The sequence below is a fragment of the Candidatus Terasakiella magnetica genome, from assembly GCF_900093605.1.
Lineage (GTDB): Bacteria > Pseudomonadota > Alphaproteobacteria > Rhodospirillales > Terasakiellaceae > Terasakiella > Terasakiella magnetica.
Window position 1 is genome coordinate 1 of record NZ_FLYE01000007.1, and the last position, 57,671, is coordinate 57,671.

The window sequence follows — 57,671 nt, forward strand, 5'->3', positions numbered from 1 at the left end:
CAAAAAATTATCAAAAAAGGTCACAAAAACTGACTTAATCATACTAAGTTATTGTTATTAAATAAGATATTATTTCTCTTATATATAAAAAACTGAGACTCGAGCAAAAGGCCTTACATGTCAAAAGCCAGCTATGTTAAAAGGGTAGTTATGACACATGATACAGAAGAGACGGAAGAACCCGTCATTGATCCCATCGCCCAAAGTATTCTTGATACACTGGCTGACGGGTCTGCCCTCACCGTAGAGCAAATGGCGAAAGTCATTGGCGAACAACGCAAAAAGCCTAAAGATGGCCCCCAGCTCTGGCGCAAATATATGCAAGCTGTCAAACAACAGGCCATGCATTTGGGCAAAACCGGCAAGATTGAGATTGTCCATAAAGGAGTCGTTGTTGACCCGGATAACTTCAAAGGCCGTGTTCACTTACACCTGAAGAAATAAAAAAAGCCTCCCATGAAAATCTGGGAGGCTTTTTAGATTCTAGAGAATACTTAAAGACTGATTCTTACATCATACCCTTATCATGGGCGTCGCGTGAGAGTTCTTCACGGAAATCCGGATGGGCAATATTGATCAAAGCCTGGGCACGTTCTTGTAAGGAGCGCCCTTTCATATCGGCCACACCATATTCTGTGACAACATATTGTACATCCATGCGAGGATCGGTAATCGCCCCACCAGTGATATCTGGGGTGATTCGCGATACGGTGCCTTTCTTGGCTGTGGAATGGAGCGCAATAAAGGATTTACCGCCCGGTGCGGCATAAGCACCACGTACAAAGTCCAGCTGACCGCCTGTACCAGAGAATTGATGCCCGCCAATACTTTCAGAGTTCACCTGACCGGTGAAATCCACCTCAATCGCCGCATTGACCGAAATCATATTTTCATTTTTGCGAATCACGGACGGATTATTCACCCAAGCCACCGGATAGCCCACAATAGAGGGGTTATCATCCATGAAATCAAACATATCACGGTCCCCAAGGGCCAATGTGTAGACATGTTTATAAGGCATCAACGTTTTGCGTCGCCCGTTAAGCACACCTTTTTTGATAAGCTCGACCATGGGCGGTGAAAAGAGCTCTGAATGAAGGCCTAAGTCTTTGTGGCTTTCCAACTGCCCCATCACAGAATTGGGGACCGCGCCGATTCCCATCTGCAAAGTCGCCCCATCGGGAATACGCTCTGCAATAAAGTGGGCGATCTTTTCATCTTCAACACCGCCGCCACCGATGATGGTTTCCATCAAAGGCGGGCTATTTTCAACGATCATGTCGATATCGGAGATATGCAGCAGGCTTTCCCCGAAGGTGCGCGGCATATTCTCGTTCACTTCAACGATGATACGCTTGGCTTTGCGCACAACGGTCGCACCATAATCAGGATTGGTCCCCAAAGAGAAGTAACCTGCCTTATCCATTGGTGAAACGGTGACCACAAAACAATCCGGTGAAATGGATTCTGTGAGCAAACGGCCCGCCTGATGGAAAAGACAGGGCACGAAATGAACCCATTCTTCGCCTTTTGCATAGCCTTGCTTGGCCAATTGGCGGTCATGACCACTCATAAATAAAGGGTGAGGTTTAATCACATGCATGAGCTCAGGCACAAAAAGCGATTCTGTCGCTGCTTCGCTGGCATGCATATAATAGACATTAAGATTGGTAAACCAGCCCTGCTTGGCCCGGCTGGCAACAGCCTCCATTAAAGCTGGCGGCATAGCCGCACTCATGCCTAAAATCAAGTTTGAACGATCCGCAATGCTTGCGACCGCATCATGGGCCGTTGTTTTCTTGGCCTCATAAAGATCAGCATAAAGTGACACGATCTTCCCCTTCTCTAAAGTCTATGTGGTTTGGCACTATATATAACGTGATCAACATACACGAGCTTTTCGCAAGTGCAAAAAGAAAGTCTTTTTACATTTAACAAAATTACTAGCTGATTGGATAGATAGATTCACGCCACTGAAAGTGGTATAGTTAAGCTATTGGGGAAAAGACGTTATTTAACAATAATGGCTTTTAACATAAGAAACAAAGAAGGCTGAACGTGAAACCACACATGTCCACAGACAGCACAAGTCATGACCCGGAAGAAGGTGCAAATTTCAACGTTCTTCTCGGCGGGATATTTTTAGCCCTGATCCTGTGGATCATCGGCAGTGGTTTTGCATGGAAAAGTTACGAGGGTGAAGTCAGTCAAGCAGAAGACCATCTTGAAAATTTAGGCAACCGTCTTGCCTATCACACCTCTTCTTCTATTAAGACGGTTGATCTCGCCATGATGCGCACGGTCACTCATTTTTCTAAAGAATGGCAGTCCTTAAAAGACAATCCAGTTATGGCCCATGACCAGCTGGCAACCGCCTTTGCGGGGCTGCAACAGCTTAAAGAAGTCCATATTCTTAAAGCTGGTGGTGAAAGCCTTTTTATCCATCGCTTTGATTATTCCCAATTTAAATCCATTACCGATGACAAGTTTATGGTCCGGCTTTTGCGCAACCCTAAACGCCAGTTGATGATCGGCCCGCTGCAAGGGGCACATTCAATTGGCTTAAGCCGCCCTATATATGATCCCCTTGGTAAACTTGTGGGCTATGTGGTTGCTAAAATTGATTCAAACTATCTCAAAAAAATCTACACCATTGGCTTAAAAGATCATTCCTATCGTTTTGCACTTTATAAGGCGGAGTCACGCCTTTTAAGTATCCCCAAACAACAATCTTTTGATCATGATATCTCTATGATCCTGTCTGGGGAAAAACGACAATTGAGCGTTAATCATGCTGATCGCCCCTATGACGAGGCAACGCTGACCACCCATACACAAGTCCCTAATTTTGGTCTTGTCATCAGTACAGAATTACCTTTTGAAAAAATCATCGCCCCTTGGCGCGAACAAACTGTTGCCAATGCCATTATCGGGCTTATTTTTTCGACCATCATTATCTTATCTGCCAATCAGGTTCAACGCACCTTTCATGCGGTTCACAGCGAAAACCATATGCGCCGCCAAAGCGAAAGCAACTTAAGGAAACTGTCCCAAGCCGTTGAGCAAAGCCCTGTCAGTGTGATGATCACAAATGCTGAGGCCGCCATTGAATATGTAAACCCAAAATTCACGGAAATTTCCGGCTACAGCCTGGAGGAAATTATCGGACAGAACCCTAATGTTCTATCTGCCAATATCGAAACAAAAACAGATTATTCCCATATGTGGAAACAACTGCTTCAAGGTGAAGAATGGCATGGGGAGTTTTGCAACAAAAGAAAAGACGGCAGCATTTTTTGGGAAAGTGCCTCACTCAGCGCTATCAAGAATACCCACGGGCAAATCACCCATTTCATTGCTGTTAAAGAAGATATTACCCATCGCAAACAGGCTGAAGAACAGCTTGAACTTGCCGCTGCCGTTTTTGAAGCAGCCTCTGAAGCCATTATGGTTTGTGATGAGAATAACAAAATTGAAACCGTCAATTCCTCCTTTAGCGATATCACCGGCTATACCATTGATGAAGTCAGGGGCCAGCCGCCTTCCATGTTAAAATCGGGCCGCCACAAGGAACAATTTTTCGCGCAAATGATGGAGGCCTTGCTCAAAACCGGGCGATGGGAAGGCGAGATTTGGAACCGCCGCAAAAACGGTGAAGTCTACCCCCAGTGGCTCTCAATCAAAACCATTCAGGACGACCATGGTAAAATTATCCGTTACATCAGCCTGTTTAGCGATATCACCAACCGCAAAAAAGATGAAGAACGCATCCTCTATCAGGCCAACTATGATGCCCTAACGGGCCTGCCTAATCGCAGTCTGTTTCTTGATCGCTTGCAACGCGCCTTAATCAGTGCTGAGCGTAGCCACACGAAAATCGCCCTTCTCTTTATTGATCTGGATCGTTTTAAACATGTAAATGATACATTGGGGCATGCCTATGGTGACCTGCTTTTACAAGAAGCCGCCAATCGTTTGACTTCCTTGGTGCGCAAGTCAGATACAGTCGCGCGCCTTGGCGGTGATGAATTTACCGTCATCATTGCTGATTTAACAGATTTCCGCCAAGTTGAACATCTTGCGGAAAACCTTCTGGCAAAACTATCCGCACCTTATGATCTGGATAATAACATTGCCTTTGTTTCCGGCAGTATCGGAATTACCATTTTCCCCAATGATGCAACCAATGTGGAAGACCTGCTCAAAAATGCTGATACAGCCATGTATCAGGCCAAGGAAAATGGGCGTAATTTAAGCCAATTCTTCACCCGCGAGATGAACGATGAGGCAACAGAGCGCCGCGCCCTTGAAACTGCGCTTCACCAAGCCTTAGAGCGTGAAGAGTTCGTGCTTCATTACCAACCTATTGTAGACGTGCAAACCGGCAACCTTTCAAGCTGTGAAGTGTTGCTCAGATGGCACCAGCCTGAATATGGCAATGTTTATCCTGATAAGTTCATTCCGCTGGCTGAAGATACAGGCCTAATCATTCCCATCGGGGAATGGGTTTTGCAAAAAGCCTGTCGTGAAGCCATGATTTGGGCCAAGAAAACAGACACCCCACCGGGCGTTTCAGTCAATATGTCCTCGCGTCAGTTCCAGCGAATTAACGTGGTTGAACTGGTGCAAAACACACTGGAGATGACCGGGCTTCCGGCTGAACGCCTCACACTGGAAATCACAGAAAGCCTGTTGATCGTAGATGATGAGACCGTCATTGAGCAGCTCCATAAAGTGCGCGAACTTGGGGTCGGCCTGTCTATTGATGATTTTGGCACGGGCTATTCCTCTCTCAGCTATCTGCGGCGTTTTCCCATCACAACGATCAAGATTGATCGCAGTTTCATTCTGGACCTCACAAGTGATAGCGAGGCCGCAGCCGTTGTTTCTGCCATCCTGTCCATGGCGCAAAGCCTTAATCTGAAAGTGGTTGCAGAAGGGGTCGAAAAAGAAACACAGATGGAACAGCTTCGCAAAGGAGGCTGTGAATATATCCAAGGCTATTATTTCAGCCCGCCCGTTCCCATTGAAGCCTTTAGGCTCATGGTACTAAAAGAAGGACCGATGCAACCGGATGAATAAAGTAATTGAAAAATGGGATGAGAAATACGCCAGTGACGAGCTGGTTTTTGGCACAACACCCAATGGTTTTCTCACTCAAAAATCTCCTTTATATAAAGAAGGCGCAAAAATATTATGCGTTGGTGATGGCGAAGGGCGCAACGGGGTCTGGCTGGCTGAACAGGGCTTTCATGTCTTTTCCGTTGATGGCTCAAAAAATGGAGTGGATAAAGCCATAGCCCAAGCAGATACGCGCAAAGTCTCTAGCCATTTTGAAGGTTTATGCACAGACCTTTTAAAATGGAACTGGCCACTCAACAGCTATGACGGGGTTGCCTGCCTGCATCTTTATTTTATGCCTGATGAGCGCCCAGCCATGCATCAAGCCATGATGGACAGCTTAAAAGAAAACGGCATTTTCATTCTAGAATGTTTTCACCCCGATAATCTCGGGCGCGGTTGTGGTGGGCCACAAGTTCGCGAGCTTTGTTACACAGCCCTTGATCTCGCCCATGACTTCAACGCCTATAAAGTCCTTCATCTGGAAGAAACGGAAAGAGAGCTTGCACCTTCCAGCTTTCATGAAGGTGGCATGGGTATCGTTAGTCGCATTGTGGTTCAGAAATCAAAATCATAATGACCATATAAAAAAGCCCCGCACATTTATTTGTGCGGGGCTTTTACTTTGGATCAGTTTTCTTTTAAGCTGATTGAACGCCCTCAAGAAACTCTGTGACTTTATCTCTCAAGCTATCAGCCTGATCATTCACCTGTCTGGCTGCTTCCAGAACGTGATTTGCTGTTTCACCAGAATTTGTCGCAGCCTCATTCACACCAGAGATATTGGCAGAAACTTCCTGCGTACCTTTGGCGGCTTCTTGCACATTGCGTGCAATCTCACCCGTTGCTGCACTTTGTTCTTCAAGCGCAGTAACAATTGAGCCTGAGATCGAACTCACGCGATTTACAACTTCACCAATGGCCTGAATGGCACTGACCGCATCACTTGTGCGATGCTGTACCGCGCCAATTTGAGAAGAGATTTCTTCTGTTGCCTTACCTGTTTGGTTGGCAAGGTTTTTCACCTCACTTGCCACGACCGCAAAGCCTTTACCCGCCTCACCTGCACGCGCGGCCTCAATGGTGGCGTTTAGGGCCAAAAGGTTGGTTTGATCAGCAATATCATTAATCAAATTAACCACTTCACCAATGCGCGAAACGGCCTCATCCAGACTGTTGACCAACTCATTGGCATCTTGTGCTTTACTGCGGGCTTCTTCGGTAATGCGCGAAGATTCATCAATCTGAACATTAATTTCATTCACCGATGCACTGAGCTCTTCAGCTGCACCTGCCACTGTTTGCACATTTGCTGCGGCTTGGTCTGAAGCAGCTGCAACGGCTGTTGCTTGCGTGGAAGTTTGCTCTGACATGGCTGACATATTTTGTGAACTGCCTTCAAGGTCCGTTGCCTGCGCGCCCATTGCATCAAGGGACTGCGTTACCTCACCTCTGAAGTTATTGATGAGATTTTCAATTTTTTCAGCACGTTCAATACGCTCTCTTTGACGTTTTTCCTGAGCCAGTTGTAACTCATCAGCCTTGATCTTATTTTCTTTAAAGACCTGTAAGGCACGTGAAATATCACCGACCTCATCACCACGCCCTTTTCCAGAAATATGAATATCCGTATTACCTGTTGCCAGAATATTCATGGCATTCACATTGGTGGAAATCGGCCTCGTAATGCTGCGGGCAAACCAGATGGCGATCAAGGCACCGATGATGGAAATCACCACCATACCCATTAGGCTGATATTGCGCACACTTGCAGATGTCTCCATGGCTTCTGAGACATCAATTTCAGCCAAAATCGCCCAATTGGCACTTAAAAACGTCAAAGGGCTATAGGCTGAAACCACATCAATGCCGCGATAATCCGCAACGATATCCGCACCTTCTTGGCCCTTAAGGGCTGCTTTCACAGTTGCGCCTTCAACCTTGCTTTTTAAAATCGTGCTTTCTTTGGAAAAACGCGAGTCACTGCGCATGAAGAAATCTTCACCTACAATGTACGTCTCACCACTTTCGCCCATACCGGCAGAAGCTTGCATAATGCGGTTAATTTCACCGATTGGCATTTGATAAATCAACACACCCACAAAAACATCATTGGCATTATAAACAGCGCGGCCTAAGAAACTGGCAGGCGCATCATAGCTTGGGGCATAGGGACGGAAATCTTTGAAGATGGTTTTATCGGGGCTTGGCGCAGCTGCAACATCTTTATAGACATTTGCCAGATCAGACTCTGCCCACTTGCCTGTATTCAGGTTGGTTGCATAATCCAATTCCTTAAAGACACTATAAATCACATTGCCCTGAGGGTCGATAAGGAAGACATCATAATAAGCGCGCTGTTCAAGCAAATTACGGAAAAACGGGTGATATTGCCCATGAATTTCATCATAGTGCGAGCCCGTATTTGCAGCCTTGAGCTTATGCTTTTCACCAAGCGGATTTGGGTTATCCGTAATATAGGCTTTTTGCAGCACATCAAGCTTATTGCCCCCCACATTCGCCCATGCTTTTGCAAAATCATCCATGGCATCCACGACAACGGGGCTATTTGATTGAATATTCAAATCACTAGCAATGATATTGAGATAGTTTGACAACTCGGACTTTCGCGCCGTTGCCAAGGCAACCAGCTTTTCTTTTGCCGCCTCTTCAAAACCATCATTCACTTTCATTAAGATGGTGCTGCTCAACAAAATGCCTGTCAGCACGATCAACATCACCGTAAATACCGGAAGTTTTCGTGATATGTTTATGTCATGAAGTTTCATAATGTCCTCTAGCGCCCAATTTTGCATTATTTTTGTGTATTTGCCCCGCTGTATACCATTCACATAAAAATAATTAAGCCCTTTTATGTGCAAATGCTCACTTTTTAGCCACCCATACCTCGAAAGTATAATTGCCCTTACGTCAACCTCTAGCTTAAAGAGTAGGGTGTATGCACTGCTTCAGCCCTCATTCAACTCATGCGTTGAATGACTTATATAGAGAATCGATAAGTCATTGATTATTTCACGATGATGACTTGCATCACCTCCACAGCTATGTGAAAAATCATATGTCTTATTAGGGAACTCAGACGATGGATTTCAACGAAGAACAATTAGAACGCTATGCCCGCCATATCCTCCTGCCTGAAGTGGGCGGTGTTGGTCAAAGTAAGCTGCTTAATGCCAAGGTTCTGGTTGTCGGGGCTGGTGGGCTTGGTGCGCCTGTTTTACTCTATCTCGCAGCCGCTGGCGTGGGCACAATCGGTATTATTGATGATGATGTGGTGGACCTTTCCAACCTGCAGCGTCAAATTATCCACAGCACGCAAACAATTGATGTGGCTAAGGTAGAAAGTGCAAAAGAAAGCTTGCTGTCGATCAATCCTGCTCTCAACATCAACCTCTATCAAGAACGTTTAAATACGGGCAATATCAATTCAATCATTTCACAGTACGATATTGTGGCCGATGGCACTGATAATTTCGCCACCCGCTTTTTAATCAATGATGCCTGTTACTTCGCCAAGAAAACCCTCGTTTCAGCCGCAATTTTGCGCTTTGATGGGCAACTTTCCACCTATAAAGCCCACCTTGAGGGCGAAGATAAGCCGTGTTATCGCTGCATTTTTCGCGAACCACCACCGCCGGGACAAGTCCCGACCTGTTCAGAGGCGGGTGTGCTCGGGGCAATTTGCGGCACCATGGGTTCACTCCAAGCAACAGAAATCCTCAAAGAAATCATGGGCATTGGTCAGTCCATGTCTGGCACTTTAATGATTTATGACGCCCTTCACAGTGAATTTAGAAATGTGAAAGTCAAACGCGATAAAGGTTGTCCTTTATGTGGGGAAAACCCAACTATTACGGACCTGTCTGTTCATAACCAGTAGGAAAGCAACATGCGATTTATCCTCTGCCTGACCCTTCTTATGTTTTCAATGAGCCCCCTTTTTGCGGCTGAAAAAGCACAATTGCGCGGCATTAAAGGCAAAGATGATCGCATCCTGATTGAAAAAAACAAATACCCGTGGACAGCCATTGGCCGGCTTAATAAAGAAATCGGCGGTTTTTGCACAGGCACACTTGTTGCCCCCAAACTGGTGCTGACTGCGGCGCATTGTTTGTGGAATAAAAAGCGCAAAGTCTGGCTCAAGCCCCATACCATCCATTTCCTGGCAGGCTATCGTCGCGGCAGTTTTATTGAACATAGCATTGGCACAAAATTCCATATCCCATCCGGTTATGATCCGAAAAAAGGCCAACGCCTTTCTGTGGCCTCCAAAGACTGGGCCTTCATTGAGCTTAAAGCAGATATGAGCAAAAAGGTCGGCACCATTCCAATCTCAGCCGTTGATCAAGCCCTATTTCGCAGCCTCACACGCGGCAAAACCCGTTTCATTCAAGCAGGCTACAGCCAAGACAAAGCCCATATCCTCAGTGTGAATAACGACTGTAAAATGAAGGGCTATAACAAACAATATAATGTCATCAAACATGGCTGTGATGCAGTACATGGGGATTCAGGCTCGCCCATTTTCTATAATGATAAGGGCACCTATAAAATCGCTTATACCCATGTGGCAACGACGAAAAAAGGCACCTCTGAAGGCATTGGCGTAAGCGGGATTTCTTTTTCCACACACCTTAAAAACATTGGTCTGTGGAAACAGGTTGTAACAGCACGTCGCCCCAAATAACTTAGGTTTTCTTTCTGATGAAAATCAGATAGGTCACAAAGGTCATCAAACCCATCAAGGCAATGGCACTGACCATGGGCAGATGCGTGCCATTATGAAGCAGACCAACACTGCCCCCGACAAGAGCAGCACAACTCATTTGTAAAAAACCCATCAAGGCCGAAGCTGAGCCCGCCATTTTTGGAAAAGGTCCAATAGCGCCTGCCATAGAATTAGGCATCACAATCCCCACACTCATCATAAAGATGACCATGGGGGACACGACACTCACAGCGCTATCACCCCCGCCATAAGCGACCCCCACCAGCAAAGCCCCGCCAAATAGAGAAAGTAAGCTACCATAGCGCAACATTTTCGGTCCGCCCAGTTTGCGCGACAGCTTGCCCGCAATCAATGTTCCAGTGATATAGCCACAAACAACCACACCAAAACAGATACCATAGATATTGGGTTCCAAACCAAACACATCGATAAAGACAAAGGAAGAGCCTGAAATAAAGGCAAACAACCCTGAAAAGACAAAGCTGTTTAGTAACACATACCCCAGAAAGCCACGATGTTTAAGCAGCTCAAGATAATTACCAATTATGCGCGCAGGCTTTAGGGCTTCTGGGTTTTGATGCTCGTTAGTTTCGCGAATTAACAAGGCCACAAGCACAACAAGGATGGCGGCAAAAATACTAATCACCACGAAACTTGCTTGCCAACCAAACCAGATTTGTAAATACCCACCAAACATAGGCGCAACAGCTGGCGCCAAGGCCATGGCAGAGCCCATATAGGCCAGCACTTGGGCTGCACGTTCTTGCCCATAAACATCACGCACAATTGCACGCCCTAAAACAGGCCCACTACAAGCCCCAAAGGCTTGAAAAAATCGTGAAATTATCAGAGCTTCGATTGTAGTTGACATAAAACAGGCAACACTTGCCACCCCATAAACCACAATACCGAATAAAAGAATAGGTCTTCTGCCAAATCGATCAGAAAGCGGACCATAAAAAAGCTGTGAAACGGCAAATCCAGCTAAAAAGATGCTAAGCGTTAACTGAACTTGCGAAACAGTCGCCCCAAAATCCACTTTCATTGCAGGTAGTGACGGGAGGTACATGTCCGTCGAGATCGGACCAAAAGCGACCAGTGCCGTTAAAATCACTGCAAAAAGGAAGGAGTCAGGGCGTAACATATAAAAAGCCATTTAGTTTCATTTGAAACTTACATAGCCTGATTTAGCCGCCCTGTAAAGCAAGCTTATTGATCCAGAATATCGTCCTTAAAAGTGGCAATCTTTTCAATCGCTGCCGTAATATCACTTTCTTCTGTGTGCATTTCACGAAGAATATCGATCACATGTTCAGCGACTTTATTAAAATGGCTTTCATTCATGCCACGTGCCACTAGTGGGCGATGCACGGCGCGCAGATCAAGCTCATGATCCAATTTTGGGCCGCCAAAAATATCAGATAGAAAATCCACCTGCTTTTGCTGTTGAGCCGCAAAATCCATATTTTTAAAGAAACGATTGAGATCTTCATCTAGCGCAATACGCTCATAAAGAAATTCAGCCAATGCTTCCATGGCAGGTTCACCACCCAGACGTATGTAAAGGGAGGCCATTAAATCACCTTACCTCCACCAAACATTGCCAAGGCCTCTTCTAAAGAGTAGCGCAATTCCTGCCTTTGATTAAGTTTATCACGGGCTGCTGCGGGTAAATCATCAAGGTCAATCACCCCTTTAAGGGTTAGAATTTCAATTAAATCCTCAATAACACGTGCCATGGCCATGTCACTTTCTGCCAAATCCAGCAAGGTTGCGGCAGCGCCATCTTGTGTATTCAAAAAGGCCAGAATATCAGGGTGATTTAGAGGAATTTCTTCATCAGCACCATCCTGAGACTGCTGAAAAATTCCTGTGATTTGACCCGATGTATCACGCTGCACAAACGGCATGATCTTCTCCCCAACTTTTGAACTATTCCAAGTGTGACTGAGCCATAGAGAAAGATCAAGACGTTGATCAAAAAACAATAATAAATATGCAACGTACTCGACCTGACTTTACAGATAAGCTACTATCTTTGTGATCAGCTCATAATAATTCGCATTTGCAGTTGACGATGTTTTACACTAACGCAACCGGAGATATCCCATGCTTACAAATATAACTATCGGCAAAAGGCTTTTTCGCCTTTTTTCTGCAATGGCTATTGTTGTCGCGATCACGGGATATGCCGGATATCACTTTTCATCAAGCATCGGGAATGAGGGCTACGAAGTTAGCACAAACCTTGCCCCGCTTGGTGATGCCGCAATGGAGGTAAAACTTACAGCCACCCAAGCCCATTTAATTTTTGAAGAAATTATGTCTGGCGATGCGGGGGAAGATATTACTCAGGTATGGAAACTCCTTGATGAAACATTATGGTATACGGACGCCATTCTTAAAGGGGGCACAAATGATGAAGGCACCTTTGTTGCAAGTCAGTCTGAGGCTGTTATTGCAAAAATGAATGCTGTGCGCACCTCTGTCCTTGAATTTATCACTTCTGCCAAAGAGCGTTATGGACAGCTTAATGCCCATGCAGGCACAGGCTCAAACGCAGACCAAGAATTTGATAAACTTTATGAAACCGTACAAGAACGTCTAAGCGCCCTTTCCCAAGGCGGCAAAACTCTTCCCGCAGAACAGGCCCTCACAATTGTTGATGCCGTAAGCACGGCAAAATACCGCCTTGCCAATGGTCACCTCTTCCTCGAAGAGTTTTTGGCAGGTGATGAGGAAGTGAAATTTAGTGATGTCGCAGCTGACTTCAAACTTGCCAGCGACGCCATAAAATCCATTAGTAATGTAAACTTTGCTACAGAAGCTGAAAAGCTGAGCTCTGATATCTTGCAAATTTCCCAAGTTGCTGAACATCGCAGTAAAAATAGCCAAACAAACTTAGCTGCGGGTAGTGAGTCTGATGAAAAATTTGATGGTGCCTTTGAACATTTCATCCAATTAGCAGACGATGCAGAAGAACTCATCCATGATGATATGGATGCCAGTGTTGCACGCATGCAAAGCCACATGTCCAGCACAGCAACAATCATGATCCTCATCACCCTTGGCGGCTTTGCCTTAGCTCTTTTCTTCTCTAACAAAGCAAAAAAATCCATTGCCCAGCCCATTGAAGAGCTTTCAAAAAACATGGGGTTCCTTGCCAATAACGACCTTAATACCGATATTCCAAACACAGAGAACCAAGATGAAATTGGCGATATGGCCCGCGCCGTTCAGGTCTTTAAAAATAACATGCAAAAAACCGCAGAGCTCACCCGTGAAAAAGAAGAAGAAGAACAAGCAGCCCATCAACGCAGCCAAAAACGCCAAGAAGCCATTCTTGGTTTTGACACGGTCATTGGCAGCGTGATTAGTGATGTCTCAACAGCCGCCAATCAAATTGACAGCACCGCTTCATCCATGAGCCAGACAGCTCAAAATAACGTTAGCCTTGCCAGTGATGTCTCTGAGGCTTCCAATAATGCCAGCCACAATGTGCAAACGGTTGCTTCAGCAGCAGAAGAACTCACCAGCTCCATTAATGAGATCAACCAACAGGCCAGCAGGTCTTCTGAGATTGCACAAAATGCCGTTATCCAGGCCTCTCATACAAATGACCAGGTCGAAGGCTTAACACAAGCTGCTGATCGTATTGGTGAGGTCCTTGAATTAATCACAAACATTGCGGATCAAACAAACTTGCTCGCCCTAAATGCCACCATCGAAGCCGCACGTGCAGGTGAAGCGGGAAAAGGCTTTGCCGTTGTGGCCTCTGAAGTCAAAAACCTTGCCAACCAGACAGGGCGCGCTACAGAAGAGATCAGCCAGCAAATCAGTGCGATCCAAGATGCGACCAAAAACTCAGTAACCGCCATTCGCAACATCACAGATGTTATTTCCTCTATGGATGAAATTTCCGCTTCCATTGCCACAGCCATGGAAGAACAAGGCGCGGCAACTTCTGAAATTGCCCGCTCTGTTCAACAGGCTTCAGAAGGAACAAACTTTGCTGCGGAAAAATCCGACATCATTAAAAATGCAGCAGAAAAGAACAGCTCAACAGCAGACCAGCTTACCCAAGCTTCAGGTCGCCTAGGTGATAGTGCAACCTCCCTGCATGAAGCCGTTAGCCGCTTTATGGAAGAGGTTAAATAAGGCTCACAAACGGCGCATAAAACGTGGGCGTATGGCATTTGACCCTGCCATCGCCCCTTGGACCTCTGCCAACAGGCGGGCCTGATCTTTAGGCAGGTTACCCGCCAAGGCCAAGGCGTTCGAGGCGTGGTTTGAGCGAAAAATTACAGGTGCAGGCGGTTTCAAGTTTGCAAGCAGGCGTTCCAGCTCTGCCAGAACCGCCATATCACCTTGCGCCTCAAACGGCTCCCCAAACTTTTTCATGAATTCATCATAAGCGATCTCTTCAAGATAAAGCTGCAAGGTTGAGAGATAGGTCACGGGTGCTTGGGAGAGTAAGTCCACCGTACCATCAATATGCTCTTCCCAATATTTCTGCCCACCCAAGCCTAAAATCACGGTTGCCGATATTTTAAGGCCAGCTTCGCGTGCTTTAATCAGGCTTTCTGCAATGCCTTTTTGTGAGGCCCCTTTGGTGATTTTTTTCAACATCACAGGCGCACCGGATTCAATACCCACATAAAATAAGGGCATCTTGCGCTCACGCAGCTCGACCAACTCTTCAGATGTTTTCTTTAAGATATTGCCCGGTGTCGCATAGGCCGAGACCCGGTTTAAATTGGGAAATGTTGCATGGAGCTTATCCAAAATTGCACGCAGACTATCCATAGGCAGGGTCAATGCATCCCCATCCGCCAGAAAGATCCGATGCGCCTCAGGCCAAACACGCGCTGCCTGATCAATATCAGCAAAAACATCTGCCAAATCACGTGGGCGATAGTCCTTCGTCTTATACATGGAACAAAAAGAACACTGATTAAAACTACAGCCAAGCGTAGCCTGAATAATCAGATTATCCCCTTCAGAAGGCGGACGGTATAAGGGCATGTCGTAGTTAAGCATAAGGTTCTTTCGTCATTCCCGGCCTGATCGGGAATCTTTGTTGAATTATGAGAGATCCCCGCATGCGCGAGGATGACAGGTATTTGTTAGCTACCATAGAGACCCTACTCCATCAACTCTTTCAAGTATCTCTGTGGGTTATTCAAGAAGGTCTTGGTAAATTTATAATGTTCTGTTTCCTCATATTCTACATCCCTCAAACCATCTGGTGTGAATTCGATAATTCGAGCATTGGGGTAAGCCAAAAGGATGGGAGAATGGGTTGCAATAACTAATTGGCAATTTCCTGATTTTTCCCATTCACTGAGTAAAGATAGAAAGCTTAACTGACGTTGCGGAGATAAAGCCGTTTCAGGTTCATCCATTAAAAACATTTGCCTTTCATCTGTCACAAATGCATTCGAAAAAACAGCTAAAAATGATTCACCATGACTTTGAGAATGTAATGCCTTTCCTCCATAAAAGTTAAATGTTGGATAACCTTCCGTATCCACATATCTGGCTACATTAAAAAAACTTTCTGACCGAAAAAAGAACCCCTGATTAACTTTTGGCAACCACGAAGCTGATAAGGCATCTGACAAAGTAGATTCAACACCATCATCAGAATGATAATTCTGATGCATATGACTTCCGCCACTTTTATGAAAGCCACATACTTCAGCAATCGCTTCCAACACTGTTGATTTTCCAGAACCATTCTCTCCTACAAAAAAAGTAACTGGGTTTGAAAAATCCAGCGTGAACTTCTCATTTAGGAATGCTAGTTGGGAAAAAGGAAATGCCTCTTCATTTCTTTTATCATCCACAATTGCTATTCTTTTTAAAAATGGTGATTTCAACATTTATGAACCTGTAAAGTTTGTTCCATGACAATAGATAATAATCTCCCTGAAGGTGTGGGCCCTCATGAAGAAAAAGAACTTGATCTCATGTTAAGCGGAGATAAACCACTCGCCATGTTCTCAGATACTATCCCCTCTTCTATGGAATTACCTGAGGTAAAATTTCAGCCATATCGTAGTTAAGCAGTTTAAGAACGATCGCTTTGATACTCGCTGTACTAACAAACGCATTTCGATTATTATTTTTAAACCCTACCCTTCCAAGAACAAACTGCAATAGAGATACAATGCTCTTCAGACTCATCACAATGTGCTTTTTTTGGACAGTTCTTACATTCTGTCATAACGCCATTGCTGATGAGAAAACGGTTCAGGTGGGCGTGTTGCATTACCCACCTTATATCATTGTAAAAGATGATGGCATCATTACCGGTTTAAACCCTGAAATCATTCGAACGGTCTTCACTCACGCCGGTTTTAAGGTAAAATTTAAGGTCTTGCCTTTTGCACGTTCTATTAAGCTCACTGAAACGGGTAAGATTGATGCTGTAGGAGCATTGGATGATCATTCACCCGTGGAAATCAGCCTTTCCCGCTTACCTATAGCCAATCAGATTGGTGGTTTTTTCGTTCGAAGTGATAACAATTGGCAGTATTCAGGCATCCCCTCTCTAGACAAGCAAAAAGTGCTCTATGTCCGTGGATACGATTACACTGCACTTGACCCGGATTACCAAAACTATGTTGAGACTTCACCCAATGTCTCTCGTTGGAACCCAATCAACAATCACATAGAAACCGTTATTCGTTTATTAAAAAATGGTCGAGTTGATGTGACCTTAGAAGATGTAACTGTCATGAAATACATGTTATCTGAAACTAAACAAACGGATGTCCTAAAAGAAGCGGGGAGACTAAAAGGAACCATTGGTCTACACATTGGTTTTGCTAAAAATAAAAGAGGGAATAAACTTTTAGAAGCGTTCAACCAGTCTCACTCAGAGCTTATGGCCTCAGGCAAAATCAATCCTGTTTTTAAGAAGTTTAACATTCCTCAGATTGCCCCCGCCAAACAATAATCTTTCACTGCACTGTGACGCCTGTGCTCGGCAATGGCCTTGGGCCCAATAGAAAAGGCACCACCCTTTTTGCCCCTCATTCCCACCACGGGGTTAAATTATATGTCCCAAGGACTTTGGCGAACTCACCCGTTTTCATGGATGCCGTGATCCCATCATTAATGATCTTTAAAAGCTTTTTATGCTCTGGATGACTTGGGGAGACCGCCACATAAAGAGGGGCCAAACCACTGACGGGGGGAGAGCTCTTTACCTCCAATGTTGAGCTTAACTTCTTTGCATTCCATAGCGTTACAAACTCATCACCAATGAAAGCTTCTATACGCTGGCGCATTAATTGGGTGAGATGCTGTTTAACAATTTCATGACCTGAAAATACCGCAACATTTTCTGCCTTTTTCAAATAATCCATCAGCTCAGGATTATTATAATCAGCCCCTTCAATGGTCCCGATTTTTGAAATTTGACTTAAGGAGGAAACGCCCTTGAAGCTCCACGGATTACTTTTCAGGCTAAAAACCCGCTCAACCGCCATACCGCTGGGCATTTCAACAAACAGCATGGTGGGTAATTCTTGTTTATAAGCAGACCCGACGATATCGACTTTGCCATCACGTGCCATCTTTACAATCGTCGCCCAAGGGGCCTTCACATAATTTATTGAATAGCCCGCATCAACCAAGGACTTCTCAATGATTTCAGTAGTATAGCCTAATCTGTTTGAATCTACTTGAGGCACACATACGTGGGGGCACCATGAGTTTAGGGCAATCGTTACATTTTGTGCTTTCACAGGTACCATCCCTGCAACAAGACAAAACATCACGAAAAACAAACCTATGGGCAAGGTCTTTCCAGCACGCATTAAATGCTCCCTTATTATACTCATCTCATACTATAAGGGTTTTACAGCCAAGCTAAAATAAATCTTTGTTAAGTTATAAGGTCTGCAAAAAACAGCCCTTTAATTTGGAAGCTCTTGATATTTATCAGCGATACGTTGGATCGTACCATCTTCGCGCATTTTCTGAAGTTCTTTGCGCATTAGGTCAATCTTATCTGGCGTTAAGACGGCCGATTTAAAGGAGGTTTGTAGATAAGCTTCATTTTCGCATAAGATAAACAAATTACTGATCACTTGTTCATTCTCACCAAAATCACTCAAGTAAGCCTTTAGCCCTTTTGAAGGAATGGCGGCACCTTCAATTCGATCATGCTTTAATTGCTTTAAAAGATTACCATAATCATTTGCCGGAAACATTTTGGCTGTAGCGTTATATTTATCCGTGAAACATTTATGGGCGACATCTTCTTCGCCGCGGATATAGCCAACTCTTTTAACCCGCCGAGCTTTTTCTTCATCAAAGCGCACGCCACTTTTGCCCACAAGGTAATAATTATACGGCATGACCAAACCAACAAACTCGACAAAACGCGCCATTTCTGCCCGCTTAAAGATCACCGTCATATCAATTTCACCCGTCTTCAACCCCTGCTTAATCGTCGGGATTGATAAGATCTGATAATTGAATTTAAGACCTGTTCTTTGTGAGAGGGTATTAAAGAAATCTATATGCTGACCAACAAACTGGCGTTCTTTTGAAACACTGCCCCATGGCTTCAAATTAATCACCCCCACATTGAGAGGCTCTGCCATTGCAATAGCAGACCAAAAGAAACAACAGAGAAAGAAAATATAGCTATAAAATTTCATATTCACGAGCCATGTATCTTTAATTAAGAGAAAATAAGGATAGCATTTTCTGCCTGATTTTCAAAACCAAGAATGCCTACATTCAGATAGTATTTTCACTAAAATATTTTTGCCAGACCTCTATGCGCTTTTGATCTCGCGCCTCATAATCCTGTATCACTTTTTCTAAGCTTCCCGTATCCGGCATTTCAATCTCATTACTGATATTCGTCATCCCCATGGTATACCATGCGGTAACCCCTCCCTCAGGGGCATTTTTAAATCGAGGAAAGTTTGGCTCAAGCCTCTCGTTTTTTTGCCAAAGGTTGGGCAAGGATGGTTCTAAAACAAGCGCACGGGCCAAACCGACCATATCTACAACCCCACATGCAATTGCCTCTTCTGCCTGCGCCCGTGTTTTAAACCCACCCGTTAGCATTAAAGGCTTTGTCGTCAGCCCACGGGCACGTTTGGCAAACTCGATAAAATATGGCCCCTTGCCTGCCCCGTCTGAAGCCGCCTTTGCACCGGGAAAATATGTCCCGCCACTGATATCAATTAAATCAACGGAAGTCTCCTCCAGCGCACCAACCACGTCAAGGGCCTCTTCCTCGCTTAAGCCCCCCTCAAGCTGGTCAGAAGAATTAAGCTTTAGCGCAATGGGAAAAGTATCCCCCACAGCAGTCCGTACAGCTTCAATCACCTCAAGCAACAAACGCATTCGATTTGAAATTTCACCACCATAGTCGTCCGTTCGCTTGTTAAACAGCGGCGATAAAAACTGGCTGAGCAAGAACCCATGGGCGCCATGGACCTGCACACCGCCAAAGCCCACCTGTTTGGCAAGCAAGGCCGTTTTTGCGAATTGGCTGGGCAACGATTTAATCTCATCTCTTGTCAGCTCTTCACAGCTCAAGCCCGGCAAATCCAATGCGCTTGGCCCTTTAGGTGAGCTTGTTGGTGCATAAGAAAGGGCACCTGCATGACCGAGTTGCAACCACAGTTTAGCGCCATTTTCACAACCATATTTTGCGAGTTTGCGAAAAAGCTCGAGCTCAGAATTTTCATTCAGCACCAAATTACCGGGCTTTTCTGCAAAACCTGAAAGGCACTGCACCTCACCAATAATTGAGACAGCCAGCCCACCCTGCGCCCAGCGTTGGTAAAGCCTATTTTGCGGCGCTGTTGGATGGCCTGTACCGTCGCCTAAAGAATCGGACATGGCAGATTTGGCAATCCTGTTTTTAAGGACCTCTCCACAGGGCAATGTTAAAGGCTCAAAGAGAACATCAGATTTTGGCATTTTTATTCCTGTTCATTAATCAGGGCGAAAGAGGCTTTGCATTTTACTGGCTGCACCACTACCCGCTTCTGCATAGATGTTATAGGTCTCATTCACACCCGCGGCTTCAAGCTCGCTATATTCATCTTCATATTTTGTAATCGCCACAATGGGGCCTTGATAGTTTTTTGCCCGCAACTGTTTTGCCGCCATGATATTGGATGAACTGTTAGGCATGGCGAGCAAGATCAGCTCAACACACGGATGCCCATGATCAATGCGCGACCAAAATTCGGGGTTGGTTGCATCGCCATAGATAATCGAGCGCCCTGTTTTTGTAAGACGTTCAACCTCTATAGGGTCCTGATCAATCCCTAAAATATTATCCGCGCTCGTTTCCTTCATTTCATCATAAGCGGCGCGGCCCACACGCCCCATGCCAAAAATCAAGATTGAGTTTTGCGCAATATTGATATTCTCATCCCCTTTAAGACGGGACTTTGTTTCAAAGCTCTTCAAGATATGGCGATAACGGGTATAGAACTTATCAGCAAGATAACTAAAGGGTGATGCAATCACGAAGGAGGCGGAAAGGGCAAGGGCGACCACGGTGAGCCATTGGCTTTCTAACATGCCCGAAGAAATGGCAATGGCGGTCACAATCAGGCCGAACTCGCTATAGTTTGCAAGCGACAATGTCGCAAGTGTGCTGCCACGTGCGCGCAGGCGAAACCGGGTAAAGAGAAGATAAAAAAGAAAAACCTTAAGCGGAATAAGCAGCAATAAAAGGGCAGCTGCGCCAAAGGTCTCAAATGTGGGGAGGCCTGTTAGGCCAATGGTTAAGAAGAAACAGACCAAAAACACATCTTTAAAGCCCAAAAGCGTATGGGCAAGCTCGTTACTTTTCTTACTTGTGCCAAGCAAAATACCGATGACCAAGGCCCCAAGGTCACCTTTCATCCCCACCAGTTCAAAAACAGCCGCCCCGCCCAAGGCCATAGAAAAGCCGAAAATCGTCAACAGCTCTTTATGCCCGCTGAGCTCCAATGCTTTTGCAAGAATATGACGCCCCGGTATGAGCAAAAACAGGCTCAACGCCCAAATGGAAGGCACTTTGCCCGTTGAAAGAGCCAAAAAAGTCACCGCAGCAATATCCTGCATAACCAACACGCCAATGGCGATTTGCCCATAGCGTGAAGATAGCGCGCCGCGGTCTTCCAGTGTTTTTACCGCAAAAACGGTACTTGAAAAAGATAAGGCAAAGGCAAGGATCGCTGTGGTCGCCAGATCAATTCCGGAAAAGATTGAAATCCCGACCCCGCCCAAGCCTAAAATAAAGACAATCCCAACAAGGACTGAAATCCCCATATGGCTGAGCGTGGTGGCCCAAATTTCTGGTTTGAGTAAGCTTTTTAAATCCAGTTTCAACCCGATTGTAAATAACAAGAGGGTCACACCCAGATCCGCAATTTCGGTTAGAAAGCTGTCTTGCTGCACCCCAAGCAAATGCAACATAAACCCCGCCAGCAAGAACCCCACCATAGGCGGGAGTTTAAATTGCTGGAACATCAGGCCAAAGATAAAGGCAATGGCAATCCATGCCGGGTCTTGATAATCAATTGCACTAAGTAAGCTATCCATATGGCCTATTTGTCTTTCTTGGTTTTATATCTCTCCTAAAAACATAACAGATTTTTTTAAAATTCACCGCCTAATTTCTTAAGCGATAAGTTTCTCAATCAGTTCCACCACCTCATTGGTTTTTTGCACATTTAGTGCATCGGGGTGTGGGGGGCCAAAGCGTTTGGCGTCATTATCAAAATACTGACCTGAGGCGTTGATAAACTCATCACTTAAAGCTGCGCGCACAAGAATATCTGCCCCAATGGACAAATCACTTCCGGCGACCCCAAAACCCTCTTTCACCATTTTACTGGCAAGCAAAGAGCCCGGATTTACCGCAACAATCATGGGGCCTGTTTCTTCATGTTCCAAGCCCAATTGGCGCGACCACATGGTAATAGCCAATTTACTTTGCGCATAAGCTGCCATGTCATCCAGAGATTTCTCAGCGCGAAACGCACTTAAGTCAACAGGAGCTTGAGCAGCAGAAGACAGGTTCACCACACGCGATGTCGCCCCCAAGGTCGCCATCAATTTTTGCATCAATAAATAAGGTGCCAGCGTATTGACCACAAAGCGCACATCGAGCCCGCTTTTTGTTTTCACATTACTGGTTTTTAAAATGCCTGCATTATTGATCAACACATCCAGATGGGAATGTTTATCCAGCACCTCTTTAGCAAAACGTCTCACCTCATCAAGCTCAGACAGGTCAGCCACATAACTTTCCAGCTCAGCCCCCTCAAAACTCTCTGTCAGCATCTTTTCTACATCTGCTAACTTGGCGGGGTTGCGCCCATGGAGCAAAACACGATGGCCTTGGCCCAGTAACATTTTTGCGGTTTCCAGACCAATACCGTCCGTTGCGCCGGTTAATAGAATTGTTTTTTGCATTATTTTCTCCTGATCAGGCAAACCATGTTACCAAGCAAAGGTGCGATGTACATCTTCATGTACAATCGGGTTAGATACAATCTCATTATTAATATTTGTAAGGAACTCCTTGCGCAAAGGCTGAAACATCCCTTTTTGCGGCACAATATTATTGCCGTGATCGCCCCAATAATAGGTTTCAAAATCACCAAGGTTTTCTAAAAGATATTTCTCTTCCTGCAAAATTTGCGCAGGGGTAGGCAAAATAAATTCACCGGAAAGCACCTCTTGTTCCAGCTCGCTTTCCGGCTGAACCGCCAGCGCCATCGGCGCAATTTGTTCAGGCTCTAATTCATTAAGCAAGCTCGTTGTTGCTTCAATATGTTCTTTAGAACGCTCTCGCCCGCCTAGGCCAAAGATAAAGGACAAAAGCACATCAATGCCTGCAGCTTTTGCCTTTTTCATCCCTTCAAGGGCCTGCTTGGGGCTCATGCGTTTTTTGATATTTTCAAGCACAACCGGATCACCGGATTCAAGCCCCGCATAAAGCAGTGTCACACCGGCTTGTCGCAACTCAATCAAGTCTTCAACGGTTTTTCGGCGCAAATCATTGAGCTCACTATAAAGCGAGATATTTTGTACTTCGGGGAAAACCTCTTTGATTTTTCGCACCACTTTTAACAAGAACTCTGTCTTAAGCACCATGACATTACCATCAACCAAAAAGATGGAGTCCACATGGCGATAAAATTTGCGCGCCATTTCGATATCCTTATAGATCTCTTCGATTTTGCGCTTTTTAAATGTCTTATCCTTGAACATGGTGCAAAAGGTGCAATTGTTGTTTGAACAACCTAATGTCACCTGTATCAACAAACTCTCGGCTTCAGGCCAAGGGCGATATATCTTTCCTTCATATCTCATACGCCAATCCTTAATGGGTTATTTCAATTGGCTTCACTATATTCTTCTCATTTACGATATAAATGCCGTATAATTAAATTTATAATTCGCAAAATGGATATAATGTAATGGATACAGCCAGCCTTCGCCTTTTTGTTCTTTGTGCTGAAAAACTCAATATCAGTGCGGCTGGTCGCTCACTTGGCATGGCGCCTGCGGTTGCCAGTGCGCGACTAAGCAAGCTTGAACATAGCCTCGGGGCAGACTTGCTTCACCGTTCCACCCGCAAAGTTTCCCTTTCCTTGGAAGGCGCTGATTTCCTGCCCTATGCCAAAGAAATGATCGCTCAAGAAGAAGCAGGACGTGCCGCGCTGGGCCAAGGTAATGCCATGGTGAGCGGCACATTGCGCTTTACTGCGCCAAGTTCTTTTGCCCAGACCTATATCGCCCCGATCCTGCCTGAATTTCTCGAGCTCCATCCAGAAGTCAATCTTGAGCTTCAGCTTTCAGATTCACAATTTGATTTAATCGAAGGCAGCTTTGATCTGGCTTTGCGCAATTCTGCTATTAAGGATTCAAGCTTAATTGGGCGCAAACTCAGTAATGATCGCCGTATACTTTGCGCCGCACCCAGCTATCTTGAAAAATACGGCATTCCCCAACATCCCGATGAGCTTGAAAACCATCAACTGATCGGGTTTAAAAACTTTGTCACCCGTCTCTTGATTGGTCCGGAAGAAACCAACGGGCAGTTCTCCCCACAAAAAGCCAAACGCCGTTTAATCATTGATAATGGCATGTGCCAAAAGGCCGCCACCCTTGCTGGCGCAGGTATATCACTAAACTCCACATGGATTATTCATCAAGAAATCAAACAGGGCAAACTCATACAGGTCTTACCCCACTATGAAGTTGATGACCAATCAGCCCTGTGGCTGCTTTATCCAAAATCTAATGTCTTAACGGCAAAGGTAAGGGTTTTCATTGATTTCCTTATTGAGAAAATCGCGAAAAACACCCCATGGGAGCAGGTCGATTAAGCATCATCAGTAATGATTTCATCAACCACGTCATTCATATTGCTTGCATAAACATCAGGACGTTTAAATAACGGATGATAGGGCGCGCCTGAGCGATCAATATAAGCCGCTTTCATGCCAGCAACCATCGCCCCATGTGTATCCCAGTCATGGGTAGCAACAAGGCGCAGATCAGCGATGTCGCGCTGCACCTTATCTGCTACAAACTGATAGACTTTGCCATCGGGCTTAAAGCTTCCGGTTTCCTCAACAGAAATCACCTCATCAAAATGCGCACTTAGGCCCGCATTTTTGATCTGGTTACTCACCAGTTCCAAGGAAGAGTTAGAGAATGCCACCGTGCGATATCCTGCACTGCGCAATTTTTCAAGGGCGGGAATAATATCACCATGGGGCTTTAAGCTGGCAAAACCACTGAGCATTTTTGTGCGCTGCTCATCTGAAATCTCCATTCCGCGACGCGCCGCAACCGCATCCAGCATAGCACCTGCTAAACTGGCAAATCCGGTTTTCACATCGGTTAAGGCACAGACGGTTGAATTATGCAGTAACATGGCAAACCATGTGGAAATAACGCCAGGGTCTTTAAAGGTCTCTTCAAAAGCAGGTTTTAAACCCGAAAGGTCCAAAACAGTTTCATTGATATCAAATAGGATTGTGTCGCGCGCCATTTATTTTACCTTCACACTGTCAAAACGATCTTGCCGATATATTGTTTTTCCTGAAAAGCCACTTGGGCCTCATTGATCTCATTTAAAGGATAGGTCTTGCCCACCAAAGGCTTGATCTTGCCCGCTTCAATTAAAGAACAGAGATTACCAAAGACTTCAGGCTCAATCACCGTACAGCCAAAAAAGCTTAAGTCCTTAAGATAAAGCGTGCGTACATCCAGCTCGACCATGGCCCCACCAATGGCACCGGAAACTGCATATCGCCCCTTTGGTCGCAAGACTTCCAATAAATCTGGCCAGCTCGGCCCTGCCACCAGATCGATGACCACATCAATTGAATTGCGCTCAATCTGATCAAGCAGGCCAAGGCTGCGATCAAGAGTTTGGTCCGCCCCGATCTCAAGCAAGCCTTCTGCCTTTGATAGGCTGGTCAGCGCAATTACATGCGCCCCACGTGCCTTTGCCAACTGAATAGCGGCTGAGCCTACCCCGCCAGAGGCCCCGGTTACAAGTACGCGATCACCCGCGCCTACATTGCTGCGTGTCAGCATATTTTCAGCGGTAGAATATGAACAAGGAAAAGACGCCAGTTCTATACTGGTTAAATCCGTTTTTACGCCATAGGCATATTTTGATGACACAACACAATATTGCGCAAAACCGCCATCACATTCAGAACCGAAATACCACGGCTGGTCCAGCGGTTCACCCTTGGCTTCATGCAAGCACGGCTCAATCATCACACGCTGACCTAAGCGGTCTTGAGACACACCTTCACCTAGCCCCACGATCACCCCACAGACATCCGCACCTTGAATGCGCGGGAAAACGAATGGATTGCCCCCCCATGAGGCATCATCATCGCCGCCTTTGGAATACCAGCCCACACGTGTGTTGATATCGGTGTTATTGACCCCTGCGGCCTCCACCTTGATCAGCACTTCATTTTTACCCGGGGTGGGTACGGGAACATCCGTTTTATATTCCAGTTTTTCAGGACCGCCATGTCCGGTTAAAACAACAGCTGACATGGTTGAAGGGAGGTGACTCATCACAGATACTTTCCTTTTGTTTCTTTATGCTTATCAGAGTTAAGGCATAACTAAAAACAAAACAGCCCTTTCGCCCCTTAAAAAAACTTCTATATTTGCTTTAAATGATATGGAAAGGACATTGCCATGTGGGATGAAAGATACAACAGCGACGACTATATGTATGGCACCCAGCCAAATGACTTTTTAGTACAAATGGCAGACCAGCTGCCCAAAGGAAAAGTCCTGTGCTTAGCCGATGGCGAGGGGCGCAACGGGGTTTGGTTGGCAAGCCAAGGCCATAGCGTCACCGCTGTGGATGCCTCCTCAGTTGGCTTGGAAAAAGCCCAAAAACTTGCAAAGCAACAAGGCGTTAGCCTCACCACCGAACATGCTGATCTTGCCCAATATGATATAAAAGAAGGTGAGTGGGACGCGATCATTTCCATCTTTTGCCATCTGCCCAAACCATTGCAGGAAAAAACCCATAAAGCCTGCGTTAAGGGCTTAAAAAAAGGCGGCGTCTTTTTACTTGAAGGCTACACACCTGCCCAGCTCGCGTTTAAAACGGGTGGCCCGCCTGTGGTTGAGCTGATGATGGAGGCAACGTCCCTGAAAAAGCAGCTTGAAGGGCTCACCTTTAATCATATAAAAGAATGCGAACGTGACATTATTGAAGGCGAGCTGCATCATGGTAAAGGTGCGGTTGTACAAGTTCTCGCAACCAAACCCTGATCACTGATATTTATGAGGCCAGCGTTGAAATTCATCCTAACCAGCTTGTTGTTCTGCACCTTATTTTTAAGCAATGTGCAAAAGCTCCATGCCCATCCCCATACATGGATTGATCTGGAAACAGCATTGATCTTTGACCCAGACGGTAAAGTCAGCGGGCTTTGGGTTGGCTGGTTATTTGATGATTTTTATTCTGCCTTCACATTGGAAGAAATGACACCCGATGCCAAGGGAAACTATGATCAAAAAGCCCTGAACGATCTTGCTCAGCAGAATTTGAAAAACCTGTCGGAATATTCCTATTTCACTTTTATCAATGTCGATGGCAAAAAAGCTGCCTCCCAGCCTGTTACTGACTATAAAACCCATGTTGAGAAAAACCGCCTATGGATGGAATTTACCGTCACTCTTGCCCAACCCATTGATCCTAAAACCCACAAGATTGATTATGCGGTTTATGACCCGACCTATTATGTGGAAATCCTCCATGCCGCAGAAGGGGATCCTATCCAGTTAATTGGGGAAAAATCCATGGGCTGTGGCTATGCCATGAAAAAACCCGAACCGCCCAAAGAATTAAGCCTGATGGCTGCTGACATGGATAAAGATGAAACCGCAGGCGATGGCATTGGTGTGTATTTTTCTGAAACGGTTGAGCTTTCATGCCCATAATTATCGCCCTGTTTGGTTTTTGCCTGCTTTTCCCCGTTGAAGCCCTTGCCAGTGAGGCCGGATATTGGTCAGAACTGGTATTTTATATCCGCACACAACAACAAGCCTTTCACCGTGAGTTGGCCTCAGCCATTCGCGCATTACAAGACGGTGGCCTTCAGGCCATCTGGGCCATGGTGGGGGTAAGCTTCCTTTATGGGGTGTTTCATGCTGCAGGTCCCGGTCATGGCAAGGCCATCATCAGCACCTATCTTTTAAGCCATGAAAGCCTGCTTAAACGCGGCATCTTCCTCTCCTTTGCCTCAGCCTTTGTGCAAGGGTTAAGCGCCATTATCCTTGTTGAAGGCTTAGTTGGCATTATCGGGCTTTCGCGCAGCACAGCCAAAGACGCCGTCCCCATTTTAGAGATGGTCAGCTTTGGTCTGATCGGACTTATTGGGCTTATGCTCATGGTGCGTGCAGGGCGCGCCTTTTTAAAAAAATATAAAACAACAAGCCATCACGACCACCATCATGATCATGAGCACACACATGAGGATGGGCATTGCAACACCTGCGGACATGCCCATGCGCCAAGCGCTGAAATGCTCACCCAAAACACCCGCCTGCGCGATAGCATTGCGATTATTCTCTCCATTGGCATTCGCCCATGCAGCGGCTCCGTGCTTGTCTTGATCTTTGCAGAAATCGTCGGGCTTCGTTGGGGCGGGATTGCCTCAATCTTTGCCATTTCCTTTGGCACGGCCCTTACGGTCAGTGGCCTTGCGATCCTAGCGGTTTATTTTAGAAAAGGTGCCTTAATGCTGGCTGAAAAACAGTCCAGCGCCTTACTGGAACGGCTTTCTCTTGGCGCGGCCTTTGTGGGTGGTTTGTTCATTACCCTGCTTGGCACAAGTCTGTTAATTGAAGCCAGCAACACCAGCCATCCACTCTTTTAATTAGGCTGACAGCCCTCACACAATCCACGTAGTTCCACCGTCGTGCTTTGGGTCTTAAAACCCTCATTGCCAGCCCAATTTTGCAGCTGGCCTGCAATGACAGGATCGTTAAACTCATTTACTGATCCACAGTCATTACAAATGGCAAATGCGCAAAACCCACCATGATGATGGTGATGAGCTTCATCATGGTCATGGGCACAAGCCACAAAGGCATTCATGCTTTCAAGGCGATGTACAAGGTCAAACTCCACCAATTTATCAAGCGCGCGATAAACCTGAAGCGGGGCGCGCAAGCCTTCAGCACGCAAATCATCAAGGATATCATAAGCGCTTTGCGGGGTTTTGTTCTTCACCAGTTGATCAAAGACCAATTGCTGATTTTTTGTGAGCTTCTTCATGAGCTTCTTCCTTGTCGCGCAGGTAATAAACTAAGAATAAAGAGAACAACTGCCATCACCACAATTGATGGGCCTGAGGGCGTGTCATATTGCAATGAGGAAAACAGCCCGCCAATAACAGACATCACCCCGAAAATTGACGCCAGCACAGCCATCACTTCAGGCGTTGTCGCAAAACGCCGCGCTGTGGCTGCGGGAATAATCAACAGCGCTGTAATCAACAAGATACCCACGATTTTAATGGCAATGGCAACCACGCCAGCCATGAGTAACATAAAGATCAACTTGGTTCGCTCTGGCTTTAAGCCTTCAACCTCGGCTAATTCCTCACTGACACTTGCCGCCAACAACCCGCGCCAGATCAGGGCAAGAACGGCTAAAATCGCGATCCCGCCGCCATAGATCATGGCGATATCACCAACACTGACCGATAAAATATCACCAAATAAATAGCCCATTAAGTCAATACGCAGCCAGGCCATAAAGGCAACCAGCACCAGACCGATGGCTAAGGCAGAATGTGACAAGATGCCCAAAAGCGCGTCTGTGGGCAGGCTTTTGCGTTTTTGCAAGGTGATGAGCAATAACGAGACCAATGCTGCAACACCAAACACACCGATCATTAATGATATGTCGAATAGGAAGGAGAGTGCCACACCCAACAAGGCGGAATGGGCCATGGTATCGCCAAAATAGGCCATGCGCCGCCAGACAACAAAACAGCCAAGCGGGCCAACAACTATGGCTAAACCAACCCCGGCAATAAGGGCGCGCATAAAGAAATCATCCAGCATGATCACCGCCTTTTTCAGCACTGTGATCATGGTGACCATCATGATTGTGACAATGATCGGTAATGCTGCCATCTTTATGCATAACGCGCCCATCTACCAGATGGGTATGGTCATGATCATGGCGGTATAGGGCAACCGACTCTGTTGCGCGCGCGCCAAACAGTTCTAGATATTGCGGGTCATTGACCACACGCTCGGGCGTGCCGGTACAACAGACATGACCGTTTAAACAGAGCACGCGGTCTGTTTTTGCCATCACCACATGTAAGTCATGAGAGATGAGCAAAATACCGCATCCAGTTTCTGCACGAAAGGCCTCGATCATATCATAAAGTGCGGCCTCACCTGCATAATCCACCCCTTGCACAGGCTCATCAAGCACAAGTAAATCCGGCTTGGCAATAAAGGCGCGTGCGATTAGGGCGCGCTGTAATTCCCCACCTGATAAAGTCTGCACAGAGGCATCTATATATTCCAGTACCCCGACACTTTTTAAAGTCTCTTCAATCAAATCGTTGGGATATGATTTTGTCAGGCTCATTAAACGGCGCACGGTGAGGGGCATGGTGCCATCTATATGAAATTTTTGCGGGACATAGCCGATGGTTAAATCTTTTTTACGTCTCGCTTGGCCTTCATCTGGCTTTTCCAAACCAATTGCGGTTTTTAAGGTCGTGCTTTTTCCAGACCCGTTTGGCCCGATCAAGGTCACAATCTCACCGGGATAGACTTCCAGATTAATATCACGGATCAACCAACGCTTGGCGCGATAGACACCTGCGCTCTTTAAAGAGATCAATGGTTCTATTTGCTGTGACACGGGAGAGGCATCTCACTTTAAAAATTCAACTTGATAGGCTGTTTAGCATACGTTATATCATAACGCAAATAATGTAATAATATAACATATCGAGACCTCAAGCGATGAAAAAGACCGTGCTCCTTCTATCCAGTTTTGCTTTCTCCATCTCTTCCTTTAGCGCCCATGCGCTTGAGATTGTCACCTCGATCGCGCCTGTGCATTCCTTGGTCTCAAATGTTATGCAAGGGGTGGGAAAGCCCGAGCTGATTATAAAAGGCGCACAATCGCCCCATAGCTATCAACTCAAACCCTCAGATGCGCGCAAGCTGCAAAAAGCCGATGGTGTTTTTTGGGTGGGGCCAGACTTGGAAACTTTTCTGCAAGGCCCGATTAAATCCTTAAGCACAAAAGCGATGGTCGTTTCCCTAGGTGAAGATGACCCTGAAATGCATGAGCCTAATGAGCATCACGCTGATCACCATGGCGATCATGAAGATATGCATATCTGGCTTGACCCTATCCAAACTGTTGCGATGGTCCATGCGATTGAAGGCGCACTCATCAAACTTGATCCAGCCCATAAAAAAACCTATCAGGAAAATGCTGAAAAACTGGAAGAACGACTTGAAAAGCTTAACCACGAGATCAGCGAAAGCCTAAAACCCGTTCACGACAAACCGTTCATTGTCTTTCATGATGCCTATAGCGCTTTTGAAAAACGTTATGACCTTAATATTGCTGGCAGCATCAGCATCTCACCGCAAAGAATTCCCGGTGCCAAGCGCCTCAAAGACATTCGCAAAACCATCACCTCTATTGGCGCAACCTGTGTTTTTGCCGAACCGCAATTTAAACCCAAATTGGTCCATAGCGTGGTTGAAGGCACACAGGCCAAAACAGGGATTTTAGACCCGCTTGGTACGTCTCATAAAAACGGGCCTGATCAATATTTCGACCTCATGCGCGATATGGCATCAGCCCTTACTAAGTGCTTAAAGTAATCACTCACGCCCACGCAAATAAACAAAATAATAACTCAGCGCGACAAACACCCCGCCACCCACAATATTACCGGCGGTGACAAAGAACAGATTGCGCAGCAAACCTGCCACATCAAGGTTACTAATCACCGTCTCACCTGCTTGCATCATAGCAAGGGGGATGAAATACATATTGGCAATGGAATGTTCAAACCCAAGGGCTACAAAAGCGGTGATGGGAAACAAGATTGCCAGTATTTTATCGGTAACGGAATGGGCGGCAAAACACAACCAGATGGCTAAACACACAAGTGCATTGCATAAAATGCCGCGCACAAATAACTCATCTGCACCAAGGCTGACTTTTCCTGCCCCAATCTTAATAGCAGTTTGGGCAACCTCGCCGTCAGCGGCCAGTAAAATAGATGATTGATAGACCAAAAAGGCCATCAAAACCGCCCCGATGAAATTCCCGATATAGACGATAATCCAGTTGCGCAGCAATTGCGCGCTGGTCACTTTTTTATGAGCCCAGCCCATAACGATCAGCACATTACCTGTAAAAAGCTCCGCCCCGCCGACCACAACCAAGATCAGACCAAGGCAGAAAGACAGCCCGCCGATGAGTTTCGTTAGACCAAAACCTAAACTCGAACCCGTCACCACAACGGTGTAAAACATCGCCCCAAAAGAAATAAATGCGCCAGCCAAAATGCCCAACGTCAATAAGGACAAGCCGTTCATCTGCGCTTTGACCAAGGCGACATTTTCAATACGCTGTGCAATATTGGCGGGCGTGTAGGCATCAAATAAAGATGGATGCATTTCTGGATCACGAGACATGACACACTCCCCTTTAAAGACCTATAGTTTCTAAAGTTTAATCCTTTTTTTCTACCCTGTCTTTGTTTAGGATCAGATCAAAATCAATTTTGTGCGGACGTTAAGTGATGAACACCCAAAATGACGAAAAAAGAAAAGAGTTCGACGCGCTCAGCCCGCTTGAGAAATCCCAAGTTCTTTTTCAACAGGCTGTAAAACACCACCGCGAAGACAAGCTTGATGAGGCCCTGCCTTTTTATTCACAAGCCATTGCCTTTAATCCCGATTTTGCCGATGCCTATAATAATATGGCTGTGGCCTTGCGCAAACAAAGCCGTTATGACGCAGCGCTTGCCTGTTATCAAAAATCGCTTTCCATTCGCGATGATCATGCCGGCACTTATTCAAATATGGGCAATGTCCTTAATGATATGGACCGCATTACAGAATCGGTTGCGGCCCATTATAAAGCCATTGAGCATGAGCCCGATAACCTGCTTTATATTTACAACACCGCCCTTGTGTTGCGCGATGCGGGTAAATATGACGATGCCATCACCCTGTTTAACCAAGTGCTGGCAAAAGACCCCGCTTATAAAGATTGTCGATGGGATCGCTCTCTCACCTATCTTATGGCGGGGCGCCTAAAAGAAGGTTTTGCTGAATATGATGCGCGTTGGGAGCTGGAAAAAAGCCCACCGCGTAAATTCAACCAACCGCGTTGGCAAGCCGATCCCCTTGAGGGACGCACGCTTTACATCCACCGTGAACAGGGCTTTGGCGATGCCATCCAGTTTATCCGCTTAATCCCTGAGCTTAAAAAACGCTTTGGCGGCAGCATTATTTTAGAATGCCAACCCGAATTGATTAGATTGTTTGAAGGTTATGACGGGATTGATCAAATTGTGCCCTTTGGTCAAAAGCCACCTGCATTTGATGTCTGGATTCCTTTAATGAGTCTGGCCCATATTCTAGACGTTGATATTGATCATATCCCCGGTGAGGTTCCTCTTCTCAAACCCCCTGCTGATGGGCGTTTTCGGGTACGCCCGGCCCCACAAGGCGGGGCAAACATCGGTCTTGTCTGGGGTGGCAGCCCAACCCATAAAAATGATCGACGACGCTCAGTTGAACTAAAGCACTTCCTCCCTTTAGCGGGTTATAAAGGTGTTACGGTCTTTAGTTTGCAAAAAGGTGAACGCGCAAAAGAGCTTGAAACAACAGGCGCGCATTGCCTGTTTGTGGATGCAGCCAAAGAACTTAAGGATTTTGCAGATACAGCCTCACTTATTCATTCCCTTGATCTCATCATCACCATTGATACATCCGTTGCCCATCTTGCTGGTGCTTTGGGTAAAGAATGCTGGCTGATGCTGCCTTTTACACCAGATTGGCGATGGATGAATGAGCGTGAAGACAGCCCATGGTATCCCCACATGCGTATTTTCAGGCAGAAAAAACCGACCGATTGGGAAGGGACTTTTAAAAGACTTTACCACGCCTTGGATGAAAAACTGGCGCGCTAAGCCCGCAATCTTCCATATTAAAACCTTCCTTTATACGCACAAGATGGGCTGTGCAAGTCTCACAATCTGAGCTGCCAAATTTCACGTAAGGTTGATCACAAAAATCAAGCTTGCACAGATGCGCCACCAGATCACATTCTGATGCCCCTTCAAAAACACTTAACGCTTCCACCCCAAAAGGGATGGTCAAACGGTCCACATGCCAATGGGCTTTTTTATCGCGTTTGGCATGGCGTTTTACGCGTGCACCCATGCCGCCGGGACCATTGGCACTGCCGCAATAGAGGTAGCGCCCTTGTGCAATTTCAGGGTTTTTCAAGCTTTTGATATCCAGCACAATCCTGTCCATCACATGGATCTGTAGGATATAAGACCCTTTGGCAGATGAAATTTCATCCAAATTAAGGTTGCGAGACATGATAAGTATTCCTTAATGTAATTTATATATAGTATATAAGTCATAAGTACTTAGAGGAAGTTTGTTCATGTCCGCCAGTGGCACAATCAAAAAGCTTAAGAACGGGGAGGTCATCTTTAATGAAGGTGACCCAAGCGGTTCTGCTTATGTGATTGTCAAAGGTGCTGTTGAGCTGACCAAAAAAAGCAAGCATGGGCCCGTGCGCCTTGCCAGCTTAAAAGCGGGTGAGCTTTTTGGTGAAATGGGCGTGATTGATGGCAGCCCGCGCAGTGCGACCTCACGCGCTGTGGGTACAACCACGGTCAAAGAAATCCCGCCTGAAGCCCTCATGAAAGGCATTCACAACGATCCCGAGCTTTCTTCCAAAGTCATGGGCAAGCTGGTTGAGCGTTTGCGCACAGCTGATGATATGTTGGCAAAAGCAGGCGTATCACCTGCGGATGGAGCCATGGCCCGCCCCCCGGCAAAGCCTGGGGCAACCGAACCTGCCCAGGCCAAAAAGAAAGGCTTTTTCTCCCGCCTGTTTAACAGCGATAAGGGCCGCGAAGCCACCTATGAAATTCTTGTGGCAAATTTCTTTGATGATGAAGATGGCCGGATCACCACAACATTTTACAATGCGCTAAAAACAGCAGCAGAGAATTATGGCGGCAGCCTGATTAACGTGCGCCGGACCGATTCCGCTTTTGCAGTGGCTGATTTTAGCGATAGTCCCGTTATTTGGGGGCAGATTAAATCTAATGCCCAACGCTGGCTTAAAGAACAAGAAGGCGACCTTCTGGTTTGGGGCCAAGTGCGCGCCCGCGGGGAAACCGCCCATCTGCGCATGGCCCAACTCCACCCCTTTCGCCATGAACGCGCAGGTAACATCAAACCGTGTGATGGTATTGACCTGCCCACAGAGTTGGATGATGAGCTGCTTGGCTATCTTTATGGCGGGGTGATCAGTGGGCTTGTGCCAGCAAATAAAGAACAACATGATTCCTTTGAAGGCATCTTAAGCCCGGCCCTTGAAGCCATGCGCCCCGCCATGCAAAAACGCATGCGCGATCTTGATACGGATGAGCAAGTGCGTTTTGAAATGGGATACGCCAACCTGCTGGCGACCACAGGCACCTATGAGAAAAACGCCACCCGTTTTAAAGAAGCTGAAGAATCCTACCTGAAAGCCCTGCGCTCTATGCGGCGCAGCAAATCCCCCATGTTGGAAGGCATCATTAAGCGCCATCTTGGGTATGCGCAAAGTGCATGGTATGATTTAGGCGGAGAGAAAAACCTGCTCGAAGCAGCTATTGAGTCATTGCGTGAAGCCTGTGATTTTTTCACCCGCTCCAATTTTGCCAATGAATGGGCCGACCTGCAATCTTCCATCGGGCAGTTGCAATTCAAACAAGATTCCCTTGCCGATGACGACAGGCCATTGCGCGAATCTATTACAGCGTTTCAAAATGCGCTACAGGTCTTTAGTGCGTCTGCCACACCACAACGCTGGGGAGAAGCCAAGCATCATCTGGCGCGTGCTTTACAATTGCTGGGCAGCCAAAGTGGTGACCTTGATATGATTGCACGATCCGCTGAGGCGTGCCGCGAAGCCTTGGCTGTGCGCAATAAAAGCCAAACCCCCATGTTATGGGCGGCAACACAAAATAATCTGGGCTCAGCCCTCTTTATGCTCTGTCAAAAAACCCGCAAACCTGAAACAGCCGAAGCCGCGGTTAAGGCCTTTCAAGCTGCGCTTGAAGTTTATGAAGCACGCAAGGCCGTAAAACTTGCCAAAGTCACACAGAAAAACCTGCTGCGCGCCCAAGAAGTCTCCCTTGATCTTGGCCCTGTTGAGCATGATCAAGAAGATGATAGTTTCTCTGATGATGCCTTTGATGACACCGATGAAACGATTGAGAACCCACCCCAAGGTGAAGACGACACGGCTTAGGGCGTAATTTTTCACGTTAAATGCAATTTTCTGTTTCCTTTTGAAAGAAGAGGAATAAGCTCCAAGACATTCTTGGGATCATGCGCTCTGGCTACGCTCTGAATCTAAATGGCAAAAAAATACCAAAAGATTAGTTTTCGTTTCTTTCAGAGATGACCATCATCACTTGTTCGTTGCCATAGTTAATCACGACCTCAAGGGGAAGGCCGCCATCGGGTACGGCTTTGGCTTCAAAGGATTTGGTTGCCGGGTTTACGCTGAGCCAGCTTGGTAAGCTTGCGCCATCAACAAGTGTCGCTCTCACTGATGTGGTTGTAATATTTTGACTAACCTGCTGGGGCAGCTCGAAACTGAAGCCCTGACCAGATGTTGTCATGTTTTTAGGTACAGAAACCAAAACAATATTACTATTGGATACGGCAAGGCTTTGACTCGTCTTAGCAGGCGCTGCCATGGAAACCTGAATGCCGCTCGTGCCCAACTGGCCTGTTCCAACAGAGCTGCTGCTTGTTGTATTTACCCCACCTACCGGAAGACTATTAGATGTTGGTGCAGTTGTGCTCTGCTGTGCTGCTGTACTGCTTTGTCTTGGTGTTGTGGAGGCAGGTGTTGACGTATTGTTATTTGTTGTGGTCGTTGGTGGTGTGGGAGGCTCTGGTAGTTTTAGAACCAACTGACCATTAACATAAGTAAAACTATAGTTATCTGCGGTGAATCCACTTGGAATAATCGTATAGGTTCCAGCTGCTGTGGCACCTTGACTTGTCCCACCATAGGCTAATGTGCCACCCAGAACCGAACTGGTTTCACTATTGACAAAACCTGCATAGCTTACGCCATTACCGCCTAAATAAGCTGCCCCACCTGTTGTTTTTGACAGGTTGTTTGCTGTTACGCTCAGGCCAGCTTTATTTACCGTATAAGATGTTGCCGTACTATATGGGGCGAGATCAAAGTTTGAAGCAGACCCACCCGTAAAACTTAATCCTGAGAGATAAGAGACGTTATAGCTCCCAACAGAAGTTGTATCTGAAATACTGTATTTGCCCGTCCCTGTTACCCCTGTTAGGCCAGTATAATCCCCTGCGCCCAAGGTAATGGCAGAACCAGCAGAATCAACAAGGTTGTAAGCAAAGCTCAAACCGCCATAGGTTCCTGCTGTGGTGGTTTCTTGAATGTAGACGCGTTTTCCCGGTGCCGGAAGTCCCTTAAGTGTCGGGCTTGATGAAATATCCCAAATCGTACCGCTAAACCCTGTGGGAAGTGCAGTGCCCCCTGAGGTGTTTAACGTGGCAGAGGTATAAACGTTCGTGCGCGTTGGGCTACCGTTACCTAGCCCTGACTGGGTGGTATAATAATTGGTAAAAGTCCCACCTGATGAAAAACCAGCGAGCCCGCCAAAGGAGGCAGAGGAAACCGCGTTCCCCCAAGAAAAGCTATCATCAATGGTGACGCCACTTGAATAAACCACACCGACCAAGCCGCCTGTACCATAATAGCCCGAACCTGTCGTATCATAGGTTCCAGACAAGACAGAACCCGTTGCGTAACTTTCACTAATGGCTGTTTGAAGCGTTGCCCCGGTTGTTGCAGAATGTGCCGCACGTGTTGTGGTGCCGAGATCACCAATTAAGCCCCCTAAAGCCAGCTTAAATGAGTCAGACTGCTGACTACTTACATTGGCTGTACTGTAGGTACGTTTGGCGACCAAGCGACCGCTATTTTGCTGACCGATCAGGCCACCTGCAAAAAATACGGCTTGGGAAGACCCCGGGTTTGCCGAGATTAAACCTTTGCTCCACACCCCATAAAGGTTGGTTTCCTCAGCAACAGACGAGCCCTGAACAAGGCCCGTAAGGCCACCAATGCGGAATTTGTCTGTCGTTTTGGCTGTATCACTGGCATTTGTCTGGATATCCATATTTGTAATACCCAAGTTCTTAACCGTAGCGCCTTGCAAGCTTGCAAAGATACCGATATTGCCACCCGATGTCGCGCGCACCGTATAGCCATCCAGCGCATTGCCTAAGCCGTTAAAGCTGCCTTGAAAGTTCGAGTTGATTAAAGCTGTCGTGTAATTGGTACCAGAAAGGGATAAGTCCTGCCCCAAGGCCCCACGCACACTTGAGCCCGAGCCCATGGTCAAAAGATCACTGACAGAATTATAAACCGTATAGCTTTCATTACCGATTTTCAGGCTTGGGCTTGAACCCGATAACGTAACATTTGCCCCGTTGGCTAAATCCAAATAGAAGTCTTTTCCGGCTGTGGGGGCCGTTGTTCCATCAGTACCACCATAATACAGATTTAAGCCTGCATTATTGCCCGTTGCCGTTACATCTTGCGTAATGAAAATATCATTTACCGCCGATAGGGTCAGGCTTGTATCGGCTGACCATGACACCGCGTCATTGATATAGACATGCCCGCCTGTACCGCTGCCCCCTGTTGTACTGGAAATACTGACATTACCACCAGCAAGGTTGGTTTGCAGGGTTGCAGCCGTCATATCGCCCGAACTACTAACAACAAAATCAACCGGATCAATCAACCATGTGCCATTTTCCCCGTTTGGGGCAAGTGTATTGACCTCAGTTGCGTTTTCAATATCCACATGACTTGCTGAGGTTTCAATAAAGCCACCATCACCACCTTGGTTTCCCGCAATTGCTTTTAGGCTTCCGCTTATGGTTGTTGTGCTGTCCAGATTGCTCAAGTCTGCAATAATAAGCGCTTCACCAGCAGAGCCGCTGCTGTCAGCTTTGGCTGAAACATCAATGGAGCCTGAATGAGTGATTGTATCACTTGCTAACAGACGGATCACACCGCCATCATTATGAAGGCCCGTGGCTTCAATAGCCCCTTCGTTATTTACCACGCCACCGCGCAATGTATTGGCGGCTTGGGCTGATAAAATCACCAGACCACCGGGGGCAAGAACGGCTTTTTTATTTTCCACCAACGCATCGACTTGTGACTTTGTGGCTGTCACATCTGCCAGCCCACCGCCATCAGAAAACTTAAGGGTGATGGCTTCTCCTGAGGTCAAAGCCACGGTGCCTGCCTTAGCCAGAATAATTCCTTCATTTCGCACTTCAGGGGCTAATAACGCTACATAACCGCCCAAGGATGTTTCGATCTGACCTTCATTAACAACACTGCCTGTTGAGCCGTTGCGCAAAAAGGTTGAGTTACCAGCCATAAAATCTTCAACGCTGATATTATGCGTTGTCGCACCCAAAGAGCCAACCTTTACACTGGCCCCGGGGGCGAAATAGACTCCTTTGGAGTTGGTGATAAAAACCTTACCGTTGGCATTGAGCTGTCCAAAAATTTTACTTGGGCTCGCCCCTGTGACACGGTTAAGGGCCACGCTGTTTGTACTTGGCTGATTAAAATCAACAGTGGCTTGAGAGCCAATATTAAAACTCTGCCAGTCAATAACAGCGCGACTGCTTGACTGATTAATGGTCATTACATTGTTTGACTGTGAGATCGAGGCCTGACCGCCCACAACATTTCCCCCGGTGGGAAGCTCCGTTGGGGCCGGGTCTTGTGCAAATGAAAGTGAGGCACACAGTGTTGAGAGAACACTTGCTGTACTGCTCAAAAGTAATCGATTGAATTTATTTAACATCTTTGCATTTCCCCCTTTTTAAAACGACACATTTGCAACAAGCCAAAGGCGATGCTCTATGCGGGTGCCGTCTTGATCTTGGCCCCCTGTGGTGCGGTTTGGATTATTGCCCAAGCGGGTTGAATAAGTCGCATCCACCCCAAAGCCTTTGGGCCCATCCCAAGAAAGCGAAGAGCCAATGGCATGAAGGTCATACATATTGACGTCAGCAGGTGAGGCAATATCGTTATTCTTATTCACCCTAACGCGGCCCCAATCATAAAAGGCCGAGACAGAGACAGTTTCATGAACACGGTATCGAAGTTCAGCCGATAAAAGTAACGCATCACTGCCACCGCCTTCATCCCCGGGATAGGCGCGCACACCGTATAGGCCGCCCAAGTAAAACTCTTCTGAGGAATCAAGATTATCCTTGGCCCATTGGGCTGAGGCTTTTACATAGGCTGAAACATCTTCTGAAATAGCCTGTTGGCGCGATAGGTTTGCCGTAATTTTACTGTAGCCCCCTTTGAGGTCGCTATCTTCACTTGTGTCAATGTCCCCCAAAGCGATGCGACCATATGTGATATCCGCACTGATTGCATTTGCGCCCCCACCGAAATGATCATCAAAGGAAGTCGCGTTTAGGCCCAGCACAAGTTTGGAGTTATTATATTTACTGCTGATTTCACCACTGCTTTTATTGAGGTAATTATTATGTCTGACCTCACCCGTAATATTCAGGTTTTCTTGCTGTGATCGAATGAGCGGATAATTAAACCCAAGCCCAAAAGAGGTGGAATCACCTTTAGCACCAAGGTCTTCAAAATCAGGAGATGTCAATTTATAGGACATCACCGAGGCATCTGCCTTTAAAGCTAAACCGTCATATCCAACCGGCATATTTAAAGCCAAACGACCATATTTACTGCCTTTATTCGCGATGGCGGAAAGTGTGAATTTTTCCCCTCGTTTTAACAGGCTGTTCATATTTAAATTAGCGGTTAAACGCTCCCGTCCGGTTGAGCGCACCCCGGTATTATCAATGCCTGCATCCCCGCTCAATAAGGGTTCATCGGTAAATTTCAATAAAATATCGGTCTCGCCCGTGTTTTGACCTTGAACCATACGCCCAGAAACACTAACCCCTGCCAAGTCATCCAAAAGGAAAAGGCCGCGATCCACATGACTTGAGGAAAGTGGTGCCCCTTTCTTTTGGGCTTGCTCTATATATTTTTGACCTTTTTCACGGTTTAGACGTTGGGATTCATCACCTTCAAGCTTTACATCACCCAATATGGCTTCGACAATTTGCAAAACAACGCTGCCGTCTTGAATTTCCTGTTCAGGTAAATAGACACGAACCAACCAGCCTTTTTCGCGATAGAGCTTGCCAACTGCCGCCGCTGCTGCTTGCAAACCGTTAAAATCAATGGCACGGTTTTCATATTCTTTTACAGCGCTGGCGAGCAATTCATCTTTCAGCAGAGCATTGCCCTGAAACTTGAATTCATCGATTTTAAAAACAACACCTTTTAGGGGCTTCATTTCCTCAGGCAGGCGCATTGGTGCGCGTGTTTTGGGTTTGGTCTTTTTCAGCTCGTTTTCAATCTTATTGCGCAATGTGCCTGCATCAGGGGGCGTTTGTGCAAAACCATCAGCGATTTTTGCACCGGAAAAATCTACAACAGTCAGCGCAAAGCCCAAAAACACCAAATCCTGAATGGTCCAGTCTTTTAGTCTGAATAATCTTGTTTTTTTCATCTTAACCCTTGCAACCCCGCAATAAAATGAAGGCACAACTTTTGCGGCCTAAGCCCTAAGCCTTGAATGAGACATCATTAGCTTTTGTTTATACAGTTTGACCGGGTTGTTTTTGAGTCGAGTTTTGTACCATTTTGTATCGTTGATTAAGCGAACTAATCATGTAATTCTAGATACTTAGAAACAACATCTCTTGGTTAGTTTAGAATGGATATGAAAACTCTGGCTGCCGTACTGGCTGCCGTCACGCTTGTTGAAGCCGTGGTACTCTATTTATTGTACCGCCTTTTTCCGCAAATTCCTTCAACCAGAAACTGGGCGATTGGCGGTGCGTGCATGGCAGCAGGTAGCGTGCTTTTTGTTTTGCGTGGCATCGTCCCGCTTTTCATGTCTATTGTGATTGCAAACGGGCTCTATCTTCTTTGCTATATGTTTATGCTGCATGGCTGTCGCCAATGGTTGAAACGAGATATCCCATGGCGCATGAGCCTTTCCTTTCTTTTCATCATCTGGACACCGTTTTTCTTTCTGGCTTATTCACATGACTATCTTGCAGAACGTATCTTTTTAGCCTCCTTAGGGATGGCGGTCTTTTCCTATTGGGCAGGCCATGAATTATGGATCAGGAACAAAAATAGTAATTATTCTGAAAAGCTGGCGGGCTTTTTCTTTTTGTTCTTCGGCGTTATCTTCTTCCTCAGAACGATCCATGTCGTGTTTGTAGAGGCTGAAGTCCCTGAATTTATGCAATCCACAAACATTCGTGACACATTGGCCTATTTAACCGGGATTGTCGGTCATGTGGGCTATACGGCTGGCTTTGTCCTGATGATCTCAACACGTCTTCAAAATGAAGTGAAAGCACAATTAGTTACCTTATTTGAAGCCAATTCAAAAACAGACAAGGCCATTCAGGAACAACGAAACCTCTTAACCATGATTTCCCATGAATTTTCCAACCCTCTTGCGACCATCAAAAGCACGGGAGATTTAATCATGCTCCAAGCCCAAGATGCACCAGAGCTTAAAGACCAAGTGGGGCGTGTTTTACGCTCAACAAACAGGTTGGTGCGCCTTGTTGATAACGTGTTGAAAAAAGATTGGATGAACAAAGAGCTGGAAAACCCTGCAGAACAAGAAATTGATGCGACTAAACTATTGACCCAAACCTGTCAGGAATTTGAAGTTACTCTCGTCAATGATCATTATGATTCTATTTTTGTCCTTGCAAATAAAGAGATGCTCTCACTTGTTTTTTCAAACCTGATCTCCAACGCCAAAAAATATGCAAAAGACCCGCAAACTGTGACGGTAGAATGCTCAGTAGCCCCAACAGGTCAGCTGATCGTTTGTGTTGAAGATGATGGCCCGGGTGTGGCAAGGGAGGAGGAAGAGCGTATTTTTGAGAAATACTATCGCGGTTCAACAGTCAGTGAGAAAAATGGCGAAGGCGTAGGTCTGTTTTTTGTAAAAGAAATTGTTGAGCGCTACCATGGTAAGACCGAGCTCATCCAAGAAGGGATGACAACCTTTAAAGTCACTCTACCTTGCATTCCAGAAGGTGCCCCATGAAGAAAATAGATCTCATACTGGTTGATGATGACGATGATTTTCGTTCTTCCATTTCAGACTTGCTGGAACTGGATAATTTCAACGTCAGACGATGTGCTTCTCTTGCCCAAATGTGGAATGAGCTGGAAACAAAGCAGCCCGACTTGCTTGTACTTGATGTTTTACTGCCTGATGGTAATGGGTTTGAGGCCCTTGCAAAAATTAAAAAATCTTACCCCTTTCCCGTGGTGATGTTGACCATATTGGGAGAAACACAAGAACGTATTGAAGGACTATCTGAGGGGGCTGATTATTATTTATCCAAGCCAGTAGATTATCGCGAGCTTTCCCTCGTTCTTAAAAACCTACTTCGCCGTTATGAAGACCTACCACAAGATAAAGAGCCGCAATGGCAATATAATCCAGCACAATGGCATTTATTTACCCCAAAGGGAGATGTCATTGAGCTTACAGCGGCTGAAAACAAAGTGATTAACCATTTGGTCCGCAATAAAGAGCAAACGGTTAGTCGCGATGACCTTTACCTTGAATTAGGTAGAACCAATACAGAAACCCATTTGCGCAGTCTAGACCTTCTTATTTCACGCATCAGAAAGAAAATACTTGTCTCAAGCAAAGACATTCCCTTTAAAGCGGTCCGCGGTGTTGGCTATATGTTTACAGCTCAAGTCACAGTTCATGAAGAGAGCTAACGCCATATAATTATCTCATTACCATACCCGTAAGGTAGCTGTTTCAAAAAACTCCTGTTAAATGCAAACTAAGCTGTTCGTTTTTTAGGCTTGCCGCGATAACCTTTTGACTTTGTTCGACGGTTTGGGGATTGCCGAGAGCCTCGTTTGGTTGGTTTGGGCTCATGCTGTGCGGGTTGACCACCTAAAACGTCAAGCTGATGCTGCATTAATTTTTCAATATCGCGCAGGTAAGCTTGCTCACTGGGCTCACACAAAGAGATTGCAACACCCGATGCCCCAGCGCGTGCGGTGCGCCCGATGCGATGGACATAATCTTCAGCAATATTTGGAAGCTCGAAGTTAATGACATGGCTGACACTATCGATATCAATGCCTCGTGCTGCAATGTCAGTGGCAACCAAAACACGCACTTCACCGCTACTGAAGTTTTTAAGTGCTTTTTGTCGCGCACCTTGCGATTTGTTACCATGAATAGCTGCTGCGCTAATGCCAACCTTATCAAGTTGTTGCGCCACCCGGTTGGCGCGATGTTTGGTCCGTGTAAAGACGATCGCTTTATTGATGGCCTTGTCGCCTAATATATTGGTGAGCAGGTCTTTTTTCTCAGAAGAGGGCGCATAATAAACGCTTTGGGCAATGCGATCCACCGGTGTTGATTGTGGTGTCACCTCAATGCGTACAGGGTCACGCAATATAGTGCTGGCAAGTCCAGAAACCGTTTTTGGCATGGTTGCAGAAAAGAATAGGGTCTGGCGTTCCTTGGGAAGTGTCGCAATGATTTTTTTGACATCATGGATGAAGCCCATATCCAACATACGGTCTGCTTCATCCAATACAAAATGCCAAATGTGCTTAAGTGAAATATGGCCTTGCTTCATCAGGTCTAAAAGACGCCCAGGTGTTGCAACGACGATATCAACACCACGCTGGAGTGCTTTAACCTGATTTTTTTGGCTGACACCACCAAAAATAACGGTATGTCGCACAGGGAGATGTCGCCCAAGACTTTCGATAGATTCACCGATCTGAATAGCCAGCTCACGGGTGGGGGCAAGGATGATGCTTAAAGGGTACTTAGGTGCTGGGGGCTCCCAATCATCAGCAAGCTCATGCAAGATGGGAAGGCTGAATGCAGCCGTCTTTCCTGTGCCAGTTTGGGCAATACCCAGCAAATCACGTTTTTCAATAAGAGCCGGAATTGATTTTTCTTGAATGGGCGTTGGCGTTTCATAATGTTGGTCTTGCAGGGCACGCAACAATGGCTCAGACAGGCCGAGCGCCTCAAAATTATTCGATTTCATAAATTTTCTTTCAGCCGAGCAGTATCTCCCTCTTTAGTACAGGGGATGAGCTCCGGTATTTTGTAACATCCCGGAGCGCTGACGGGGCATCAATGACTTATTTTCAATTTCGAGATATTGTCACACTGAACTTTCAGTGGAATTGCGCGATCACGAATGAATAATGAAAGGTTGACTTGCACCTAAATCTTTAACTTGTCAACCTTCCTGTTTGTTTTTGTCTTGTTTTCCAAGCTAAACCAACGATGAATTCCTCTTTCCCTTTTATGTACTCGGTCTCTATTTTTGCATAATATCCAGAAACTCCGTGCTTGAACCAGCTACATTTTTCGCTGTGCCCTCCAATCCTGAAGAAAGGGTTCTTAGGTTATTTGATAAGTAGGAGAGTTCGTCCATTGCTGTATTCATAGCTTTTACATCTTTTGAGATATTATCTGCTGTGACAGTGGAATGTTCAACATGGCTGGCAATGGATTGGGTTGCCTCATGTTGGTTTTTAAGAACATGCGTCATATCTTGTGACGTTGTTTCAAGTTGATTCATTTGACTATCAACGGTCATCATAAGGCTCGTGCTGTCCTTTAAGGTATTTTGAATATTGTTAATTTGCTCTGAAATATGGTGAGACGCATCTTCAGACTGAGATGCGAGGGATTTGATCTCTCCGGCAACAATGGCAAAGCCTTTGCCAGCAACCCCTGCACGTGCTGCTTCAATGGAAGCATTTAGCCCTAACATACGCACTTGGCCCGCAATCTCATTAACGTCACGAATGATACTGCCAATATTTTCAGCTGTTTTATTAAGTGTTGTCAGTTGAGACATTGCACTGCGGATATCATTTGCAAGGTCACTCACCGTCTGAATGACATGGGTGTTTTTGCGCTCACTTTCATTTTCTGCATGTACAAGTGTATTGATCGCCGTTTCCAAAGCCAGATTACTCTCGCTTATCTCGTTTGAGCCCCCCACAACCCGTTGGCAATTTTCCAAGGACGAGTTGCATTGCCGATTAAGGCTTGTTGCGGCTTCACTTAATTCAACAGACGTGCTGCTGAGGTCTTCAACAGAACCTTGAACGCTGCTTTTAAACTTTTCCATCAGCTGTGTTTTGTATGTTTCACTGATCATACGTTCGAAAATCCGTGCAAGCTGTGAACTCACATAGGTCATGATTTCCAATGAAGTTTCATCCAGAAGGCCGACTTCGCGTCCATAAAACTCCGCAACCGCAACACATTTATTGTCTAAAATGATAGGAAAGCCGAAAAAGCCACGGACATTATTTTTCTTGGCAATTTCACTTCTTAAAAAAGCCTTCAAAACAGTGACATCTTCAACCGCTTGCGCCTGAAGGGACTGAGCAATTTGGCCTATTAAGCCTTTACCTACTTTAAAAACAGTTTCTTCACTTAAGTGCTGAAACTCTTTGATGGAGTTTTGATTAAGGCTCTTATCTAAATGCCAAATCTTATGGGAGATATATTCAGGCCCATCATCAGGGTTTTGAATGTAAAGGTGGGCAATGGGCCAGCCGCTATAATCACAGACTTCTCTAAATATGCGTTCAATAGCAATGGAGGCATCTGTTTTTTCATCAGCAATATTAGAAACCCGGTTAAGCAGTCTCAAAATGGCAGAAAGAGTGTCGTTTGACTGTGACGAGGCGGCGGGATTTGGAAAATCTATTAACTTGGCTAACATGAGGGAGGACCTTTATAATTGTTTTTATAAGGACCCACTCCTGAAGACAGGCTGGCGATAGGGGCTTTAACTTGTTTTTATCAAAGCATTTTATGTGCCAAGGCAGCCCTCTTTTACATGTGCAATTGAGAAAAATCATTTAGTCCTTTGATTTCTTAGGAACTTTATCGTTTTAGAGCCTATAGGCCACCAGCCCAATAGAAGTGCATAATTTTTAATCGATAAATTATAATGATTAAAAATTATGCATCTTTAGTCGGTTGTGATTAATTATGCTGCACCGCAATATGATTCCAAAGTATGACTTTATAGGTCCGATATTTCATACTTAGGAAGGTTCTAAATTTTAGGAAGCCATTGTTATAATTAGACTAAATTAATTTTGAGAAAAACTGGCACGGTCTTTGAAGAGTAGGAAGCAAGTTTATATTTTTCTTTCCGCCTAGATTTCTGGCGATATCTAAAGCGAGAGGAAAATAAATATTAAGGCTCAAATCAAAGGAGATAAGCCGTGCTTAAGAAATCCCGTTCTCTCAAAGCTGCATTTATTGGTGCAGTGTCTGCCCTGGCTCTTTCAGCTTCTGTTGCAAATGCAGAAATGCTTGAACTTGAAAAAGAAGAACTCAAATTTGGCTTTATTAAGCTGACTGATATGGCCCCACTTGCTGTAGCCTATGAAAAAGGCTTTTTCGAAGATGAAGGTCTCTTTGTAACAGTTGAGCCACAGGCCAACTGGAAAGTTTTACTTGATCGCGTCATCGATGGTGAGCTTGATGGCGCCCATATGCTCGCAGGTCAGCCGCTTGGTGCCACAATCGGTTTTGGTACCCAATCACACATCATTACAGCTTTCTCTATGGATTTGAATGGTAATGCTATTACCGTTTCAAATGACATTTGGGATAAGATGAAACCCCATATCCCTAAGCAAGCCGATGGCAAGCCTGTTCACCCTATTAAGGCCGATGCCCTAAAGCCGGTCATTGAAGAGTTTAAAGACGAAGGTAAACCCTTCAACATGGGGATGGTTTTCCCTGTTTCCACCCATAACTATGAGCTACGTTACTGGCTTGCAGCCGGTGGCATTCACCCGGGCTTTTATTCAGAAACAGACATTTCCGGTCAAATTCAAGCCGACGCTCTTCTCTCTGTAACGCCTCCACCTCAAATGCCTGCAACAATGGAAGCTGGTACAATTTACGGCTATTGCGTAGGTGAGCCTTGGAACCAACAGGCCGTCTTTAAAGGCATTGGCGTTCCCGTTGTGACAGATTATGAAATCTGGAAAGACAACCCTGAAAAAGTATTTGGTGTTTCAAATAAATGGGCTGAAGAAAACCCAAACACTCACTTGGCTGTTGTAAAAGCCATGATCCGTGCAGCCATGTGGTTGGATGAAAACAACAACGCCAACCGTAAAGAAGCGGTGGAAATTCTTTCTCGTTCTGAATATGTCGGTGCGGATGCTGAAGTTATTGCCAACTCTATGACTGGTACGTTTGAATATGAAAAAGGTGACAAACGTGATGTGCCTGATTTCAACGTATTCTTCCGTTATAACGCAACATACCCATATTACTCAGATGCAACATGGTATCTGACACAAATGCGCCGTTGGGGTCAAATCACAGAGGCCAAGCCTGATAGCTGGTACCACGACATTGCGAAAAAAGTATATCGCCCAGACATCTATCTGAAAGCTGCGAAAATGCTTGTTGATGAAGGTAAAGCCAAAGCTAAAGACTTCCCATTTGATAACGATGGTTTCCGTGAGCCACAAACTCACTTTATCGACAATATCGTTTACAACGGTCGCACACCTAATGCGTACCTTGAAAAATTCTCAATCGGTCTTAAAGGTAAGCAGCAGGTTAAAGGTACTGAAGTTGCTGATGCTAAGTAAGTCGCATTGAGGATATAGGGAGGTCTGATTGGCAGACCGGGCCTCCCTTTTCCTTCTTATATTCTACATTGTCTGCCCTCTATGTAATACCTTCCACTGAAAGGAAGCTCCCATGTCTGCTACAGCTTCAAGCGCAGCACAAGCTGCCCCTTTGCTTAAATTCTTGTCTTTTATTGGCGGAAAAAACGTAACTTCGGTTGCTGATTTCACCAAACATATTTGGAAAATAGCTGGTATTCCGCTTATCGCCTTCGCCATTTTCCTCGGCCTTTGGCAACAAAGCTCGCAAAATATTGTTACAAGTCTTGGCTCTATCCCCGGTCCCGTTCAAGTTCTTGAAGAGGCCTCTCTCTTGTGGGATGACCACCAGCGCACCCGGGCCAAAGAAGTGGCCTTTTATGAGCGCCAGGAAAAACGCAACGCTGCCAAGCTTGCAAAAGACCCCAATGCAAAGGTTAAGGTGCGTCAATATACGGGTAAACCAACCTATCTTGACCAAATCGTCACCAGCTTGAAAACCGTCTTCATGGGATTCATTATTGCTTCTGCCATTGCCATTCCCCTTGGTATTGCTTGTGGGTTAAGTGAATCGGTCAATGCCGCTTTCAACCCGATTATTCAAATCTTTAAACCCGTCTCCCCTCTGGCTTGGTTGCCAATTGTCACCATGGTTGTCAGTGCGCTTTATGTCACAAAAGACCCAATGTTTGATAAATCGTTCTTAACATCTGCTATTACCGTTACGCTTTGTTCACTTTGGCCAACACTGATCAACACCTCACTGGGTGTCGCCTCTATTGATAAAGACTTGATGAACGTCTCGAAGGTCTTGCAACTGAAATGGCAGACTAAAATCTTCAAAATGATTTTGCCGTCTTCTCTTCCTCTTATCTTTACTGGTCTTCGTCTGTCATTGGGTGTGGGCTGGATGGTTCTGATTGCCGCTGAAATGCTGGCACAAAACCCAGGTCTTGGTAAGTTCGTCTGGGACGAATTCCAAAACGGTAGCTCTCACTCTCTTGGTCGCATCATGGTTGCGGTCTTCACCATCGGTATCATCGGTTTTGCTTTGGACCGCATTATGAAGACGTTCCAAAACCTGCTGACTTTTGATGAACAACGTTAAGATTAGGAGGCAATTATGTCATTTCTTGAATTGAAAAATGTCTCTAAGTCCTACGGTAAGGGCGTTGAGAAAACAGAAGTTCTAAGTAATATCAACCTATCCATTGAAGAAGGTGAATTTGTTGCCATCGTTGGCTTTTCAGGTTCAGGTAAAACAACCTTGATCTCTGCCATTGCTGGCTTAATTGAACCTGATGAAGGCGAGATTACCCTAAAAGGTAAAAAAATTGACGGGGCAGGGCCGGAACGCGGCCTTGTTTTCCAAAGCTATTCACTTTTCCCATGGATGACTGTGCATGGAAATGTGGCCTTGGCTGTTGATCAGGTTTTCGGTAAGAAATCTGCAAGTGAGCGCAAAGCCCATACCGATAAATATATCGCGATGGTCGGGCTGGACCACGCCGCATCACGCTACCCATCTGAGCTTTCAGGGGGGATGCGCCAACGTGTTGCGGTGGCGCGCGCTCTTGCCATGCGCCCTGAAATCATCTTGTTAGATGAGCCGCTCAGTGCCTTGGATGCTTTGACACGTGCTAACCTGCAAGATGAGATCGCCCATATCTCTCAAGAAGAGAAGAAGACCATCATCTTAATCACCAATGATGTGGATGAAGCCATCTTGCTTGCTGATCGCATCATTCCATTAACACCGGGACCAAATGCTGAATTAGGCCCTGACTTTATCGTTGATATCGAACGCCCCCGTGATCGCACAGCGATGAACCATAATGAAGCCTTTAAAGTGCTTCGCCGTGATGTCACAAAATATCTTATGGATGTGGGTATCAAGGCGGGTGTGGAAGATGAAAGCTTCCAACTACCCAATGTGCAGCCTATTTCTGTGGGGCAAAAAAACAAGCTTCCTAAAGCTGCCCTTGAAGTGGCCAAAGCCAAAAGCCTTGAAACAGATCGCTATGTTGAGTTTTCAAAAGTCTTTAAGGTTTATCCAACCCCAGAAGGCCCGCTCACCGTTGTGGATGATTTCAATTTGAAACTTCGCCAAGGTGAGTTCATTTCTGTGATTGGTCACTCCGGTTGTGGTAAATCAACCGTCCTCACCATGGCAGCAGGCTTAAATGATGTGACAAAAGGGGCTGTCATTCTGGATGGTCGTGAAGTTGCTTCAGCAGGGCCGGACCGCGGTGTGGTTTTCCAAGCCCCAAGCTTATTCCCATGGCTGAGTGCACGCGAAAATGTTGCCTTAGGGGTTGAACGCGTTTATCCCCATGCCAGCGCTGCTGAGCGCAAAGACATCATTGAATATTACCTTTCCCGTGTGGGCTTAGGGGATTCAATGGATAAAAAAGCCGCGGGCCTTTCAAACGGGATGAAGCAACGTGTGGGTATTGCACGTGCCTTTGCCCTTTCTCCTAAATTGCTCTTGCTAGATGAGCCTTTTGGTATGCTTGACTCCTTAACCCGTTGGGAGCTGCAAGAAGTTCTCATGGATGTATGGAAGAAAACACAAGTAACCGCCATTTGTGTCACCCATGATGTGGATGAGGCCATCTTACTTGCAGACCGTGTGATCATGATGTCAAACGGTCCCCACGCAACTGTTGGGAAAATTTTGGAAGTTGATCTTCCACGCCCACGTACCCGCAAGGCACTTCTTGAACATCCACGATATTATGAGCTGCGCGAACAGCTTCTAACGTTCTTGGAAGAATATGAAGGTGGTGACCCGGTTGAGGAGGAAACCAGCAAAGAGGAAGAAGAGCTGAAACAAGTTGTGAACGGTTAATTGAAAAAGGGTGCCCTGCATAAGGTCACCCTTATCAAATGAAGGTGATGTGATGAGCCCCCACTCGACTGTTTTTATTCAAGATGAGATACATACTCAGAATATTTATTCATTTTCAAAGTTTAAGAAACTGCGCTTGGCTTTTTTCTTACGCCCTGATTTGAAAAAGCATTTACTGCCTTCACTTTCTTTAGAAAAAAAATGCGAAATTACCTTTGTTAAAACAACAAGTGATCTTCAAACATTATTAGAAACAAACAAGGTTGATGCTGTTGTCATTGATATGTCAGGCTGCATTTCTTGTGGGTTTGAATGTATAGAACATATCTGTAAAAAAGCAGGTGACAGCCCCGTTATTAGTATCGCAGACATTGATGACCCTGATTATGTAAATAAAGCCTTTAATCGTGGCATTGAAGACCTTATCCCCAAAGAGGAAGTCACAAGCAAGCACTTGTTGCGTGTGATCAGTTATGCTGTTGTGCGCAGCCAAAACCTGGCAAAGGTAAAAGCCTTTGAAGCACGTCATAGCGGCATTGTTGAAAATGCGACGGAAGGCATTTTCCAGACCACACCGGATGGGCGCTATATTCTCGCCAATCCCGCACTGGCCAGATTATATGGCTATGAGACTGCAGATGAGCTTATTTCTGATCTCACCAATATTGAAACACAGCTTTATATTGATCCCAAACAGCGCGAACGTTTTGCAAAAACAATGCGCGAAAAGGATGAAGTCCTCAATTTTGAAAGTCAGATCAGGCGTAAAAATGGTGAGGTCATCTGGATATCTGAAAATGCCCGTGCCGTGCGTAATGAAGACGGCAAAATCATCTATTTTGAAGGGTTTGTGCGCAATATCACCGCGCGGAAAGAAAATGAAAACCAGCTGACCTATCTTGCCCAACGCGACCCCTTAACAGGTTTACCCAACAGGGCACTTTATCAAGAGCGTTTAACCAAAAGTATCGAGCTTGCAAAGACGGACCAAAGCAAAGTCGGTGTCTTATTTATTGATCTGGATAACTTTAAAAAGATTAATGATACCATGGGCCATCCTGTGGGGGATTTGGTTTTGCAAAAAGTTGCAAGCCGCCTCATGTCATGTACAAATACTCAAGATACGGTCGCGCGTCTCAGTGGGGATGAATTTACGGTTATTTTAAATGATGTGCGTAGCCCGCAAATTGCAGCCAAGGTCGCCTCGCGCATCCTTGATGCTTTATCAGAACCCATTACCATTGAAAATAAACAGGTTTACGCATCGGGCAGTATTGGCGTGTCCATTTACCCTGATCATGGCGATACCATATCTGAATTGATGCAAAATGTAGATGCCGCTGCCTATCATGCCAAAAAGATGGGGCGCAATTCATATCAATTTTATACGGAAAACCTAAACGCCCAAGAAATTCGCCGCCTTGAAATAGAAAATGGATTAAGAAAAGCGGTTCATAAAAATGAACTGTCTTTGCATTACCAAGCCAAGGTGGACCTGCAAAGCGGCCAGATCATTGGTTCAGAAGCCTTATTGCGCTGGGAAAATGATATTTTAGGCAATGTCTCGCCTGATGAGTTCATCCCCATTGCTGAGGAAACAGGCTTGATCATTCCTATTGGAGAATGGGTCTTACAACAGGCCTGCCAACAATGTCGCAACTGGCTCGATGAAGGCCTAGATCCGGGCACAATTGCGGTTAACCTGTCAGCCCGCCAGTTTCACAAAAAAGGCCTGTTTGATGTTATAAAAAACATTCTTCAAACTACAGGCCTTCCCCCTGAGAGGTTAGAGTTAGAACTCACAGAAAGTGCCTTGGTGGAACATGTCAATGAAGCCATCAACTTCTTAAAAGAAGCTGAAACCATTGGCATCAAAACCAGTATTGATGATTTCGGAACGGGCTATAGCTCCTTAAGCTATCTCAAAAAATTCCCCATCTCGACCTTAAAAATCGATAGGTCCTTCATTATGGATATTCCTGATGATACAGAAGATATGGCCATCACACGCGCCATCATCAGCTTAGGCAAAAGCCTTGATTTAAAAATAGTCGCAGAAGGCATCGAAGATGAAGCCCAAATAAGCTTCTTAAAGAAACTGGGCTGTAACTTTGGCCAAGGCTATAAATTTAGCAAACCAATTGATGAAGATAGATTTGTCCAACTGCTAAAGGCAAAAGAAATATATTCATAGCCATAAGATTGCCTTTCAAATTTTTTAATCAGATCAGAGTTGGATATTCTGATTAATCTAAACGCAGAAGAAGGTTCAAAACTCAAAATAACTTTGATCAAGATAGTTTTTTAAAAAGTCGTTATACTGTAAAAAATTAAAGGGGCAGTTGCGATGAAGTTAACCACTAAGACTATTTATCTTCTGATTAATATAATGGTTTTGGTTGTCCTCTTCTCGGTCGGTTTAGTTTTTTTACTTTGGTATGATAAAGAATTCGAGCATGAACGAGCTCGTTTGATAGAGATTGTTCAGTCACGCTCTGAAATGATTGGAGCTGTTGCAAAGTATGATCAAATTGAAGGGAAGAAGCTTGGCAAATCCAATGCACAATCCCAACAAGACACCTTAAAACAAATTCGAGAAGCCCATTCACGCTTTAAAGGCTTTGGTCAAACGGGTGAATTCACATTAGGCAAAATTGTGAATGGGCAAATTGTCTTTTTACTTCGCCACCGTCATCAAGAAAAAGATCATAAACATCAAATGGTGTTTTCTACTTCTGAGGCACAGCCGATGCGCGCTGCCTTAAAGAAACAAAGCGGTATCATGGAAGGCTATGATTATCGGGGGCAAAAAGTCTTAGCGGCCTATGAATATATCGATGCTATGGACATGGGGATTGTTGCCAAGGTTGACTTGGAAGAATTGCATGAACCATTTAAAAAAGCCGCAATCCAAATCTCGCTTATGTCTTTTCTGACAATCCTTGCCGGTGCATTTTTCTTTCAAAAAACCAGCGCGCCCTTAATTCGTGTAATTGAGCGAAATGAAGAACTTCTCACCAGAGTACTAGAAGCCAGTGACGATATCGTCCTTTCAACAGGGCTAAATAATTCCATCACCTACATTAACAATGCAGGGGCTCGTATATTTAAGGAAAGCAAAGACAACATCATTGGTAAGCCTCTTGATGATTTTTTAAGTAAAAAGGCATTAATTCAATTTAATACGTCCCAAAGGATCTTGGATGAAACAGGTAAGGGACATTCCTTTGTTTGTGCATTAGACCCCAATCTATCCACACGTCTCTTTCATACTCACCAGACAACAATTAAGGCTGAAAAAGGTTTTCTAACCGGGACTGTTTGTATAGCCCGAGATGTTACTGAGACATTGGAAACACAACGGCTCTTTACGGAGAACAAAGCCTTAACTGATACGATCGTAAATAATGCAGCAGACGGCATCATTCTGTTAAATAACCAAGGCCACATTTGTATTTGGAACAAGGCCGCACAAAGAATATTTGGGTATGAGGAAAATGAAGTTTTAGGGAAAAACCCCCATTCCTTTCTGGCTTTCCCAGAAGATCAAATTGCAGGGAGCAACGCACTTGCCAATTTCCTTAAAACAGGCCAGTTAAATACTTTGCATGATGTTGTTGAATTAAAAGCACGATGCAAAAACGAAAACGTTATCGATATAGAACTCTCATTAGCCGGATTATCTCAAGATAATGGGTGGCATGCCTTGGGTATTTTTCGTGATGTGACACACAAAAAGCAACAGGAGCAGGCCTTACAGAGAGTCTATAACCAGCTCGCTGAGAGTGCTTCGAATTACAAGTATCTTTTCGATAATGCTAAAATCTCAATTTGGGATGAAGATTTCACAGATGTATATGACGCGCTAGAAGCTTTAAAAGAGCAAGGTATCAGAGATATAAAAGTCTATCTCAATGCCAACCCAGAGGTCGCTCTTAACTTGGCGCAAAAGATCAAAATCAATGATATTAATGAAGAAACGCTCAGATTATATCGCGCACAATCAAAAGAACATTTTTTCAATTCAATAACTGAAACATTCTCTGGTGATGCCCTTGATATCTTCATTGATGAAATTGATGCCATTTGGCACAAAAAATCTGGTTTTGTGACCAGTACGACCCAACGCACGCTCGATGGGAAAAGCATTTATGTAATGATCTATGTACCGATCCCTACCGAGCGCGAAGAATATAAAAACATACCTGTATCAATTCTGGATATTACCGAAACAGTCCTCACCAAAGAACGCCTAAACGAACAGAATGAGGCCTTACAAGAGCTTCAAAACATCATAGACAGAAGTCCCGCGGTCGCTTTCCTATGGAGAAATGAAGAAAAATGGCCTGTGGAATATGTATCTCATAACATTTCAGAATGGGGCTACACCAAAGAACAATTTGAAAGTGGTCAATTACACTTCGTAGATATCGTAAACCCAGATGACCTTGAACGCGTTGGTAATGAAGTCAGCCAATATATTGAAAATGATTATTCTTCTTTCGTACAGGAATATCGAATTATAGCGGCAGATGGCAGTATTCATTGGATTGATGACCGGACATGGGTCAGAAAAGACCATGAAGGCAATATCACGCATTTTGAAGGTATCTGCCTTGAAATTACGGAAAGAAAAGAAGTCGAGCGTTTACTTTGGCAATCACAAAAATCTGAAGCATTGGGGAATATGGCTGCGGGTATCGCACATGATTTTAATAATATGCTTCTGCCTGTTATTGCCCTAACAGACCTAACCGCAAACCAATGTAAAGATGATGATCCCATTAAGAGACGGATGTTAAAAATCAAAGATGCAGGTGAAAAAGCCCAAGAACTTGTGAAAAGCCTGATGATCTTCGCACGTGAAGAAGAAGTCGAGTTTAATCCAATCCATGTCTGTGATTTTCTAAGCACCACAATAGAGCTTTTAGAACAAACAATGCCGTCTTCGATGCAAATTATACAAAAAGGCGGTTGCCCTAAAGAGTATCAAGATTGTTCTATCTTAGGCAGTTTTGGTCAATTACAGTCCGTTTTAATTAATATTGCTAAAAATGCTGCTGATGCTCTTAACGGACGCACTGGCACATTTAATATTGAATGCAGTCAGTTGCTTAATGATAACAGTCATACTGATGTCGAGTTACCAGAACAAGGGGCTGTTTATTTCCATATTCGATTAAAAGACAATGGACCGGGCATGACTGATGAAGTTTTGATGCGAATCTTTGACCCATTCTATACAACAAAAGCTGTTGGCGAAGGAACGGGAATGGGCCTTGCCATGGCCAGAAGTATTATAGATAAGCATAAAGGATTAATACGAGCGCATAGTCGTAAAGGATATGGCACTACTTTTGATATATATATACCTTTAATCGTTTCATAAAATAAAAAAAGTATTTATTTTCACTTGGTTAAAGACTACTTTATACATATGTATAAGATGGTCATGCGTGTATAGATTAAGAGGTTTTTGTGGCTCATATTCTGGTTATTGATGATGAAGAATTAGCACGTTTCACCATTCGTGAAATTGTTGAAGGCTATGGCCATACAATTATTGAAGCGGTAAACGGTAACCAAGGGCTTGAAAAATTTCGCCAAAATGATGTCGACTTGATTATTACTGATATAATTATGCCTGAAAAAGAAGGCATTGAGACCATTATCGAGCTTAAGCGCGAACAACCCGATTTGAAAGTCATCGCTATATCCGGTGGTGGTCGTACAAGGAATTTGGATTTTCTCAAACTCGCAGGGGAAATGGGGGCCGATACAATTCTGGCTAAACCATTTTCTTCTGATGAACTTATGAGTGCTGTAAACAAGTGCCTCAACTAACATAAGAGGTGGCCTTATGGAAAACGAGAGTAACGATAAAAATAGTTTTACAGACTTTTTTTCCGATCGGGCTGCAGCCAGCAAAGGTCGTGTTTTTATTCTGGATTTATCCCCTGTTCAGGACCAGCTCAAAGAAAGATGGGAGCGCCTGAAAGGACAAGTCTATGCCACGGCCAAAGATGTCATCGATCACAGGATACGGCCTGATGATGTTTACTGTCAGTGGGATGAAAAAAACTACCTCATTGCTTTTGGCGCTCTAGATGAAGCCCGTGCACGAATTAAAATAAACCTGATTGCTCAGGAAATTACCCAACGTCTGCTGGGCTCACCTGACCCTCAAAATGCCATTACTGTGACAATGGCGACCGCTGATGAAAATGGGCATTTCTTCTGGCAAAAAGATACCGACCCTTCAAAGCTTGTTGAAG

48 protein-coding genes (1 of these 48 running past the window's edge) are annotated in these 57,671 nt (G+C 45.4%); 24 read left to right on the forward strand and 24 right to left on the reverse strand.

Translation table 11 applies throughout. The features are described 5' to 3' along the window. Positions 1–150 precede the first annotated feature (150 nt). Positions 151–444 (forward strand): DUF3253 domain-containing protein, encoded by a 294-nt coding sequence (locus MTBPR1_RS05910; RefSeq protein ID WP_165602622.1) that lies wholly within the window; start codon positions 151–153, stop codon positions 442–444. 64 nt (positions 445–508) lie between these two features. On the opposite strand, the gene MTBPR1_RS05915 is transcribed toward MTBPR1_RS05910, so the two are convergent. Next, positions 509–1,831: an acetyl-CoA hydrolase/transferase family protein gene (locus tag MTBPR1_RS05915; protein ID WP_069186650.1), complete on the reverse strand. Its 1,323-nt coding sequence runs from the start codon at positions 1,829–1,831 to the stop codon at positions 509–511. Positions 1,832–2,058: 227 nt separating this feature from the next. Between MTBPR1_RS05915 and MTBPR1_RS05920 the strand changes: the two genes are divergently transcribed. Both MTBPR1_RS05920 and MTBPR1_RS05925 read left to right on the forward strand, forming a co-directional pair. Next, positions 2,059–5,082, forward strand: coding sequence for an EAL domain-containing protein (locus tag MTBPR1_RS05920; protein WP_126465048.1), 3,024 nt, complete (start codon positions 2,059–2,061; stop codon positions 5,080–5,082). After that, on the forward strand, positions 5,075–5,698 hold the full coding sequence (locus MTBPR1_RS05925; protein WP_069186652.1) for a class I SAM-dependent methyltransferase: 624 nt from the start codon (positions 5,075–5,077) through the stop codon (positions 5,696–5,698). The genes MTBPR1_RS05920 and MTBPR1_RS05925 overlap by 8 nt, the downstream gene beginning before the upstream one ends. A gap of 64 nt (positions 5,699–5,762) precedes the next feature. Here MTBPR1_RS05925 and MTBPR1_RS05930 read toward each other — a convergent pair whose 3' ends face one another. Next, positions 5,763–7,910, reverse strand: a complete 2,148-nt coding sequence (locus MTBPR1_RS05930) for a methyl-accepting chemotaxis protein (RefSeq protein WP_069186653.1) — start codon at positions 7,908–7,910, stop codon at positions 5,763–5,765. Positions 7,911–8,224: 314 nt separating this feature from the next. Here MTBPR1_RS05930 and MTBPR1_RS05935 point away from each other — a divergent pair, with 314 nt between their 5' ends. Continuing rightward, positions 8,225–9,022 carry a HesA/MoeB/ThiF family protein gene (locus MTBPR1_RS05935; protein WP_069186654.1) on the forward strand — a complete coding sequence of 266 codons (798 nt, stop codon included), beginning with the start codon at positions 8,225–8,227 and terminating at the stop codon, positions 9,020–9,022. A gap of 9 nt (positions 9,023–9,031) precedes the next feature. Then, positions 9,032–9,829: a trypsin-like serine peptidase gene (locus MTBPR1_RS05940; protein ID WP_069186655.1), complete on the forward strand. Its 798-nt coding sequence runs from the start codon at positions 9,032–9,034 to the stop codon at positions 9,827–9,829. A 1-nt stretch (position 9,830) separates the two neighbouring features. Here the strand turns inward: MTBPR1_RS05940 and MTBPR1_RS05945 are convergent, their stop codons facing one another. The 3 genes from MTBPR1_RS05945 to MTBPR1_RS05955 form a co-directional block, all read right to left on the reverse strand. Then, positions 9,831–11,015, reverse strand: a complete 1,185-nt coding sequence (locus tag MTBPR1_RS05945) for a Bcr/CflA family multidrug efflux MFS transporter (RefSeq protein WP_069186695.1) — start codon at positions 11,013–11,015, stop codon at positions 9,831–9,833. Between the two features lie 65 nt (positions 11,016–11,080). Next, positions 11,081–11,446 (reverse strand): group I truncated hemoglobin, encoded by a 366-nt coding sequence (locus MTBPR1_RS05950; RefSeq protein WP_069186656.1) that lies wholly within the window; start codon positions 11,444–11,446, stop codon positions 11,081–11,083. After that, positions 11,446–11,781 carry a hypothetical protein gene (locus MTBPR1_RS05955; protein ID WP_069186657.1) on the reverse strand — a complete coding sequence of 112 codons (336 nt, stop codon included), beginning with the start codon at positions 11,779–11,781 and terminating at the stop codon, positions 11,446–11,448. Before MTBPR1_RS05955 ends, MTBPR1_RS05950 begins: the two co-directional genes overlap by 1 nt. A gap of 199 nt (positions 11,782–11,980) precedes the next feature. Here MTBPR1_RS05955 and MTBPR1_RS05960 point away from each other — a divergent pair, with 199 nt between their 5' ends. Beyond that, positions 11,981–14,029 carry a methyl-accepting chemotaxis protein gene (locus MTBPR1_RS05960; protein WP_083222921.1) on the forward strand — a complete coding sequence of 683 codons (2,049 nt, stop codon included), beginning with the start codon at positions 11,981–11,983 and terminating at the stop codon, positions 14,027–14,029. Positions 14,030–14,032: 3 nt separating this feature from the next. Here MTBPR1_RS05960 and MTBPR1_RS05965 read toward each other — a convergent pair whose 3' ends face one another. Next, positions 14,033–14,911 (reverse strand): radical SAM protein, encoded by an 879-nt coding sequence (locus tag MTBPR1_RS05965; protein WP_069186659.1) that lies wholly within the window; start codon positions 14,909–14,911, stop codon positions 14,033–14,035. A gap of 104 nt (positions 14,912–15,015) precedes the next feature. After that, complete coding sequence (locus MTBPR1_RS05970) at positions 15,016–15,756, reverse strand: AAA family ATPase (RefSeq protein WP_069186660.1); 741 nt, start codon at positions 15,754–15,756, stop codon at positions 15,016–15,018. A gap of 24 nt (positions 15,757–15,780) precedes the next feature. Between MTBPR1_RS05970 and MTBPR1_RS18090 the strand changes: the two genes are divergently transcribed. Both MTBPR1_RS18090 and MTBPR1_RS05975 read left to right on the forward strand, forming a co-directional pair. After that, positions 15,781–15,939 carry a hypothetical protein gene (locus MTBPR1_RS18090; RefSeq protein WP_165602623.1) on the forward strand — a complete coding sequence of 53 codons (159 nt, stop codon included), beginning with the start codon at positions 15,781–15,783 and terminating at the stop codon, positions 15,937–15,939. 104 nt (positions 15,940–16,043) lie between these two features. After that, entirely contained in the window at positions 16,044–16,835 is a 792-nt protein-coding gene (locus MTBPR1_RS05975; protein ID WP_083222922.1) for a substrate-binding periplasmic protein, read from the forward strand. A gap of 76 nt (positions 16,836–16,911) precedes the next feature. Here the strand turns inward: MTBPR1_RS05975 and MTBPR1_RS05980 are convergent, their stop codons facing one another. The 6 genes from MTBPR1_RS05980 to MTBPR1_RS06005 form a co-directional block, all read right to left on the reverse strand. Then, positions 16,912–17,700 carry a substrate-binding periplasmic protein gene (locus MTBPR1_RS05980; protein ID WP_069186662.1) on the reverse strand — a complete coding sequence of 263 codons (789 nt, stop codon included), beginning with the start codon at positions 17,698–17,700 and terminating at the stop codon, positions 16,912–16,914. A 99-nt stretch (positions 17,701–17,799) separates the two neighbouring features. After that, on the reverse strand, positions 17,800–18,549 hold the full coding sequence (locus MTBPR1_RS05985; RefSeq protein WP_069186663.1) for a substrate-binding periplasmic protein: 750 nt from the start codon (positions 18,547–18,549) through the stop codon (positions 17,800–17,802). Between the two features lie 82 nt (positions 18,550–18,631). Beyond that, positions 18,632–19,831: an NADH:flavin oxidoreductase/NADH oxidase family protein gene (locus MTBPR1_RS05990; RefSeq protein ID WP_069186664.1), complete on the reverse strand. Its 1,200-nt coding sequence runs from the start codon at positions 19,829–19,831 to the stop codon at positions 18,632–18,634. Between the two features lie 15 nt (positions 19,832–19,846). After that, complete coding sequence (locus MTBPR1_RS05995; protein ID WP_069186665.1) at positions 19,847–21,451, reverse strand: cation:proton antiporter family protein; 1,605 nt, start codon at positions 21,449–21,451, stop codon at positions 19,847–19,849. Between the two features lie 78 nt (positions 21,452–21,529). After that, a complete protein-coding gene (locus MTBPR1_RS06000; protein WP_069186666.1) occupies positions 21,530–22,327 on the reverse strand; it encodes an SDR family NAD(P)-dependent oxidoreductase in 798 nt (265 codons plus the stop codon). A gap of 27 nt (positions 22,328–22,354) precedes the next feature. Beyond that, positions 22,355–23,230, reverse strand: a complete 876-nt coding sequence (locus tag MTBPR1_RS06005; protein ID WP_069186667.1) for a radical SAM protein — start codon at positions 23,228–23,230, stop codon at positions 22,355–22,357. A gap of 107 nt (positions 23,231–23,337) precedes the next feature. Here MTBPR1_RS06005 and MTBPR1_RS06010 point away from each other — a divergent pair, with 107 nt between their 5' ends. Next, a complete protein-coding gene (locus tag MTBPR1_RS06010; RefSeq protein WP_069186668.1) occupies positions 23,338–24,249 on the forward strand; it encodes a LysR family transcriptional regulator in 912 nt (303 codons plus the stop codon). Here the strand turns inward: MTBPR1_RS06010 and MTBPR1_RS06015 are convergent. Both MTBPR1_RS06015 and MTBPR1_RS06020 read right to left on the reverse strand, forming a co-directional pair. Beyond that, positions 24,246–24,920: a haloacid dehalogenase type II gene (locus MTBPR1_RS06015; protein WP_069186669.1), complete on the reverse strand. Its 675-nt coding sequence runs from the start codon at positions 24,918–24,920 to the stop codon at positions 24,246–24,248. The two genes, MTBPR1_RS06010 and MTBPR1_RS06015, sit on opposite strands and share 4 nt — an antisense overlap. An 11-nt stretch (positions 24,921–24,931) precedes the next feature. Beyond that, positions 24,932–25,972: an alcohol dehydrogenase family protein gene (locus MTBPR1_RS06020; protein WP_069186670.1), complete on the reverse strand. Its 1,041-nt coding sequence runs from the start codon at positions 25,970–25,972 to the stop codon at positions 24,932–24,934. Between the two features lie 126 nt (positions 25,973–26,098). Here MTBPR1_RS06020 and MTBPR1_RS06025 point away from each other — a divergent pair, with 126 nt between their 5' ends. The 3 genes from MTBPR1_RS06025 to MTBPR1_RS06035 are packed head-to-tail and all read left to right on the forward strand — an operon-like array spanning position 26,099 to position 28,296. Beyond that, positions 26,099–26,686 (forward strand): class I SAM-dependent methyltransferase, encoded by a 588-nt coding sequence (locus MTBPR1_RS06025; protein ID WP_069186671.1) that lies wholly within the window; start codon positions 26,099–26,101, stop codon positions 26,684–26,686. A gap of 24 nt (positions 26,687–26,710) precedes the next feature. Next, complete coding sequence (locus tag MTBPR1_RS06030) at positions 26,711–27,358, forward strand: DUF1007 family protein (RefSeq protein WP_069186672.1); 648 nt, start codon at positions 26,711–26,713, stop codon at positions 27,356–27,358. Next, entirely contained in the window at positions 27,349–28,296 is a 948-nt protein-coding gene (locus tag MTBPR1_RS06035; protein WP_069186673.1) for a nickel/cobalt transporter, read from the forward strand. The genes MTBPR1_RS06030 and MTBPR1_RS06035 overlap by 10 nt, the downstream gene beginning before the upstream one ends. Here the strand turns inward: MTBPR1_RS06035 and MTBPR1_RS06040 are convergent. From MTBPR1_RS06040 to MTBPR1_RS06050, 3 genes are read right to left on the reverse strand one after another with little or no spacing between them, the layout of a single operon-like run. After that, positions 28,293–28,697 carry a Fur family transcriptional regulator gene (locus MTBPR1_RS06040; RefSeq protein WP_069186674.1) on the reverse strand — a complete coding sequence of 135 codons (405 nt, stop codon included), beginning with the start codon at positions 28,695–28,697 and terminating at the stop codon, positions 28,293–28,295. The two genes, MTBPR1_RS06035 and MTBPR1_RS06040, sit on opposite strands and share 4 nt — an antisense overlap. Beyond that, a complete protein-coding gene (locus tag MTBPR1_RS06045; protein WP_338031275.1) occupies positions 28,694–29,563 on the reverse strand; it encodes a metal ABC transporter permease in 870 nt (289 codons plus the stop codon). The genes MTBPR1_RS06040 and MTBPR1_RS06045 overlap by 4 nt, the downstream gene beginning before the upstream one ends. Then, positions 29,481–30,311 carry an ATP-binding cassette domain-containing protein gene (locus MTBPR1_RS06050; protein ID WP_069186675.1) on the reverse strand — a complete coding sequence of 277 codons (831 nt, stop codon included), beginning with the start codon at positions 30,309–30,311 and terminating at the stop codon, positions 29,481–29,483. Before MTBPR1_RS06050 ends, MTBPR1_RS06045 begins: the two co-directional genes overlap by 83 nt. 104 nt (positions 30,312–30,415) lie before the next feature. On the opposite strand from MTBPR1_RS06050, the gene MTBPR1_RS06055 reads away from it, so the two are divergent. Further along, a complete protein-coding gene (locus MTBPR1_RS06055) occupies positions 30,416–31,294 on the forward strand; it encodes a zinc ABC transporter substrate-binding protein (protein ID WP_069186676.1) in 879 nt (292 codons plus the stop codon). Here MTBPR1_RS06055 and MTBPR1_RS06060 read toward each other — a convergent pair whose 3' ends face one another. Further along, positions 31,295–32,116, reverse strand: coding sequence for a formate/nitrite transporter family protein (locus MTBPR1_RS06060; protein WP_205631214.1), 822 nt, complete (start codon positions 32,114–32,116; stop codon positions 31,295–31,297). It abuts the gene before it with no gap. Positions 32,117–32,223: 107 nt separating this feature from the next. Between MTBPR1_RS06060 and MTBPR1_RS06065 the strand changes: the two genes are divergently transcribed. Beyond that, a complete protein-coding gene (locus MTBPR1_RS06065; protein WP_069186698.1) occupies positions 32,224–33,621 on the forward strand; it encodes a tetratricopeptide repeat protein in 1,398 nt (465 codons plus the stop codon). Here the strand turns inward: MTBPR1_RS06065 and MTBPR1_RS06070 are convergent. Beyond that, positions 33,578–34,039 (reverse strand): GIY-YIG nuclease family protein, encoded by a 462-nt coding sequence (locus MTBPR1_RS06070; protein WP_069186677.1) that lies wholly within the window; start codon positions 34,037–34,039, stop codon positions 33,578–33,580. The two genes, MTBPR1_RS06065 and MTBPR1_RS06070, sit on opposite strands and share 44 nt — an antisense overlap. Positions 34,040–34,106: 67 nt before the next feature. Between MTBPR1_RS06070 and MTBPR1_RS06075 the strand changes: the two genes are divergently transcribed. After that, positions 34,107–35,972, forward strand: a complete 1,866-nt coding sequence (locus tag MTBPR1_RS06075) for a cyclic nucleotide-binding domain-containing protein (protein WP_069186678.1) — start codon at positions 34,107–34,109, stop codon at positions 35,970–35,972. 130 nt (positions 35,973–36,102) lie between these two features. Here the strand turns inward: MTBPR1_RS06075 and MTBPR1_RS06080 are convergent, their stop codons facing one another. Both MTBPR1_RS06080 and MTBPR1_RS06085 read right to left on the reverse strand, forming a co-directional pair. Then, entirely contained in the window at positions 36,103–39,609 is a 3,507-nt protein-coding gene (locus tag MTBPR1_RS06080) for a two-partner secretion domain-containing protein (RefSeq protein WP_069186679.1), read from the reverse strand. Positions 39,610–39,627: 18 nt separating this feature from the next. Further along, a complete protein-coding gene (locus MTBPR1_RS06085) occupies positions 39,628–41,352 on the reverse strand; it encodes a ShlB/FhaC/HecB family hemolysin secretion/activation protein (RefSeq protein WP_083222927.1) in 1,725 nt (574 codons plus the stop codon). A gap of 207 nt (positions 41,353–41,559) precedes the next feature. Here MTBPR1_RS06085 and MTBPR1_RS06090 point away from each other — a divergent pair, with 207 nt between their 5' ends. Both MTBPR1_RS06090 and MTBPR1_RS06095 read left to right on the forward strand, forming a co-directional pair. Continuing rightward, complete coding sequence (locus MTBPR1_RS06090) at positions 41,560–42,924, forward strand: sensor histidine kinase (protein WP_069186680.1); 1,365 nt, start codon at positions 41,560–41,562, stop codon at positions 42,922–42,924. Next, positions 42,921–43,616: a response regulator transcription factor gene (locus tag MTBPR1_RS06095; protein WP_069186681.1), complete on the forward strand. Its 696-nt coding sequence runs from the start codon at positions 42,921–42,923 to the stop codon at positions 43,614–43,616. Before MTBPR1_RS06090 ends, MTBPR1_RS06095 begins: the two co-directional genes overlap by 4 nt. A gap of 68 nt (positions 43,617–43,684) precedes the next feature. Here MTBPR1_RS06095 and MTBPR1_RS06100 read toward each other — a convergent pair whose 3' ends face one another. Continuing rightward, positions 43,685–44,920, reverse strand: a complete 1,236-nt coding sequence (locus MTBPR1_RS06100) for a DEAD/DEAH box helicase (protein WP_069186682.1) — start codon at positions 44,918–44,920, stop codon at positions 43,685–43,687. A 279-nt stretch (positions 44,921–45,199) separates the two neighbouring features. Then, positions 45,200–46,624 carry a methyl-accepting chemotaxis protein gene (locus MTBPR1_RS06105; RefSeq protein ID WP_069186683.1) on the reverse strand — a complete coding sequence of 475 codons (1,425 nt, stop codon included), beginning with the start codon at positions 46,622–46,624 and terminating at the stop codon, positions 45,200–45,202. Between the two features lie 511 nt (positions 46,625–47,135). On the opposite strand from MTBPR1_RS06105, the gene MTBPR1_RS06110 reads away from it, so the two are divergent. From MTBPR1_RS06110 to MTBPR1_RS06140, 7 genes are all read left to right on the forward strand, one after another. Next, positions 47,136–48,527, forward strand: coding sequence for a CmpA/NrtA family ABC transporter substrate-binding protein (locus MTBPR1_RS06110; RefSeq protein WP_069186684.1), 1,392 nt, complete (start codon positions 47,136–47,138; stop codon positions 48,525–48,527). 112 nt (positions 48,528–48,639) lie between these two features. Next, on the forward strand, positions 48,640–49,653 hold the full coding sequence (locus tag MTBPR1_RS06115) for an ABC transporter permease (RefSeq protein WP_083222928.1): 1,014 nt from the start codon (positions 48,640–48,642) through the stop codon (positions 49,651–49,653). Positions 49,654–49,668: 15 nt separating this feature from the next. Further along, the gene (locus tag MTBPR1_RS06120; RefSeq protein WP_069186685.1) at positions 49,669–51,396 is read left to right on the forward strand and encodes an ABC transporter ATP-binding protein; all 1,728 of its coding nucleotides are present in this window, start codon (positions 49,669–49,671) and stop codon (positions 51,394–51,396) included. Positions 51,397–51,448: 52 nt separating this feature from the next. Beyond that, positions 51,449–53,590, forward strand: coding sequence for a GGDEF/EAL domain-containing response regulator (locus MTBPR1_RS06125; protein WP_069186686.1), 2,142 nt, complete (start codon positions 51,449–51,451; stop codon positions 53,588–53,590). A gap of 153 nt (positions 53,591–53,743) precedes the next feature. Further along, positions 53,744–56,785 carry a PAS domain S-box protein gene (locus MTBPR1_RS06130; RefSeq protein WP_069186687.1) on the forward strand — a complete coding sequence of 1,014 codons (3,042 nt, stop codon included), beginning with the start codon at positions 53,744–53,746 and terminating at the stop codon, positions 56,783–56,785. 89 nt (positions 56,786–56,874) lie between these two features. Then, positions 56,875–57,240 carry a response regulator gene (locus MTBPR1_RS06135; protein WP_069186688.1) on the forward strand — a complete coding sequence of 122 codons (366 nt, stop codon included), beginning with the start codon at positions 56,875–56,877 and terminating at the stop codon, positions 57,238–57,240. A gap of 16 nt (positions 57,241–57,256) precedes the next feature. Beyond that, positions 57,257–57,671: the beginning of a hypothetical protein gene (locus MTBPR1_RS06140; protein WP_069186689.1), read on the forward strand. 815 nt of this gene lie beyond the right edge of the window; 415 of the gene's 1,230 nt are visible here — the first part of the coding sequence; the start codon lies at positions 57,257–57,259; the stop codon falls past the right edge of the window.

Excerpts from the sequence above, each read along its gene's own strand:
- MTBPR1_RS05910 (WP_165602622.1), top strand. The coding sequence starts at position 151 with ATGACACATGATACAGAAGAGACGGAAGAACCCGTCATTGATCCCATC.
- MTBPR1_RS05925 (WP_069186652.1), top strand. The coding sequence starts at position 5,075 with ATGAATAAAGTAATTGAAAAATGGGATGAGAAATACGCCAGTGACGAG.
- MTBPR1_RS05930 (WP_069186653.1), bottom strand. The coding sequence starts at position 7,910 with ATGAAACTTCATGACATAAACATATCACGAAAACTTCCGGTATTTACG.
- MTBPR1_RS05935 (WP_069186654.1), top strand. The coding sequence starts at position 8,225 with ATGGATTTCAACGAAGAACAATTAGAACGCTATGCCCGCCATATCCTC.
- MTBPR1_RS05940 (WP_069186655.1), top strand. The coding sequence starts at position 9,032 with ATGCGATTTATCCTCTGCCTGACCCTTCTTATGTTTTCAATGAGCCCC.
- MTBPR1_RS05945 (WP_069186695.1), bottom strand. The coding sequence starts at position 11,015 with ATGTTACGCCCTGACTCCTTCCTTTTTGCAGTGATTTTAACGGCACTG.
- MTBPR1_RS05950 (WP_069186656.1), bottom strand. The coding sequence starts at position 11,446 with ATGGCCTCCCTTTACATACGTCTGGGTGGTGAACCTGCCATGGAAGCA.
- MTBPR1_RS05955 (WP_069186657.1), bottom strand. The coding sequence starts at position 11,781 with ATGCCGTTTGTGCAGCGTGATACATCGGGTCAAATCACAGGAATTTTT.
- MTBPR1_RS05960 (WP_083222921.1), top strand. The coding sequence starts at position 11,981 with ATGCTTACAAATATAACTATCGGCAAAAGGCTTTTTCGCCTTTTTTCT.
- MTBPR1_RS05965 (WP_069186659.1), bottom strand. The coding sequence starts at position 14,911 with ATGCTTAACTACGACATGCCCTTATACCGTCCGCCTTCTGAAGGGGAT.
- MTBPR1_RS05970 (WP_069186660.1), bottom strand. The coding sequence starts at position 15,756 with ATGTTGAAATCACCATTTTTAAAAAGAATAGCAATTGTGGATGATAAA.
- MTBPR1_RS18090 (WP_165602623.1), top strand. The coding sequence starts at position 15,781 with ATGACAATAGATAATAATCTCCCTGAAGGTGTGGGCCCTCATGAAGAA.
- MTBPR1_RS05975 (WP_083222922.1), top strand. The coding sequence starts at position 16,044 with ATGCTCTTCAGACTCATCACAATGTGCTTTTTTTGGACAGTTCTTACA.
- MTBPR1_RS05980 (WP_069186662.1), bottom strand. The coding sequence starts at position 17,700 with ATGCGTGCTGGAAAGACCTTGCCCATAGGTTTGTTTTTCGTGATGTTT.
- MTBPR1_RS05985 (WP_069186663.1), bottom strand. The coding sequence starts at position 18,549 with ATGAAATTTTATAGCTATATTTTCTTTCTCTGTTGTTTCTTTTGGTCT.
- MTBPR1_RS05990 (WP_069186664.1), bottom strand. The coding sequence starts at position 19,831 with ATGCCAAAATCTGATGTTCTCTTTGAGCCTTTAACATTGCCCTGTGGA.
- MTBPR1_RS05995 (WP_069186665.1), bottom strand. The coding sequence starts at position 21,451 with ATGGATAGCTTACTTAGTGCAATTGATTATCAAGACCCGGCATGGATT.
- MTBPR1_RS06000 (WP_069186666.1), bottom strand. The coding sequence starts at position 22,327 with ATGCAAAAAACAATTCTATTAACCGGCGCAACGGACGGTATTGGTCTG.
- MTBPR1_RS06005 (WP_069186667.1), bottom strand. The coding sequence starts at position 23,230 with ATGAGATATGAAGGAAAGATATATCGCCCTTGGCCTGAAGCCGAGAGT.
- MTBPR1_RS06010 (WP_069186668.1), top strand. The coding sequence starts at position 23,338 with ATGGATACAGCCAGCCTTCGCCTTTTTGTTCTTTGTGCTGAAAAACTC.
- MTBPR1_RS06015 (WP_069186669.1), bottom strand. The coding sequence starts at position 24,920 with ATGGCGCGCGACACAATCCTATTTGATATCAATGAAACTGTTTTGGAC.
- MTBPR1_RS06020 (WP_069186670.1), bottom strand. The coding sequence starts at position 25,972 with ATGAGTCACCTCCCTTCAACCATGTCAGCTGTTGTTTTAACCGGACAT.
- MTBPR1_RS06025 (WP_069186671.1), top strand. The coding sequence starts at position 26,099 with ATGTGGGATGAAAGATACAACAGCGACGACTATATGTATGGCACCCAG.
- MTBPR1_RS06035 (WP_069186673.1), top strand. The coding sequence starts at position 27,349 with ATGCCCATAATTATCGCCCTGTTTGGTTTTTGCCTGCTTTTCCCCGTT.
- MTBPR1_RS06040 (WP_069186674.1), bottom strand. The coding sequence starts at position 28,697 with ATGAAGAAGCTCACAAAAAATCAGCAATTGGTCTTTGATCAACTGGTG.
- MTBPR1_RS06045 (WP_338031275.1), bottom strand. The coding sequence starts at position 29,563 with ATGGCAGCATTACCGATCATTGTCACAATCATGATGGTCACCATGATC.
- MTBPR1_RS06055 (WP_069186676.1), top strand. The coding sequence starts at position 30,416 with ATGAAAAAGACCGTGCTCCTTCTATCCAGTTTTGCTTTCTCCATCTCT.
- MTBPR1_RS06060 (WP_205631214.1), bottom strand. The coding sequence starts at position 32,116 with ATGTCTCGTGATCCAGAAATGCATCCATCTTTATTTGATGCCTACACG.
- MTBPR1_RS06065 (WP_069186698.1), top strand. The coding sequence starts at position 32,224 with ATGAACACCCAAAATGACGAAAAAAGAAAAGAGTTCGACGCGCTCAGC.
- MTBPR1_RS06070 (WP_069186677.1), bottom strand. The coding sequence starts at position 34,039 with ATGTCTCGCAACCTTAATTTGGATGAAATTTCATCTGCCAAAGGGTCT.
- MTBPR1_RS06075 (WP_069186678.1), top strand. The coding sequence starts at position 34,107 with ATGTCCGCCAGTGGCACAATCAAAAAGCTTAAGAACGGGGAGGTCATC.
- MTBPR1_RS06080 (WP_069186679.1), bottom strand. The coding sequence starts at position 39,609 with ATGTTAAATAAATTCAATCGATTACTTTTGAGCAGTACAGCAAGTGTT.
- MTBPR1_RS06085 (WP_083222927.1), bottom strand. The coding sequence starts at position 41,352 with ATGAAAAAAACAAGATTATTCAGACTAAAAGACTGGACCATTCAGGAT.
- MTBPR1_RS06090 (WP_069186680.1), top strand. The coding sequence starts at position 41,560 with ATGGATATGAAAACTCTGGCTGCCGTACTGGCTGCCGTCACGCTTGTT.
- MTBPR1_RS06095 (WP_069186681.1), top strand. The coding sequence starts at position 42,921 with ATGAAGAAAATAGATCTCATACTGGTTGATGATGACGATGATTTTCGT.
- MTBPR1_RS06100 (WP_069186682.1), bottom strand. The coding sequence starts at position 44,920 with ATGAAATCGAATAATTTTGAGGCGCTCGGCCTGTCTGAGCCATTGTTG.
- MTBPR1_RS06105 (WP_069186683.1), bottom strand. The coding sequence starts at position 46,624 with ATGTTAGCCAAGTTAATAGATTTTCCAAATCCCGCCGCCTCGTCACAG.
- MTBPR1_RS06115 (WP_083222928.1), top strand. The coding sequence starts at position 48,640 with ATGTCTGCTACAGCTTCAAGCGCAGCACAAGCTGCCCCTTTGCTTAAA.
- MTBPR1_RS06120 (WP_069186685.1), top strand. The coding sequence starts at position 49,669 with ATGTCATTTCTTGAATTGAAAAATGTCTCTAAGTCCTACGGTAAGGGC.
- MTBPR1_RS06125 (WP_069186686.1), top strand. The coding sequence starts at position 51,449 with ATGAGCCCCCACTCGACTGTTTTTATTCAAGATGAGATACATACTCAG.
- MTBPR1_RS06130 (WP_069186687.1), top strand. The coding sequence starts at position 53,744 with ATGAAGTTAACCACTAAGACTATTTATCTTCTGATTAATATAATGGTT.